51 protein-coding genes and 1 tRNA gene (1 of these 52 only partly in view) are annotated in these 57,303 nt (G+C 59.9%); 37 read left to right on the top strand and 15 right to left on the bottom strand.

Features of this window, described 5'->3' with window-relative positions; all coding sequences use genetic code 11:
* The 4 genes in view from pgaA to pgaD are tightly spaced (at most 12 nt apart) and all read left to right on the top strand, a layout consistent with a single transcriptional unit that may run on beyond the window.
* A protein-coding gene (pgaA, locus tag BLU24_RS00270; protein WP_093095993.1) for a poly-beta-1,6 N-acetyl-D-glucosamine export porin PgaA crosses the window boundary here: on the top strand, positions 1–1,960 show its 3' portion. It extends 521 nt beyond the left edge of the window; only the last 1,960 of its 2,481 coding nucleotides appear in the window; its start codon lies beyond the left edge, outside the window; its stop codon occupies positions 1,958–1,960.
* A gap of 12 nt (positions 1,961–1,972) precedes the next feature.
* Positions 1,973–3,970, top strand: coding sequence for a poly-beta-1,6-N-acetyl-D-glucosamine N-deacetylase PgaB (gene pgaB, locus BLU24_RS00265; RefSeq protein WP_093095989.1), 1,998 nt, complete (start codon positions 1,973–1,975; stop codon positions 3,968–3,970).
* 1 nt (position 3,971) lies between these two features.
* Complete coding sequence (gene pgaC, locus BLU24_RS00260; protein WP_090288127.1) at positions 3,972–5,327, top strand: poly-beta-1,6-N-acetyl-D-glucosamine synthase; 1,356 nt, start codon at positions 3,972–3,974, stop codon at positions 5,325–5,327.
* Positions 5,324–5,851 (top strand): poly-beta-1,6-N-acetyl-D-glucosamine biosynthesis protein PgaD, encoded by a 528-nt coding sequence (pgaD, locus tag BLU24_RS00255; RefSeq protein WP_093095984.1) that lies wholly within the window; start codon positions 5,324–5,326, stop codon positions 5,849–5,851. Before pgaC ends, pgaD begins: the two co-directional genes overlap by 4 nt.
* 44 nt (positions 5,852–5,895) lie before the next feature.
* Here pgaD and BLU24_RS00250 read toward each other — a convergent pair whose 3' ends face one another.
* The gene (locus tag BLU24_RS00250; protein WP_093095979.1) at positions 5,896–7,419 is read right to left on the bottom strand and encodes an FAD-dependent oxidoreductase; all 1,524 of its coding nucleotides are present in this window, start codon (positions 7,417–7,419) and stop codon (positions 5,896–5,898) included.
* Between the two features lie 138 nt (positions 7,420–7,557).
* On the opposite strand from BLU24_RS00250, the gene BLU24_RS00245 reads away from it, so the two are divergent.
* From BLU24_RS00245 to BLU24_RS00210, 7 genes are all read left to right on the top strand, one after another.
* Positions 7,558–8,118, top strand: coding sequence for a YbhB/YbcL family Raf kinase inhibitor-like protein (locus BLU24_RS00245; RefSeq protein ID WP_090288133.1), 561 nt, complete (start codon positions 7,558–7,560; stop codon positions 8,116–8,118).
* 337 nt (positions 8,119–8,455) lie between these two features.
* The gene (locus BLU24_RS00235; RefSeq protein WP_093095974.1) at positions 8,456–9,472 is read left to right on the top strand and encodes a glycosyltransferase; all 1,017 of its coding nucleotides are present in this window, start codon (positions 8,456–8,458) and stop codon (positions 9,470–9,472) included.
* Entirely contained in the window at positions 9,472–10,620 is a 1,149-nt protein-coding gene (locus tag BLU24_RS00230) for an FAD-dependent oxidoreductase (protein ID WP_093095968.1), read from the top strand. Before BLU24_RS00235 ends, BLU24_RS00230 begins: the two co-directional genes overlap by 1 nt.
* A complete protein-coding gene (locus BLU24_RS00225) occupies positions 10,621–11,403 on the top strand; it encodes a pyridine nucleotide transhydrogenase (RefSeq protein ID WP_093095964.1) in 783 nt (260 codons plus the stop codon).
* Positions 11,400–12,236 carry a sugar phosphate isomerase/epimerase family protein gene (locus BLU24_RS00220; protein WP_093095961.1) on the top strand — a complete coding sequence of 279 codons (837 nt, stop codon included), beginning with the start codon at positions 11,400–11,402 and terminating at the stop codon, positions 12,234–12,236. The genes BLU24_RS00225 and BLU24_RS00220 overlap by 4 nt, the downstream gene beginning before the upstream one ends.
* Complete coding sequence (locus BLU24_RS00215) at positions 12,233–12,589, top strand: EamA family transporter (protein WP_090288145.1); 357 nt, start codon at positions 12,233–12,235, stop codon at positions 12,587–12,589. Before BLU24_RS00220 ends, BLU24_RS00215 begins: the two co-directional genes overlap by 4 nt.
* An 11-nt stretch (positions 12,590–12,600) precedes the next feature.
* Positions 12,601–13,416 (top strand): glycosyltransferase family 2 protein, encoded by an 816-nt coding sequence (locus tag BLU24_RS00210; RefSeq protein WP_090288146.1) that lies wholly within the window; start codon positions 12,601–12,603, stop codon positions 13,414–13,416.
* Between the two features lie 92 nt (positions 13,417–13,508).
* Here BLU24_RS00210 and BLU24_RS00205 read toward each other — a convergent pair whose 3' ends face one another.
* A complete protein-coding gene (locus BLU24_RS00205) occupies positions 13,509–15,296 on the bottom strand; it encodes a hypothetical protein (protein ID WP_157720810.1) in 1,788 nt (595 codons plus the stop codon).
* Between the two features lie 327 nt (positions 15,297–15,623).
* Positions 15,624–15,700, bottom strand: a tRNA-Arg gene (locus BLU24_RS00195).
* A gap of 429 nt (positions 15,701–16,129) precedes the next feature.
* On the opposite strand from BLU24_RS00195, the gene gabD reads away from it, so the two are divergent.
* From gabD to BLU24_RS00180, 3 genes are all read left to right on the top strand, one after another.
* Positions 16,130–17,572 carry an NADP-dependent succinate-semialdehyde dehydrogenase gene (gene gabD / locus BLU24_RS00190; protein ID WP_024011131.1) on the top strand — a complete coding sequence of 481 codons (1,443 nt, stop codon included), beginning with the start codon at positions 16,130–16,132 and terminating at the stop codon, positions 17,570–17,572.
* A gap of 199 nt (positions 17,573–17,771) precedes the next feature.
* Entirely contained in the window at positions 17,772–19,049 is a 1,278-nt protein-coding gene (gabT, locus tag BLU24_RS00185; RefSeq protein ID WP_093095948.1) for a 4-aminobutyrate--2-oxoglutarate transaminase, read from the top strand.
* A gap of 140 nt (positions 19,050–19,189) precedes the next feature.
* Positions 19,190–20,401 (top strand): response regulator, encoded by a 1,212-nt coding sequence (locus tag BLU24_RS00180; RefSeq protein WP_090288155.1) that lies wholly within the window; start codon positions 19,190–19,192, stop codon positions 20,399–20,401.
* Between the two features lie 136 nt (positions 20,402–20,537).
* On the opposite strand, the gene BLU24_RS00175 is transcribed toward BLU24_RS00180, so the two are convergent.
* Both BLU24_RS00175 and desA read right to left on the bottom strand, forming a co-directional pair.
* Positions 20,538–21,527 carry a GGDEF domain-containing protein gene (locus BLU24_RS00175; protein WP_093095941.1) on the bottom strand — a complete coding sequence of 330 codons (990 nt, stop codon included), beginning with the start codon at positions 21,525–21,527 and terminating at the stop codon, positions 20,538–20,540.
* Between the two features lie 145 nt (positions 21,528–21,672).
* Positions 21,673–22,857, bottom strand: coding sequence for a delta-9 fatty acid desaturase DesA (gene desA / locus BLU24_RS00170; RefSeq protein ID WP_090288158.1), 1,185 nt, complete (start codon positions 22,855–22,857; stop codon positions 21,673–21,675).
* Between the two features lie 146 nt (positions 22,858–23,003).
* On the opposite strand from desA, the gene dibA reads away from it, so the two are divergent.
* The 6 genes from dibA (at position 23,004) to BLU24_RS00140 (ending at position 29,339) form a co-directional block, all read left to right on the top strand.
* Positions 23,004–24,923, top strand: coding sequence for a phosphodiesterase DibA (dibA, locus tag BLU24_RS00165; protein ID WP_093095936.1), 1,920 nt, complete (start codon positions 23,004–23,006; stop codon positions 24,921–24,923).
* Positions 24,924–25,138: 215 nt separating this feature from the next.
* Positions 25,139–25,321: a sulfur starvation response protein OscA gene (oscA, locus tag BLU24_RS00160; protein WP_007917682.1), complete on the top strand. Its 183-nt coding sequence runs from the start codon at positions 25,139–25,141 to the stop codon at positions 25,319–25,321.
* Between the two features lie 134 nt (positions 25,322–25,455).
* Entirely contained in the window at positions 25,456–26,469 is a 1,014-nt protein-coding gene (locus BLU24_RS00155) for a sulfate ABC transporter substrate-binding protein (protein ID WP_090288162.1), read from the top strand.
* Between the two features lie 173 nt (positions 26,470–26,642).
* Positions 26,643–27,461, top strand: coding sequence for a sulfate ABC transporter permease subunit CysT (cysT, locus tag BLU24_RS00150; RefSeq protein WP_090288164.1), 819 nt, complete (start codon positions 26,643–26,645; stop codon positions 27,459–27,461).
* Between the two features lie 12 nt (positions 27,462–27,473).
* The gene (cysW, locus tag BLU24_RS00145; protein ID WP_093095932.1) at positions 27,474–28,346 is read left to right on the top strand and encodes a sulfate ABC transporter permease subunit CysW; all 873 of its coding nucleotides are present in this window, start codon (positions 27,474–27,476) and stop codon (positions 28,344–28,346) included.
* Positions 28,347–28,349: 3 nt separating this feature from the next.
* On the top strand, positions 28,350–29,339 hold the full coding sequence (locus tag BLU24_RS00140; protein WP_093095926.1) for a sulfate/molybdate ABC transporter ATP-binding protein: 990 nt from the start codon (positions 28,350–28,352) through the stop codon (positions 29,337–29,339).
* 90 nt (positions 29,340–29,429) lie between these two features.
* On the opposite strand, the gene BLU24_RS00135 is transcribed toward BLU24_RS00140, so the two are convergent.
* A complete protein-coding gene (locus tag BLU24_RS00135) occupies positions 29,430–29,954 on the bottom strand; it encodes an Mpo1 family 2-hydroxy fatty acid dioxygenase (protein ID WP_093095921.1) in 525 nt (174 codons plus the stop codon).
* Between the two features lie 84 nt (positions 29,955–30,038).
* Between BLU24_RS00135 and BLU24_RS00130 the strand changes: the two genes are divergently transcribed.
* Positions 30,039–30,716, top strand: a complete 678-nt coding sequence (locus tag BLU24_RS00130; protein ID WP_093095916.1) for a Crp/Fnr family transcriptional regulator — start codon at positions 30,039–30,041, stop codon at positions 30,714–30,716.
* 125 nt (positions 30,717–30,841) lie between these two features.
* Here BLU24_RS00130 and uraH read toward each other — a convergent pair whose 3' ends face one another.
* Together uraH and BLU24_RS00120 are read right to left on the bottom strand one after the other, a co-directional pair.
* Positions 30,842–31,252: a hydroxyisourate hydrolase gene (gene uraH / locus BLU24_RS00125; protein ID WP_093095912.1), complete on the bottom strand. Its 411-nt coding sequence runs from the start codon at positions 31,250–31,252 to the stop codon at positions 30,842–30,844.
* An 11-nt stretch (positions 31,253–31,263) separates the two neighbouring features.
* Entirely contained in the window at positions 31,264–31,749 is a 486-nt protein-coding gene (locus BLU24_RS00120) for a GlcG/HbpS family heme-binding protein (RefSeq protein WP_093095908.1), read from the bottom strand.
* 136 nt (positions 31,750–31,885) lie between these two features.
* On the opposite strand from BLU24_RS00120, the gene BLU24_RS00115 reads away from it, so the two are divergent.
* Both BLU24_RS00115 and BLU24_RS00110 read left to right on the top strand, forming a co-directional pair.
* On the top strand, positions 31,886–32,566 hold the full coding sequence (locus tag BLU24_RS00115) for a heavy metal response regulator transcription factor (protein ID WP_090288178.1): 681 nt from the start codon (positions 31,886–31,888) through the stop codon (positions 32,564–32,566).
* Complete coding sequence (locus BLU24_RS00110) at positions 32,556–33,941, top strand: heavy metal sensor histidine kinase (protein WP_093095903.1); 1,386 nt, start codon at positions 32,556–32,558, stop codon at positions 33,939–33,941. Before BLU24_RS00115 ends, BLU24_RS00110 begins: the two co-directional genes overlap by 11 nt.
* Before the next feature lie 97 nt (positions 33,942–34,038).
* Here BLU24_RS00110 and BLU24_RS00105 read toward each other — a convergent pair whose 3' ends face one another.
* Positions 34,039–35,043, bottom strand: coding sequence for an AraC family transcriptional regulator (locus BLU24_RS00105; RefSeq protein WP_093095898.1), 1,005 nt, complete (start codon positions 35,041–35,043; stop codon positions 34,039–34,041).
* A 100-nt stretch (positions 35,044–35,143) separates the two neighbouring features.
* Between BLU24_RS00105 and BLU24_RS00100 the strand changes: the two genes are divergently transcribed.
* Positions 35,144–36,217, top strand: a complete 1,074-nt coding sequence (locus tag BLU24_RS00100; RefSeq protein ID WP_093095894.1) for a fatty acid desaturase — start codon at positions 35,144–35,146, stop codon at positions 36,215–36,217.
* A gap of 104 nt (positions 36,218–36,321) precedes the next feature.
* Here BLU24_RS00100 and BLU24_RS00095 read toward each other — a convergent pair whose 3' ends face one another.
* Genes BLU24_RS00095 through BLU24_RS00085 form a run of 3 tightly spaced genes read right to left on the bottom strand, consistent with a single transcriptional unit; the run spans position 36,322 to position 40,357 of the window.
* The gene (locus BLU24_RS00095) at positions 36,322–37,932 is read right to left on the bottom strand and encodes an arylsulfatase (protein WP_093095890.1); all 1,611 of its coding nucleotides are present in this window, start codon (positions 37,930–37,932) and stop codon (positions 36,322–36,324) included.
* Positions 37,933–37,946: 14 nt separating this feature from the next.
* Positions 37,947–38,762: an ABC transporter ATP-binding protein gene (locus tag BLU24_RS00090; RefSeq protein ID WP_093095885.1), complete on the bottom strand. Its 816-nt coding sequence runs from the start codon at positions 38,760–38,762 to the stop codon at positions 37,947–37,949.
* On the bottom strand, positions 38,759–40,357 hold the full coding sequence (locus BLU24_RS00085; protein ID WP_093095879.1) for an ABC transporter permease: 1,599 nt from the start codon (positions 40,355–40,357) through the stop codon (positions 38,759–38,761). Before BLU24_RS00085 ends, BLU24_RS00090 begins: the two co-directional genes overlap by 4 nt.
* A gap of 293 nt (positions 40,358–40,650) precedes the next feature.
* On the opposite strand from BLU24_RS00085, the gene BLU24_RS00080 reads away from it, so the two are divergent.
* A complete protein-coding gene (locus BLU24_RS00080) occupies positions 40,651–41,664 on the top strand; it encodes an ABC transporter substrate-binding protein (protein ID WP_093095875.1) in 1,014 nt (337 codons plus the stop codon).
* Positions 41,665–41,759: 95 nt separating this feature from the next.
* On the opposite strand, the gene BLU24_RS00075 is transcribed toward BLU24_RS00080, so the two are convergent.
* Complete coding sequence (locus BLU24_RS00075; protein WP_093095870.1) at positions 41,760–42,680, bottom strand: LysR family transcriptional regulator; 921 nt, start codon at positions 42,678–42,680, stop codon at positions 41,760–41,762.
* A 180-nt stretch (positions 42,681–42,860) separates the two neighbouring features.
* On the opposite strand from BLU24_RS00075, the gene BLU24_RS00070 reads away from it, so the two are divergent.
* Entirely contained in the window at positions 42,861–43,769 is a 909-nt protein-coding gene (locus BLU24_RS00070) for a TauD/TfdA dioxygenase family protein (protein ID WP_093095865.1), read from the top strand.
* A gap of 210 nt (positions 43,770–43,979) precedes the next feature.
* Here BLU24_RS00070 and BLU24_RS00065 read toward each other — a convergent pair whose 3' ends face one another.
* Positions 43,980–45,596 carry an alkaline phosphatase family protein gene (locus tag BLU24_RS00065; protein WP_093095859.1) on the bottom strand — a complete coding sequence of 539 codons (1,617 nt, stop codon included), beginning with the start codon at positions 45,594–45,596 and terminating at the stop codon, positions 43,980–43,982.
* Between the two features lie 215 nt (positions 45,597–45,811).
* The gene (locus BLU24_RS00060) at positions 45,812–46,756 is read right to left on the bottom strand and encodes a LysR family transcriptional regulator (protein ID WP_093095856.1); all 945 of its coding nucleotides are present in this window, start codon (positions 46,754–46,756) and stop codon (positions 45,812–45,814) included.
* Positions 46,757–46,921: 165 nt separating this feature from the next.
* Here BLU24_RS00060 and BLU24_RS00055 point away from each other — a divergent pair, with 165 nt between their 5' ends.
* From BLU24_RS00055 to BLU24_RS00005, 11 genes are all read left to right on the top strand, one after another.
* The gene (locus BLU24_RS00055) at positions 46,922–49,282 is read left to right on the top strand and encodes a TonB-dependent receptor (RefSeq protein ID WP_093095852.1); all 2,361 of its coding nucleotides are present in this window, start codon (positions 46,922–46,924) and stop codon (positions 49,280–49,282) included.
* A 196-nt stretch (positions 49,283–49,478) separates the two neighbouring features.
* Positions 49,479–49,805: a hypothetical protein gene (locus BLU24_RS00050; RefSeq protein ID WP_090288206.1), complete on the top strand. Its 327-nt coding sequence runs from the start codon at positions 49,479–49,481 to the stop codon at positions 49,803–49,805.
* Between the two features lie 380 nt (positions 49,806–50,185).
* Positions 50,186–50,995, top strand: coding sequence for an energy transducer TonB (locus BLU24_RS00045; protein ID WP_093095846.1), 810 nt, complete (start codon positions 50,186–50,188; stop codon positions 50,993–50,995).
* 45 nt (positions 50,996–51,040) lie between these two features.
* Positions 51,041–51,766 (top strand): MotA/TolQ/ExbB proton channel family protein, encoded by a 726-nt coding sequence (locus tag BLU24_RS00040; protein WP_093095843.1) that lies wholly within the window; start codon positions 51,041–51,043, stop codon positions 51,764–51,766.
* Position 51,767: 1 nt separating this feature from the next.
* Positions 51,768–52,169, top strand: coding sequence for an ExbD/TolR family protein (locus BLU24_RS00035; protein ID WP_093095839.1), 402 nt, complete (start codon positions 51,768–51,770; stop codon positions 52,167–52,169).
* 355 nt (positions 52,170–52,524) lie between these two features.
* Positions 52,525–53,106, top strand: a complete 582-nt coding sequence (locus tag BLU24_RS00030; protein WP_093095835.1) for an alpha/beta hydrolase — start codon at positions 52,525–52,527, stop codon at positions 53,104–53,106.
* A 51-nt stretch (positions 53,107–53,157) separates the two neighbouring features.
* Positions 53,158–54,090 (top strand): sigma 54-interacting transcriptional regulator, encoded by a 933-nt coding sequence (locus tag BLU24_RS00025; RefSeq protein ID WP_093095832.1) that lies wholly within the window; start codon positions 53,158–53,160, stop codon positions 54,088–54,090.
* Positions 54,091–54,257: 167 nt separating this feature from the next.
* Positions 54,258–55,055 (top strand): MetQ/NlpA family ABC transporter substrate-binding protein, encoded by a 798-nt coding sequence (locus BLU24_RS00020; protein WP_016772222.1) that lies wholly within the window; start codon positions 54,258–54,260, stop codon positions 55,053–55,055.
* Positions 55,056–55,699: 644 nt separating this feature from the next.
* A complete protein-coding gene (locus tag BLU24_RS00015) occupies positions 55,700–56,365 on the top strand; it encodes an amino acid ABC transporter permease (protein WP_090288217.1) in 666 nt (221 codons plus the stop codon).
* Positions 56,346–57,005 (top strand): amino acid ABC transporter permease, encoded by a 660-nt coding sequence (locus BLU24_RS00010; protein ID WP_093095828.1) that lies wholly within the window; start codon positions 56,346–56,348, stop codon positions 57,003–57,005. The genes BLU24_RS00015 and BLU24_RS00010 overlap by 20 nt, the downstream gene beginning before the upstream one ends.
* On the top strand, positions 57,002–57,303 hold a 302-nt coding region (locus tag BLU24_RS00005), incomplete at its 3' end, for an ATP-binding cassette domain-containing protein (protein ID WP_157720881.1). The genes BLU24_RS00010 and BLU24_RS00005, both read left to right, overlap by 4 nt.

Below are 57,303 nucleotides of genomic sequence, written 5' to 3'. Positions count from 1 at the left end.
GGGCTATGCGCTGACCCGCGCCGGCAAGCAGTACGACGCCTTGTTCGAATACGATCAGGCTTTCATTCGTGCCGGCAGCAAACCGGAAGTTGCCCGCGAGTATGTGGTCGCGCTGCAAAAGGCGCGCTTGCCAGAGCCGGCGCTGCGTCTCGCTAAACAGCGTCCGGGGCTGATCGATCCGGTCACCTTGCGTCGCCTGGAAGGCGATCTGGCTGCCGAACGCGTGCGCCTCGCCGAACTCGCCACGCGCAGCGAAAAAGAACGCTACGTCATCGCCGACCGCGCCTTGGCCGATTACGACCAGTTGCTCGCCACCTGGACGCCGGACGCCACGGCTCACGACGACGTGATCCGCTGGCGCATCGACCGCATGGGCGCGCTCAAGGCGCGAGCACGCACGGCTGAGGTCATCAGCGAATACCAGAAACTGCAAGGCGAAGGCGTGAAGATTCCCACCTACGCGTTGCGCTGGGTCGCGGCATCCTGTCTGGATCAGCGTCAGCCGGAAATCGCCACCGACCTGTATCGCCAGGTGCTCTCGGCACCGGACGCCGATAGCGGCGATCGCCTCGAAGACACCACCGCACTGTATTACTCATTGCTGGAAAGCGATCGTGCCGAAGAAGCGCGCAAGGTCGCCGAAGACCTCGCCAAGTCACAGCGCCCGCGCGTCGAGCTCAAGGGCCTGCCGATTGGCAATCCCAACGATGAATGGATAGACGCCCAGCAACTGGCAGCGCAGGCCGGCACCTACGGCGCCGATCTGCCCCACGGCGAGGAACGCTTGCAAACCCTGGTCGATCAGGCGCCGGGGAACGTCGGTTTGCGTCTGGCTCAGGCCGATCTGTATCTGGCCCGGCAATGGCCACGCCGCGCGGAAAACCAGCTCAAGGAAACCGAAAGTATCGCGCCGCGCGACATCGGTCTGGAAGTGGCGCAAGCGCGCACCGCCATGGAATTGCAGGAGTGGCGGCAGAACGATGCGCTGGTCGACGACGTGCTGGCGCGTAACCCGGACAACCGCCAGGTGCAACGTCTGGCCCGTGAGCGCGAAGTCCACGACATGGCCGAATTGCGCGTCGAAGCCTACGGCGGCAAGGCCAACGGCGGCGGCAGTGGCGATGCCGGTGCGGTCAGTGGCAGTCGCGACTTCGGCATCCAGAGCACCCTGTACAGCCCGCCGATCAATGAAGACTGGCGCGTGTTCGCCGGCCTCGGTTACGCCACCGGCGATTTCGCTGAGGGCACCGGTCACCATCGCTTCCAGCGTGTCGGTCTGGAGCGGCGCACCCGTGACATGACTCTTGAAGCCGAAGTGTCCAGTCACGACTACGGTTTCGGCGACAAGCAGGGTGCACGGCTGGCGCTCGCCCGTGACATCAATGATCACTGGCAGTACGGCGGCAGCCTCGAATACCTGTCGGCCGAAACGCCGCTGCGCGCGCTCAACAGCGATATCAAGGCCAATGGTGGCAGCGCGTTCCTGCGCTGGCGCGCCAATGAAAGCCGCGAGTGGCGCCTGTCGGTGAGCCCGTCGCACTTCAGCGATGGCAATAACCGCGTCGAAGCCTTGCTGACCGGTCGTGAGGGGGTCTATAGCTCGCCGAAACTGCAGGTCGATGCGGGGCTGGAAGTCGGCACCAGCCACAACTCGCAATCCGATGACGTGCCGTACTTCAATCCCAAATCCGACTTCAGCGTGATGCCGCTGGTCAACGTCAATCACGTGCTCTACCACCGCTACGAAACGGCCTGGAGCCAGCAATTCCAGGCGGGCGCGGGGACTTACAGTCAGCGTGATCACGGCACCGGCGGCATGGCCCTGCTCGGCTATGGCCAACGCTATGCATGGAACGACGTGTTCGAGGTCGGCGGCCTGTTCAGTGTGATCAACCGGCCCTACGACGGAGATCGAGAGACTGATCTGCGTCTGCTCGTCGACCTCACTTTCCGCTTCTAGAAGAGTTTTAAGATGCCTTTTATTTCGCGTTTGATCCTTCTGCTGGGAGCGCTGCTGATCAGCGCCTGCGCCCAGCAAGCCCCGGCTTTCACGCCCCCCTCCGAACGTCCGGTGGTGGCCAGTGAAAAGCCATGGCCGAAAAACCATGTTTTTGGAATCGCCTATCACGATGTCGAAGACCTTGATCCCGATCAGGCCGTGGTGGCGGTACGCACCGAGCGCATGATCGAACAACTGGCGTGGCTGCGCGAAAACGGCTACCAACCGGTGACGGTCGACCAGATCATGGCCGCACGCAAGGGTGGCCCGGAGCTGCCGGCAAAAGCCGTGCTGCTGAGTTTCGACGACGGTTATGCGAGCTTTTACACTCGCGTACTGCCGGTTCTGCGCGCTTATAAATGGCACGCACTGCTGGCGCCGGTCGGCAGCTGGGTCGACACGCCGCTCACTCAACCGGTGGATTTCGCCGGCACGCCGCGTGCACGTTCCGACTTCCTGACCTGGGATCAGGTGCGCGAGATCTCGCAATCCGGTCTGGTGGAAATCGCCGCGCACACTGACGCCAACCACAAGGGTATCCTCGCCAACCCGCAGGGTAACCTGCAGCCGGCGGCCGCGGCCCGACGCTACGACCCGGTCACCAAACGCTATGAATCCGAAGCTGATTTCCGCGCACGGATTCGCACCGACGTGAGTAATATTTCCGAGAAGATCCGCAAGGCCACCGGCAAGAAACCGCGGGTGTGGGTCTGGCCGTATGGTGCGGCGGACGGCACGTCACTGACGGTGGTCGGTGAGGAAGGCTACGAAATGGCCTTGACGCTGGACGATGGTCTCGACGCCCTCGATAACCTGATGAGCAGCCCGCGCTTCCTGGTGGCCTCCGACCCGGACGGCGAGCATTTCGCCAACAGCGTGGTCGGTGTGCAGGCGCAGCAGGCCATGCGCGTGGTGCATGTCGATCTGGACAATGTCTACGACCCGGACCCGGCACAGCAGGACATCAACCTCGGCAAACTGGTGCAGCGCATGGCCGACCTGGGCGCCAATACGGTGTTTCTGCAGGCCTTCGCCGATCCCAAGGGTGACGGTCTGGTGCACTCGCTGTATTTCCCCAATCGTCACTTGCCGATGCGCGCCGATCTGTTCGACCGTGTCGCTTGGCAGTTGCGTACCCGGGCTCACGTAAAAGTCTACGCGTGGATGCCGGTGCTCAGCTTCGAGCTGGACGCGAAGCTGCCGCGAGTGACGCGCTGGGACCCGAAAACTGCCACCACTTCGGTGGATCCTGATCAGTACAAACGCCTGTCACCGTTCGATCCGGAAGTGCGGCGCATTATCGGCGAAATCTACGAGGACGTGGCGCGACTGACCTCGGTCGACGGCATTCTCTACCACGATGACGCGGTGCTTTCGGACTTCGAAGACGCCGGTCCGCAAGCGCTGAAAGCCTACGCCGCTCAGGGTCTGCCGGGTTCGATTGCCGCGCTGCGCGATGACCCGGCAGCGATGCAACGCTGGACGCGCTTCAAGAGCCGCTACCTCATCGATTTCACCAACGAGCTGACGGCCAAGGTCCGCGCTATTCGCGGTCCGCAAGTGCAGACCGCGCGCAACATTTTTGCCGAACCGATGCTCAACCCCGACAGCGAAGCCTGGTTCGCGCAGAACCTCGATGACTTCCTCGCGACCTACGACTGGACCGCGCCGATGGCGATGCCGCTGATGGAAAAACAGACCCAGGCAGAGTCGGGCCCGTGGCTGGAGAGATTGGTCGCCACTGTCAGCAAACGTCCCGGCGCGCTGAACCGCACCGTCTTCGAATTGCAGGCGCGGGACTGGACCAAGAAGGACCAGGCCGATATCGACGCTGCGCAGCTGGCCGACTGGATGGGCCGTCTCAAGCGTCAGGGTGCGACCAGCTTCGGTTATTACCCGGACAATTTTCTCGACAACTTGCCGGACCTGAAAACCGTACGGCCTGCGCTCTCCAACAAATGGAATCCCTGAGATGCTGGATAGACTGTTAGCCCTGCTGGTTCTGGCGCTCGTCCTCGGCGTGCCGCTGGGCCTGATCTTCCTGGTCACCGGGCAGTTCCTGATGGACTTCGTGTTCTTCTACCCGCTGTTCATGTCGGGCCTGTGGATTGCCGGCGGCCTGTATTTCTGGCTGCACTGGGAGCGCCACTGGCCATGGAAGGACGACACCTTGCCGCCGCCGCTGGCAGGCGAGCCGCTGATTTCGATCCTGATCCCTTGCTACAACGAAGGTGAAAACGCCGCTGACACCATTCACGCGGCACTGGCCCAGCATTATCCGAACATCGAAGTCATCGCGATCAACGACGGCTCCAGGGACAACACCGCCGAAGTCCTCGATGCGCTGGCCAAGGAAGATCCGCGCCTGCGCGTGCTGCATCTGGCGGAGAACCAGGGCAAGGCCGTGGCGCTGCGCATGGGTGCCATCGCCGCGCGCAGCGAGTATCTGGTGTGCATTGACGGTGACGCGCTGTTGGCGCCGAACACCGCGGCCTACCTGGTCGCACCGATGCTGGATAACGCACGCCTTGGCGCGGTGACCGGCAACCCGCGGATTCGCACGCGCTCGACGCTGGTCGGGCGGGTGCAGGTTGGCGAGTTCTCGTCGATTATCGGCCTGATCAAGCGCACGCAACGGGTGTTCGGGCGGATCTTTACCGTGTCCGGGGTGATTGTCGCGTTCCGCCGCACGGCGCTGAACCGGGTCGGCTACTGGAGCCCGAACATGATCACCGAAGACATCGATATCAGCTGGAAGCTGCAACTCGATCACTGGAGCATCTTCTACGAGCCGCGCGCGCTGTGCTGGATTCTGATGCCGGAAACCCTCGGCGGCCTTTGGAAGCAGCGCCTGCGCTGGGCTCAGGGCGGTGCCGAAGTGCTGTTCAAAAACATCCGTGGCATCTGGCAGTACCGCCATCGTTACCTGTGGCCGCTGCTGTTCGAATACTGCCTGTCGACCGGCTGGGCGTTCACCTTTCTGCTCTCGGTGATTTTCTGGGGCGTGGGCAAGTTCGTGGTCATGCCTGAAGCGATCGCTGTGCATCACTTGATGCCGCCGGCATTCACCGGGTTGCTGCTGGCGTTCGTCTGCCTGGTGCAGTTTGCCGTCAGCATCATCATTGACCGCCGCTACGAGCCGGGTTTGGGCAAGACCATGTTCTGGGTGGTCTGGTACCCGATCGCGTTCTGGTTCGTCAGCCTGCTGACCACGCTCGTCAGCTTCCCCAAAGTCTTGTTCGGCCAACATCAGCAACGTGCGCGCTGGGTCAGTCCTGACAGGGGCATCAAACCGATCGGCGACGACGAAGAGGAGGTCATCAAATGAAAATCATCCGGACCCGCCAGCGACCCCTGCTGCTCGTGATTGATGTGCTGGTCACGCTGGTGGCGTGGATCGGCCTGCTGTTCCTGCTGATTCGCGGCCTGTGGCCGTTGGTCGAAACGCACGTCGGCGGGCCGCGCATCGACAACTCGGCGTTCGATGCGCTGGGCACATTGCAGATCTATTTATGGGTGGCGCTGGCCAATGCGGTGGTGCTGATTGGCTGGGCGCGTTATCAACAGCGTAAAAGCCGCAGCTTTGCCCAGCGCCGTTTGCCCTCGCCAGTGATCGACGATCAAGGGCTGAGCAAGAGCTTCAAGCTGTGTGATGATCGGTTGCAGAAACTGCGCACGCCGGGGGTGATGACCATCCACAACGATCAGGACGGCGACATCAGTCATGTGGAAACACATTTGTGGCCGGTACAACCGGCGGAGTTGCCGCCACCGCTGGCGCCGCTGGAGCATCCGCGGGTGATCTTTCTGCACGCCGAAGATGACGAACAGCGCGAAACCCTGATCCGTTGATCAAGTCTGATCGTTCCCACGCAGGAGCGTGGGAACGATCGGTGTTAGTCGCGAATCAGCTTCCACGCTTCGGCTATCGACAGCGGCTGTTTCATCCGCTCGGCAAGCAGCGCAATCGCGCGCTGTCTGTCGCATGCCAACGCCGCGACCACAACGCCGTTTTTGGCGAACAGGCCAATGAACGGCGGTTTCTCCGGCTCGCCATCAAATTCGACTTCATCCCACGCCTCGGCGTGACCCAGATAGTCGTAGTTCTTGCCAAAGTGGAAGGTCCAGAAATACGGCACATCGAGGTAATGCTCATCGCCTCCGAGCATGTTGGCGGCCGCGATGCGCGCGTGTTGTTGCGCCAGGCGCCAGTGTTCGATGCGTTGCGGCTGGCCGTTCAGCGGGAACGTGGCGATATCACCCACGGCCCATAACCCTTCGCTCACGCGCATGCCGCCATCGACGCGCAATGATTGATCGTGTTCTCTGGGCAATGACGCGAACGCTTCGGTGGCCGGGTGTACGCCGATCCCGGCGAGCACCAGATCAGCCGTGAGGCGCAGACCGTTGTCCAGCAGCACCGCCTCGACCCTGTCCTCACCAAGAATTTCCGTGGCCTCATGATCAGTGATGAACTTCACCCCATGCGCCTCGTGCAACGCGCGAATCGCCTTGCCCACGGCTTCGCCAAATTGCTTGGCAAAAGGCGTCGCATGACGGGCCAGTACCGTGACGTCGAGGCCGTGCTGACGCAGCGCCGAAGCGCATTCGAGTGCGATGAAGCTGTCGCCGATGATCACCGCGCGCTGATCCGCTTGAGCGGCGCCGATGATCTGTTCGACGTGGGTTTTCGAGCGCAGCACGAAGACATTGGCCAGATCGGCGCCGGGCAGCTTCAGCGGGTTCGGCGCGCCGCCGGTAGCCAGTACCGCAGCGTCGTAACGCAGAACTCCGCCGTTGTTCAAATGAAGGGTTTTACTCGGTGCGTCGAGTGAGCTGACTTCGCCTTGCACCCGTTCGATGCGCTGCGCTTGGTAGAACGCCTGATCACGCAAGGGCGGTACTTCTTTTGGCGACATCTCGCCGGCGAGAACGAATTTGCTCAGCACCGTACGGTCGTAGCCGGCATCCGCTTCGCCGTCGACCAGTACAATTCGTCCGCCAAAACCTTTCTCCCGCAGCGCGGCTGCACACGCGGTTCCTGCCGCACCGGCTCCGACCACCACAAACGTTCGCGAATCGTCGGCAGGCGGCATGTGTGGATCGTGCAGCGGCTGGTCATCGACCCACACTTCATCGTCGCGCAACTCCAGAGGATAACGCTTGAGACTGTCCAGTGAAGGCGGCTCGCACAGGGCACCATCCTCGGCGCGGTACGCGGCTTTATGCCATGGGCAGATCAACCGCCCATGGCACAACGCGCCCTCCGCCAACGGCGCACCGGCATGCGGACACAGCCCCTGAAACGCGCGCAATTGGCCGTTGGTCCGCAACAGCACGATCTTGCAGTCGCCGATTTCCACTTGCAGGCCTCGATCTTGCGGAACATCGGCGAAACGGGCGACACGGTGCAGGGGCATGGTGGTTTCCTCGCAGGCATTTTTCTTGTGAACGCGTGCGGCATTTCGAGGTTCAGCCATTTGCTACTGCCACGGCACGAACGGTACGGCTATAGTTTGCAGGCCGACGACGGCCCCACTGCACAAGGTGCTCCCGGAATGACCCGATTGACCTCTCTCAACCCTTGGCTGGCGGCCGTTGCCGTCGCCCTTTGCGTGCAGTTTCCGGCGCAGGCCCAGGAACGCTTCACCCTGAGCATCCCGGGGGTTTCCGATAACCGCCTGTTCACCTCGGCCGCCGCCAGCGACGCCCCGGGTTGCGGCGGCAAGAATCAGTCGCCCGCGCTGAGCTGGAACGCCGGCCCGGCCGGAACCCAGAGCTACGCCATCGTCATGCATGACCCGGACGGCCAGAAAGGCCTGGGTGTCGATCACTGGATTCACTACGGCATCAAACCCGCGACCCGCCAGATCGCCGCCGGCGTCGGCGCCAAATCCGCCCTCGAAGGCGTCGGCGGCACCAACAGCAAAGGCAACACCCATTACATGGGCCCATGCCCGCCCGTGGGCGATAGCGCGCACCACTACATCATCCAGATCTACGCTCTGGATCTGGCCCCCGACGCTTTGCCCGCCGGCCTGACCCGCGCCGAGCTGATGGAAAAAATCAAAGGCCATGTGCTGCGCAACAGCAGCGCGGTGCGGCGTTATCACCGCTGAGCATTGGCCTGAGCAGGAAAAAGCGCGCACTATTAAGGTACTTTTCAGTGCGCCAGAGGCTGGCATGACACAACGAGTCGACCGAATTGCCCAATTGCTCAACTGCCCGATCAAGGGTAAGGAGATTCGTCAGGCAATCCTCGAAACCCGAAAGGAACTGGAGGCAGCGGACGACGAACCCGACGATTCTCAGGCCATGCCAACCACAGCGGACTCGAGGCGAGACGGCGAGGATGACGTTTGAGTCTGACAGCGTTTGCTTGAAATGCGATCCTTCGATCCCCTCGCGTCAAAACGATTCCTGTCCCTATCAGTCAGCTTAAAAGTGAAAAATTAAATGGATTTTTACCCGTGTTTTCTTTCTGTGGTGTTCGTAGTACGTAACCAATCAGAATCCATTGAGTTCATGCTTTCCGAAGCGACTGCGGTGATTGCGCCGATTGTCAGTGATTTCGAATTGATCGTTGTGGACAATGCTTCCGAAGATGACACCATCACGATCATGAAGCGTCTGACCGGTGAGCAAGGCATGGCTAACTTGCAAGTCTATGCGCTGACCAAGGAAGTCGATGCCGATTCGGCTTGTTGGGTCGGTATGGAAAGCGCGTTGGGTGATTTTGTTGCGGTCATCGACCCGTTGGCGGACGACATTCATTTCCTGCCCCAAATGCTCGACAAGTCGGTTAAAGGGGCCGACGTGGTCTTTGCCAATAATCGCGAGAAACCCCTTCAAAGCGTTGCCTACCGTGCGGCCTACAATCTGTTTCACACGTTGTATAACTGGTGCAATGGCGTGCATCTGGCCAAAGAGGCGCCGTCCTACCGCATTCTAAGCAAAACCGTAATCAACTATATTCTCCAGCATCCCCAGCCGACGCTTTCCTATCGCCACCTTCCGGCTACGGGTGGATTTGCGCGCGCCTCGCTTGAATACAGTGCGGCGGCCCGAACCGCTCCGAAAAAAAGCCTGAGCGACAGTATCGATCGGGGCATGCGCCTTCTGGTGTCGACCACTCGGGCGCCGATGCGACTGGTGACCGGGCTGTCGATGTTCGGTGCGCTGGCAAATCTGGTCTACGGTGTCTACGTCATGATCATTGCCCTGCTGAAAACCGATATTGCGCCGGGCTGGGTCAGTCTTTCGCTACAACAGTCGGGCATGTTCTTCCTGATTTCGCTGGTGCTGCTGGTACTGGGTGAATACATTCTCAACATGGTCAGTTTGTCGAATGAAGGGCCGCGTTACCATGTGGGGCAGGAATTCACCAGCGCGCGCATGACGCGGCTGGAAAAGCTCAATATCGAAGAAGTCGCCGACAAGGCCGGCGGTAGCCGTAGCGAACAGGTCTCTTGATGCGTCACCCTGAACAGGATGTCGTGGTGATCGGCGGTGGGTTCTACGGTGCCGCGATCGCGATCTATATGGCCAAACAGCGGAATCTGAAGAATGTGGTGCTGATTGAACGAGAGGCGCGTCTGATGAAGCGTGCGTCTTACAACAATCAGGCCCGAGTGCATAACGGTTTCCACTATCCGCGCAGCTTCACGACTGCTTACCGCAGTCGTATCAATCTGCCCAGGTTCGTTCGCGATTGGCCAATGGCGGTGAAAACCGATTTCACCAAGCTCTATGCAATCGCGCGTCGTAATTCGAAATGCACGGCGGGGCAATTCGAGCGGTTCTGCCGCGAGATCGGGGCAGCCATCGAACCCGCTGCGCCGCCATTGCGAGCGTTGTTCGAGCCACGTCTCATCGAGGACGTGTTTTTGGTGGAGGAGCATGCGTTCGATTCCACTCGTCTGGCCGCCTGGGCAGAGCGGGAGCTTGCCGAGAACGGCGTGAAGATTCGTTATCAGACGTGCGTCAAAGCCATTTCCAGAGCTACCGATGCGTTGCAGGTGACGTTGGCCAGACCCGACGGCGTGAGCGAGCAATTGACTACTCGCTACGTGTTCAATTGCAGCTACAGCGGGTTGAACCAACTGGGTGGGGACTTTCCCGGCGTCAGTACAGGACTGAAGCAGGAAGTCACCGAAATGGCTCTGATGCAGATGCCCGACGCCCTGGTGAACCTGGGGATCACCGTGATGGATGGGCCGTTCTTTTCAATGATGCCTTTTCCGGCGCGCGGTCTGCATACGCTGTCCCACGTCCGCTATACCCCGCATTTGCACTGGACCGACGAGAAGGGGATCGATCCATACCGGAAACTGGCGGAGTACGAGCGCCTCAGTCGCGTAGACCGTATGGTTCGTGACGTCGCTCGTTATATACCGGCAGTGTCGCAAGCCAGGTACAAGGATTCGCTTTTTGAAGTGAAAACCGTGCTGGTTAAAAACGAAGGCGATGACGGCCGGCCGATTCTTTTCGAACAGCATGCAGCCTTGCCGGGGTGCTTTTCGATCTTGGGCGGTAAAATTGACAATATTTACGACGTTCTGGAACGGCTCGATTCGCTTGTGTTCATTTCGAGCGAGCCCCGGAACATGCAGGAGCGGTAAATGAACAACGCACTGATTGGTTTTTCCGGATTCGTGGGCACCACTCTGCTCAAGCAGGCGCAATTTCAAGCTCTTTATCGTTCGACCAATATCGCCGATATCGAAGGTCAATCATTCGATACCGTCGTATGTGCCGGCGCGCCGGCACAAAAGTGGATCGCCAACCGCGAACCTGAAGCAGACCGCTTGAAGATCGAAGGCTTGATTTCGCATTTGAAGACGCTCAAGTGCCGCCGTTTTATCCTCATCAGTACGGTTGACGTCTTCAAGTCATCGGTAGGTGTCGATGAAGATTCCCCGGTGGACGAGTCCGGTTTGCACGCCTATGGCTTGAACCGTCGCCTGCTGGAAAAATTTGTGGAGGCGCACTTTCCCGAGCACCTGATCGTACGTCTTCCCGGATTGGTAGGGCCAGGTCTGCGCAAGAATGTCATTTTCGACTTCCTCAACGATAACAATCTGCATGCCATTGATAGCCGCGGGGTCTTTCAGTTTTACCCGATGATCAATCTCTGGTTCGATATTCAGCTGGCAATCGAGGCGGGCATCAAACTTGTCCACCTGACCGCGCAACCTGTCAGTGTGGCTGCCATTGCGAAGGACGGTTTTGCGCGTGAGTTCGCCAACGCTTTGGACAATCCCGTCGGCTTTTACGACATGCAGACTCGGTACGCAAATGTGTTCGGTGGCGAAGGTCGTTATCAGTACAGCTTGCGCGAGACCCTGTTGGCCGTCAGAGCGTATGCCCAGTCCGAGCCGCGCGGGGCGCTTGTAAAATCATGAGACTGGCCATTTCCAACATCGCCTGGGATGTCATTGAAGACGACGCCGTTGCGCAGCTGCTGCGAGCCTATGGCATTGATGCAATCGACATCGCCCCCGGCAAATACTTTTCCGACTGCAGCAAGGCAACCGATGCGGATATTGCACGGGTCAAGACCTGGTGGGCTCAACATGGCGTCGAGATTACCGGCATGCAGTCATTGCTGTTTGGTACCAGTGGTCTCAATGTGTTCGGTGACCCGCAAAGCCAGTCGGCATTGTTGCAGCATCTGACCGGCGTATGCCGTGTCGCGGGACGTCTGGGCGCCACCCGATTGGTGTTCGGCTCGCCGAAGAATCGCGATAGAAGCGGTTTGACCGATCAGCAGGCGCTGGAGGCTGCGGTGGTGTTCTTCCGTCAGTTGGGCGATATCGCCAGGACATGCGGCGTATTCATCTGTCTGGAGCCGAATCCTACCTGTTACGGCGCCAACTTCATGACCACCAGTGCTGAAACGGCTGCTGTGGTCAGGCAAACCGCGCACCCGGCCATCCGCATGCAATTGGACACCGGCGCTTTGACAATCAACGATGAGCGGCCCATGGCAGTGCTTGAAGACTGTGCATCATTGATTGGCCATATCCATGCGAGTGAGCCGAACCTTCTTCCATTGGGCGATGGTTCTACGAACCACGAAAGCATGAGTGCCGCGGTACGGCAATATCTGCCGAATCATCTGGTATCCATCGAAATGGTCGCCACTTCTGCCGAACCACACCTGGCTTCGATCGAGCGTGCGTTGATCAAGGCCGTTGACTGCTATCGGGTCCGGGACATGGAGCGCAAGCCATGAAATGGATGATCCTGTTGCTGGGAATCCTGTCCAACGCGTCAGCGAGTGTCTTGATCAAGATTGCAATGACCCCGCCACGCCGCTTCCCTTCTCCGACCGACCCGCTGGGAGCCTTGAGTAATTGGCCGTTCTGGCTCGGACTGGGTCTGTACGGCACGGCGTTCCTGTTGTACGCCGCCGCGCTTGCACGTTTGCCATTGAACGTTGCACACCCGGTGCTGACTGCAGGCGCGGTGGCGGCTGTGGCCCTGTCTTCGGTGTTGATTTTTCGAGAGCCCTTTCACTGGACGACCGGTGCAGGGATTTTATTGGTAATCGCCGGCGTGGCTTTGATTACTGCGCGCGTGGCCTGATGGAACACAAGATGACGTCCTCCTTGATTGATCCTGTCGTGCGTAGCTCCTGGCACGTACCCACTTTCGATACACCGCTGTGGCTGGGCCGGCAGCGTGATTTCTGCGTGGTTATTCCGCTGATCAACGAAGGCGAACGGATCAAGAATCTACTGGCGAGAATGGCCGCGTGCGGTATTCCTTCCCACGCCGACATTATTATTGTCGACGGGGGCAGCACCGATGGCTCGCTGGCGCTGGATGCGTTGCAGCAGGCAGGTGTGCGCGGGTTATTGGTCAAGACCGGTCCAGGCAAGCTCAGCGCGCAGTTGCGTTGCGCGTACGCTTTCGCTCTGGATCAGGGTTACGAAGGCATCGTAACCATCGACGGTAATGACAAGGATGACCCGGATGCCATTCCTCGCTTCATCGAAGCGATGAAGCAAGGGGTGGACTTTGTCCAGGCATCACGTTTCGTGGCAGGCGGCGTCGCAGAAAACACGCCTGCCTCGCGAGATTTTGCGATCCGTTTCATCCATGCGCCGTTGCTGAGCCTGAGCTCCGGTTTCAAATGGACCGACACTACCCAAGGTTTTCGCGCCTACAGCCGCAAACTGCTGCTCGATCCACGCGTGGCGCCTTTTCGTGATGTATTCATGACGTACGAACTGTTGGCCTATCTGTCCTTTCGCGCGCCGAAGCTGGGCTTCCAGTGCGTCGAGTTGCCGACAGTACGTCGTTATCCAAAAGGTGAAGTGCCCACCAAGATCAGCGCCTTCAAAGGCAATCTGTCGGTATTGGAGATTCTGTTCAAGGCGTGCCTGGGGCAATTCAACCCTAAAAGCTAAGCGCTCCAGTTGTCATCAAAGCCGGAAACAAGGACCCCGCCTGTGGCGGGGTTTTTGTTTATGTCAGTTGAGCGCTTTGGCAGGTTTGCGAATCATTTTTCCAGCAGTATTGCGCTGCAATACACTGAACCATTGCGAATGACTTTATAGACGTGACCGCCCTTCGTATCGAACGGCTCGCCGTTGCGCGTCCAGAAATCTTCCGGCGGACTGTCTGCATAAACGTAATCAAACTGACAAATCGCGCGTTTGAACCGATCAATGTTCTTGGCGTTGTCGGTCGCTGGCTGGTTTATGAACGATGTGCTGCTGTACGACAGGTAGCGCAGCGGTTGAGTCTTCAATCTGAAAATGAAGTAACCGAAGCTTGAATCCTTGCCGTCAACATACATGACCCTTTCGGTGCCGGTGGTGTACTTGAGCAATTGGGCTGCTTTTGCCCGGTAAACTTCATGAAGTGGTACGGACGGTCGCTTTTCTTGCACGAAAAACATGTTCAAGGGTGGCGCGGTTACGTATGCGGCGCCAATCATGAGGACTGCGATCAGGGCGCACCGCAGTATCGAAAGCCCATCTCTCGCAACGAAGTATTGGAGAAAGAATGTAGCGAACAGGGCAACGATAAAGTATCTGGAAAACGATACATGATCGTTGAACCATCCCGAGGCAATAGTCACATACGACAGGAAGAGCAGATAGCCGACGGTTGTCAGTAAAAGGAAAGCAAAGGTGAGCGCCATTTCCTTTTGGCTACTGCTCCGGTTGTAGGTCAGCACCAGCGCGGCGGCTGTTGCGATGCTGATGAACATCCATAGTGGAATCCCTGGCGTTAAAAACTCCATCTGATGAGCGGGTGGCAAAAACGCTGCGTGGGGAAACAGGTTACCCAAAACATGATGCAAACCGATCGATACGTTGCTCAACAGTCCCGCACCTTTGAGCATCACTGACATGCCTTCGAATTTGATCGTCAGGTCATATGCCGCGACGTACCACTCCCAAGACAGGTAAGTCAGCAGCGGTACTGCCATTAATACCAGCGACCGAGGGAGAATGGTCTTGATCTCGAGCTTGTCGGCAAACAGGCGCATGCCGACGTAATAGGCCCATACGAATGCCGCCAGGATGATACCGACGTGTTTGAGCAGCACCACCGCAATGACCGCCAGCAAGGCAACCTTGAAGCTGTCGCGGTCATTTTTGTAGGCAAAGCGCAGAGCACACAGGAACAGCAGCGACTGCAACGGGTCGATCAGCAACGTCAGCGTCAATGCCTGATAAAAAGCCAGATAAGCAAAAAACAAGGTGGTGATGGTAATGGCCCACTTGGTGCGGGACTCTGAGTTCGATACACAGTAAATGGTGGAGAGACCCAGCAGCCAAGTGATGAAATAGGCCGACGCTACGCCACTACCCTGCAGCAAGCTTTCGCCGAAATAACGCAGCAACGATATGCCGGGAATGTAGTTGGGGAAAACCTGAACTTCCTTGCTTGTAGGCAGGTTATTCGTCAGCGACAGGTATTCGACTGCAGCACCCCAGTGGGAAAACTCATCCCATACCCAATACTGCGAACCCCACGACAGGATCAGCGCCAAAGCGAACAGCACCGCCAGTTCCACGGCTTGACGCACTATTGAAAAACGCTCTGTGCCTCCCTTCATCAACGTCCAAAAGCCTGCGACACAGCCAATGGCCGCGCACGAAAGCACGACTTTTATTCCGACGCCAAGCAACTGAACACAGCCGAAGAGATAAAGAATGATCATCGCCAGTATGAGCGAAACAGGATGTTCGGCCCGAAACTTGTTGATGATGAATCTTGAGGTAAAAGCTGTTAGCCCAAGAAAAACAAAATACGTCAGCAGTACATATTGCACTGGTCCCTCCCTAGGAATTTCGAAGCACAAAACGAGTGAGCTATTGTTTCAAGAGCTGTTGGCTGAAGAGCCGGGTCGGAATTTTTTTCAAACATCTGATCACCTTGGTGAGCCTGCTCGATGGAGGCAAGAGCCTTTCAAAGGTGACGAGGCAGCGATAGGTGCATGACTCAGTCATATTCGCGAAGATGACATCGAGCGGGATACTAACGTAAAACATCGGGAAACTCAGGAGCCGGCAGGTAATCGCCTGCGGGGCGCAGCGCCGCTGAGCAAAAAAAAAGCAAAAAAAAGCCTCCGGTGTGATCACCCGAGGCTTCGTTAATATGGTGCACCAGGCGGGATTCGAACCCACGACCCCTGCCTTCGGAGGGCAGTACTCTATCCAGCTGAGCTACTGGTGCAGCGGGCGACATCATACCTAGGTCGACTCGGGGCGTCCATGCCGGGTTTCGGCGGGTTTTGTCAGGGCGCGTGTCGGTGAAATCGCTGCATTCCAGAAAGCGGTAACGTCCTGCAAAACCCTCGCTTGGCGCTTTGCCGGGGTTGATCTAAGGTTTTTCCTGCGGTTCGGGTTTCTGGTGCGTTGATCTGAAAAACGGGCTTTTTGTTCTTTTTTTCGAACGACCTATTGTCCTTTAACCCCTTTGATCCTACGATCCGTTTGAGATTTCAAACGCTCTTTGCTGGGTGTCGAAGCGCTGGTGTTGCTAATCGTGCACTGCTCCTGCGCCACCCGGTCACTGATTTCCCTGACGGCAGCCTTGCGAGGCGCCTTTCTACAATCATAATTTTGCTCCGCGCTGGCCGCGGTGCTGTTAAGGAAAGCCGACATGCAGCTTAAAGACACCCAGTTGTTCCGCCAGCAAGCCTTCATTGATGGCGCTTGGGTCGATGCGGACAACGGTCAGACGATCAAGGTCAACAACCCGGCCACTGGCGAAATCCTCGGCACCGTGCCGAAGATGGGCGCTGCCGAAACCCGTCGTGCCATCGAAGCCGCTGACAAGGCGCTGCCGGCCTGGCGTGCGCTGACCGCCAAAGAGCGTGCCGGCAAGCTGCGTCGCTGGTTCGAACTGATGATCGAAAACCAGGACGACCTCGCGCGCCTGATGACCCTCGAGCAGGGCAAGCCACTGGCCGAAGCCAAGGGCGAAATCGTTTACGCCGCGTCGTTCATCGAGTGGTTCGCTGAAGAAGCCAAGCGCATCTACGGTGATGTGATTCCGGGCCACCAGCCCGACAAGCGCCTGATCGTGATCAAACAGCCGATCGGCGTCACCGCCGCGATCACCCCGTGGAACTTCCCGGCGGCGATGATCACCCGCAAGGCCGGTCCAGCCTTGGCCGCCGGTTGCACCATGGTGCTCAAGCCGGCTTCGCAAACGCCATTTTCCGCTTTCGCCCTGGCCGAACTGGCCCAGCGTGCGGGCATTCCGGCGGGCGTGTTCAGCGTGGTGTCCGGCAGCGCCGGCGACATCGGCAGCGAGCTGACCAGCAACCCGATCGTGCGCAAGCTGTCCTTCACCGGCTCGACCGAAATCGGTCGCCAGTTGATGGCCGAATGCGCCAAGGACATCAAGAAAGTCTCGCTGGAACTGGGCGGCAACGCGCCGTTCATCGTGTTCGACGATGCGGACCTGGATAAGGCCGTCGAAGGCGCGATCATCTCCAAGTACCGCAACAACGGCCAGACCTGCGTCTGCGCCAACCGTCTGTACATTCAGGACGCGGTCTACGACGCGTTCGCCGAGAAGCTGAAAGTGGCAGTTGCCAAGCTGAAGATCGGCAACGGTCTGGAAGACGGCACCACCACCGGCCCGCTGATCGACGAGAAAGCCGTGGCCAAGGTGCAAGAGCATATCGCTGACGCCGTGAGCAAAGGCGCGACCGTTCTGGCTGGCGGCAAGGCGATGGAAGGCAACTTCTTCGAACCGACCATTCTGACCAACGTGCCGAAAAACGCTGCGGTGGCCAAGGAAGAAACTTTCGGCCCGCTGGCGCCGCTGTTCCGCTTCAAAGACGAAGCCGAAGTGATCGCGATGTCCAACGACACCGAATTCGGTCTGGCTTCGTACTTCTATGCGCGCGACCTCGGTCGTGTGTTCCGTGTCGCCGAAGCGCTGGAATACGGCATGGTCGGCGTCAACACCGGGCTGATCTCGAACGAAGTCGCGCCGTTCGGCGGCATCAAGGCCTCGGGCTTGGGTCGTGAAGGCTCCAAGTACGGCATCGAAGATTACCTGGAAATCAAATACCTCTGCCTGGGCATCTAAGCGCGAAAGCTTGGACTCCGACAAGGATCGCTGTAAACGCAAAGGGCACGAGAGCGCTGTCCCTTTGCGTGGTTTGAAACCTGCATTTTCTCTGCGGCCGGGAACGCCGTGGCAGTCGATCATCGCATGCTGCCACCGCCGATTCCTCCCGCTTCATCCTTGAACCACGCCGCCCGATGAGCGGCGAATGAGGACTGTAATGAGCAAGACTAACGCTGAACTGATGGCCCGTCGTACCGCTGCTGTACCGCGCGGTGTTGGCCAGATTCACCCGATCTTCGCCGAATCCGCGAAGAACGCCACAGTAACTGACGTTGAAGGTCGTGAGTTCATCGACTTCGCCGGCGGTATCGCGGTATTGAACACCGGCCACGTGCACCCGAAAATCATCGCCGCCGTGACCGAACAGCTGAACAAGCTGACCCACACCTGCTTCCAGGTACTGGCCTACGAGCCGTACGTTGAGCTGTGCGAAAAAATCAACGTCAAGGTTCCAGGTGATTTCGCCAAGAAAACCCTGTTGGTCACCACTGGTTCCGAAGCCGTTGAGAACGCCGTGAAAATCGCCCGTGCCGCCACGGGTCGCGCTGGCGTCATCGCCTTCACTGGCGCCTACCACGGCCGCACCATGATGACGCTGGGTCTGACCGGTAAAGTCGTGCCGTACTCGGCCGGCATGGGCCTGATGCCAGGCGGCATCTTCCGCGCGCTGTACCCGAACGAGCTGCACGGCGTGAGCATCGACGATTCGATCGCTTCGATCGAGCGCATCTTCAAGAACGACGCCGAGCCGAAAGACATCGCTGCGATCATCATCGAGCCGGTGCAGGGCGAAGGTGGTTTCTACGTCGCGCCGAAAGAATTCATGAAGCGCCTGCGCGCGCTGTGCGATCAGCACGGCATCCTGCTGATCGCGGACGAAGTACAGACCGGCGCTGGCCGTACCGGTACGTTCTTCGCCATGGAGCAGATGGGCGTTGCTGCCGACCTGACCACCTTCGCCAAATCCATCGCTGGCGGCTTCCCGCTGGCCGGTGTGTGTGGCAAGGCCGAATACATGGACTCCATCGCCCCAGGCGGCTTGGGCGGCACCTATGCCGGTAGCCCGATCGCTTGCGCTGCGGCCCTGGCCGTGATGGAAGTGTTCGAAGAAGAACACCTGCTGGACCGCTGCAAGGCCGTCGGCGAGCGTCTGGTCACCGGCCTGAAAAACATTCAGGCCAAGTACCCGGTCATTGGCGAAGTGCGCGCTCTGGGCGCAATGATCGCGGTCGAGCTGTTCGAGAACGGTGACAGCCACAAACCAAACCCGACTGCCGTAGCGGCCGTGGTGGCCAAGGCTCGCGACAAGGGGCTGATCCTGCTGTCCTGCGGCACCTATGGCAACGTGCTGCGCGTACTCGTACCGCTGACCTCGCCGGACGAGCAACTGGACAAAGGTCTGGCGATCATCGAAGAGTGCTTCTCGGAGCTGTAAGCCCCGGCATTCTGTGATCGGCTCGACAAAAAACCCGCTTCGGCGGGTTTTTTCATGCCGGCGCAAACATATCGGCGTTTAGCGCTGTCTCGATTGCCCGGCATTGGCTAAGGTTCAAGGCATTGCCAGGGAGTGCGTGCATGATTGCCGTTGAATTACCCGCCGTACCGCGCGTGTTGATTGCCGAGGCCGATCCGTGGTCCCGCGATCTGCTCAAACAAGTGCTGCTGAACGTGCGTTGCGATGCGCGGCTGGATCTGTGTGCCGATGGTCAGCAAGCGCTGTCGATGCTCACCGAAATTCCCTATGACCTGGCCATCGTCGATTGGGAACTGCCCGGCGTCGATGGTTTGAACGTGCTGCGCAGCGTTCGTCAGCGCAAGCGCAACCCGCCGCTGCCATTCATTTTGATGAGCAGCCGCAACGACAGTGCCAGCGTGCGCGAAGCCATCCCGCTGGCACCGACGGCGTATCTGACCAAACCATTGAACATGGAGGGCCTGACCGAGCGTCTGCAGGGCTTGCTGCTCAACGCCGGGCAGGAGGTGTTCTGTGAAGTGCCGGCCCTGGCGCCGGGCATGACCCTCTCGGTTTTTCTTGAGCGGCGCCGTGAGCAAACCGACGGCGCGCCGTTGATGACCGATGTGCAACTGGCGGTGAAGCGCAGCCTCAATCCCGATGGCCTCGACCTGAAGCTGCTCGAAGAAGAGATTCGCACCGACCCGCAGATCACGGCGGTACTGATCGCCGCGGCCAACAGCGCGGCGCAGCACCATGGCGCGCCGGTGCAGACACTGGCGCAAGCTCTGCATCGGCTGGGCACCGGGCAGAGCATGAATCTTATCCTTGGGCTGGCGCTCAAGCGCAGTGCCCGGCTCAGCGATCCGTGTCTGGCGGACTACGCCGAGCGTTATTGGGGCTTGTCACTGCACACCGCCGAATATGCGCGCACCCTGGCGCGGTTGCTCGATCTGGATCAGGAGCGCTGCTATTGCGCCGGCATGCTTCACCGCCTCGGCGATCTGGCGCTGTTGCGTTGTCTGCAGGAGTGGCAACAGGCGGGCGGGGCGCTGGACGAGCAGGAGGAAGTCGGCGAGGCGCTGGCGCAGTTTGGTGCGGCGTATGGTTCTGCGTTGCGCACGCGCTGGCGTCTGCCGCTGGAACTGCGCGAACTGATTGCCTCGGCCTATCAGCTCGGTGGCGGGGTGTATTCCCGTGAGGCGCTGGTGATGAACATGGCGGCGCAGATGGCGCGGCTGACCGAGCACGAGGGCGTCGAAGAACTGGCGAAGAGCCGCACGGCGCGGTTGCTGAAGATTGGATTGCCGGAGCTGATGCGGATGCGCAAATAACCGGAGCGCACAAATCCCAATGCAGGAGTGAGCCTGCTCGCGATCTCGGAATGTCAGTTATTAAAGTTTCGTCTGACACTCCGCGATCGCGAGCAGGCTCACTCCTACAGGGGAATGTGTTGAATATGATACCGGGTCAGGCAGAGATGATGCGGTTCTTGCCTTGGCGCTTGGCTTCATACATCGCCGCATCTGCCCGGGCGAACAGGTTGTCGAGGCTTTTGTCGTCATCGGTCAGGCTGGTCAGCCCTTGGCTCACGGTGATGCTGAACGTCTGGCCGTCATGGCTGAACCGTAAACGCTGAATTTCCTGCTGCAAGCGTTCCGCCACTTGCATGGCCATTTCTGGTGCACATCCGGGGAACACTGCAGCAAATTCCTCACCACCAATTCGCCCGAACAGATCGCCACGGCGCAATGAACTGCGTCCGCACTCGGCAATCCGTTGCAGCACGGTGTCGCCTTCCGGGTGGCCGTAGCTGTCGTTGATCGCTTTGAAGTCATCGATATCCAGCAGCAGAAACGCCATCGGCGTACCGCGCAGGCGTGCTTCTTCGAATTCGCGGTTGGCGCACTCGAAGAAGTGTCGGCGGTTACTGCTTTGCGTCAGCACGTCGGTGGTCGCCAGGCGTTGCAGCTCGGTTTCCATGTGCTTCTTGTCGGTGATGTCTTCGGCGATGCCGACGATGATCACCGGTTGGTCCGGATCGTCCTGCCGATTGATGAAGCATTTGTCGCTGAGCCAGCGCACCTGGCCGTCGGCGGCGATGATCCGGTACTCGCGGTCTTCCACCGCGCCCTTGTGCAGCACTTCGGCGAGGCTGCGCTCGGCGTAGTCCAGATCATCGGGGTAGATGCTGTCACGCCACTGGTTGTAGTCACCGAGCAGCAGCCCGGCGGAGCGACCGAAAATCCGTTCATAGGCGGGGCTGACGTACAGCACCTGACGGGTTTCCCAGTTGAATGCCCAGAGCACAGCGTTGACGCTGACCAGCAAGGAACTGAACAACTGTTCGCGCTCGCTCAGGCGTGCAACCTCGCCTTGCGCATGCATCAGCGCCATCAGGGTTTGCGCGGCCTCGGGCCACTGCGGGACGGATGAGTCTTTTGGATTGTTGTTGACCATCGGCACAGATCTCAAAGGGCGTGCCGCGATTTCGACAGCGGCCACATTACAGCCCGCCGGGGTGGCGAAGTGTCTTTGAGATAGGAGATTTTCGGCGAAGTTCAAAACGGTGCACTCGCCTGGGCGAGTGCACCGATCAACGGTCTCAGACTGCTGCAGGACGCAGCGAGTAGGTTTTCAACTGGTCGGCGAATTCACGCAGGGACTGAATGCCGCTGGCCTCGGCCTCGTGAATCCAGTCCTTGATGGCGGCGAGCATGTCGTGGCCATTGGAACTGGTCTTGACCCAGATCTGTTGCAGGGCCAGACGCTTTTCGTAAATGACTTTCAACGCCTGGCTGTGCTCGAGCATGGTCTGGATGCGCAGGTGATGACGGTCTTCCAGCAGGCTGGTTTCGCGCGACAGCAGGCGCTTGGCGCGGTGGAACTGGTGGCGCACCGAATGATCGACCTTGGCCAGCTCCTGCTTGACCAGCGGACCGATCACCAGCTTGCGGTACTGGGCCATGATCTGGAAGCGGTTGTTGAGGATCGCCATGGCGGTGTCCATGTCCAGGCTGCCTTTGCCTTCGACCCGATGTGCGATCGGCGCAACTCGCTGAACCCTGGCCAGACCGAGGAAGCTGAAGACCTTGATCCACGCCCAGCCGAGGTCGAATTCCCACTTCTTCACCGACAGCTTGGCCGAATTGGGATAGGTGTGATGGTTGTTGTGCAGTTCTTCGCCGCCGATCAGGATGCCCCAAGGCACCAGATTGGTCGCCGCGTCGCGGCATTCGAAGTTGCGATAGCCGACAGCGTGGCCCAGACCGTTGATCACGCCGGCAGCCCACACCGGGATCCACATCATCTGGATCGCCCAGATGGTGATGCCGATGGTGCCGAACAGCAGCAGGTCGATAACGCCCATGATTGCCACGCCCAGCAGCGGGAAACGACTGTAGAGATTGCGCTCGATCCAGTCTTCCGGGCAGTTCTTGCCGTAGATGCGCAGGGTTTCCGGGTTCTGCGCTTCGGCGCGGTACAGCTCGGCACCGGTGCGCAGCACCGTGGACAGGCCTTTGATCACCGGACTGTGCGGGTCATCTTCGGTTTCGCATTTGGCGTGGTGTTTGCGGTGGATGGCCGTCCACTCGCGGGTGTTCTGTGCCGTGGTCAGCCACAGCCAGAAGCGGAAAAAGTGTTTCAGACCGGCATTCAGCTCCAGCGAGCGATGCGCTGAATAACGGTGCAGATAGACCGTGACGGCAACAATCGTCACATGGGTCATCAGCAGGGTGACCGCGACCAGCGACCAGGCCGACAAGCCAAGAAAACCTTCGTACCACATAGGCTATAGGGCCCTCGATAAAGATAAAAACAGCCGTTGCATTATCACCAAGCACACGGATAAAACCAGCCGCCCTTCAAGGAAAGCGTCGCTGGATGTTTCTTGACCTATAATTCCAACCTTTTTGTAGGGACATGGACAGCCGAATGCCTGCCACTCACCGCGATGCCTTGCGTGCAGCGCTGCTCTATCTCGTGCTTGCCGCCATCTGGCTGCAAGGTACTGATCATTTATTAAACAATTTCTTCGATGATCCCGTCGATCTTGCCCGATGGCAACTGATCAACGGTTACCTTTTTGCCGCGGTGAGTGCCGGGTTGATCTTTCTGGCGCGGGCGCGCCTGTACGGGTTTCTCGGCATCGGCGCACGGTTGCGCGAGCGTCACGCCGATCGCGAGCGTTTGCGTCAGGCGGCAGCGGTGTTCGACTGCACTCGCGAAGGCGTGCTGGTCACCAATCATCAGGGCCTGATCGTCCACGTCAATCGTGCGTTCATGGCGATCACCGGTTATCAGCGCGAAGAAGTCATCGGTCAGCAGCCGAGTCTGTTCAAGTCTGGCCATCATCCGCCGGGTTTCTATCAGGCCATGTTCGCCACGTTGCAGGCGCAGGGAGAATGGAGCGGGGAGATCTGGAACCGGCGCAAGAGCGGCGAGATTTATCCACAGTGGCAAACCATCCGCGTGATTCACGATGATCATGGCCGGCTCAGCCATTACGTCGCGGTGTTTTCCGACATCAGTGCGATCAAGCATTCCGAGGACGAACTCAAACACCTCGCGCACCATGATCCGCTGACCGATCTACCCAATCGCCTGCTGTTCAGCGACCGCACCGAGCAGGCGCTGGCCTCGGCGCAAATCCACAAGCGCGGCTGCGCGCTGCTGATGCTCGATCTCGATCACTTCAAAATGATCAATGACAGCCTTGGCCATAACGTGGGTGATCGCTTGCTCAAGGCCGTGGCGGCGCGTTTGCAGGGGTTGTTCGGTCCCGGCATCACCCTCGCGCGGCTGGGCGGCGACGAGTTCGCCGTGCTCGCCGAAAGTTGTCCACAGCCGGTGCAGGCCGCGGCGCTGGCGCAACGCATGCTCGACGCGTTCAAGGACACGTTTCGCGTTGATGGCCACGAGTTGTTGATCAATGCCAGCATCGGCATCAGCCTGTTCCCCAGCGATGCCTTGAGCGCCGAGCAACTGCTGCGCAATGCCGATGCCGCTTTGTTCAAGGCCAAAAACAGCGGGCGCAACGGGTACGCCTTGTACACCGAGGAACTCACCGCCCACGCCCAGCAACGCGTGGAACTCGCCTTTGAATTGCGCCGCGCGCTGGCGCAGCAGGAACTGCGGGTTTATTACCAACCGGTGCATGACCTGCACAGCAGTCGGCTGATCGGCGTCGAGGCCTTGGTGCGCTGGCAGCATCCGCAACGCGGTCTGGTCTCGCCGGCGGAGTTCATCCCGATTGCCGAGCGTACCGGGCTGATTGCCGACATCGATGCGTGGGTCATGCAGCAGGCTTGCCGGCAAATGTGCCAATGGCAGCAGGCCGGCGTGGTGCTGTCGTTTGTCGCGGTGAATGTGTCGTCGCGACTGTTCGCCCGGCGCGAACTCTATGAGCAGGTGGCGCAGGTGCTGCACGACACTGGCCTTGAGCCGGCGTATCTGGAGCTGGAAGTAACCGAAAGCGCGGTCATGGACGACCCGGAAGTCGCGCTGGAGCAGATGCATCGTTTGCGTGAGCTGGGTATCCGCCTGGCGATCGATGACTTTGGCACCGGCTATTCATCGCTGTTGCGGCTCAAGCGTCTGCCGGTACAGAAACTCAAGATCGATCAAGGCTTCGTCGCCGGTTTGCCGTGGGATGACGATGACGTCGCGATTGTCCGGGTGATCATCGCGCTGGCCCGCAGCATGGGCATGCAGGTGCACGCCGAGGGCATCGAGCAGGTTGAGCAGGCGAAATTCCTGCTCGAACAGGCATGCGATCTGGGGCAGGGCTACTGGTTTGGCCGGCCGAGCCCGGCGCAGGAGATTGATTGGGCGCACGCGCCGTTGATTGGCTGACGCGCTAACCCATACCCGTCGCAAAGGCTCTTGGAATCTCAGCGCGAAGCGCCGCTGGGGGCGTTCCTGTGGGATACGTGGGAAGAGCGGTTTTCTGGTTATATAAACATTCTTAAATAGTCTTTTTAAGAATATCTCTCTCTCTCTTATATTGCTCCCACGCCGAACGCAGTGCCGCCCACTGCCAGGCATATCCCCTTCAAAGGAGCAGCACCATGAGCGCATCCCTTCGCAGCGTTGACGGTCAGGACGAAAGCACGATCTTGCGTGAAATCCAGAGCGCCCTGCGCGATCTGCGTTTTGGCGCGGTGGAAATCACTGTGCACAACGCCCAGGTCGTGCAGATCGAACGCAAAGAGAAATTCCGCTTGCAGCAACCCGGCAAGCAACCGGGCTGAAGATTGCAGCCTGCGCCAGCTCCTGCGGGGAGCTTCAGACAAGAGCTGGCGCAGGCAGCGATCTTTGACCGGCAGCCGATTACGCATTCCATAAGAAAAAAAAGTCACCACCAGGAATTTCAGGAGCTTTCACCATGTCGTCGATTCGCCGTTACGCTTTGGCCGCGCTGGCCAGTGCCGTGTTTGCCGGTTCCGCGGTTGCCAAGGATTACGAACTGCTCAACGTCTCGTATGACCCGACCCGCGAGCTGTATCAGGACTACAACGCCGAATTCATCAAGTTCTGGCAGAAGGACCATGCCGGCGATACCGTGAAAATCCAGCAATCCCACGGCGGCTCTGGCAAGCAGGCGCGTGCGGTGATCGACGGTCTGCGCGCCGACGTCGTGACCCTGGCCCTGGCCGGCGACATCGACGAAGTGGCCAAGCTCGGCAAGAGCCTGCCGGCCGACTGGCAGAAGCGTCTGCCGGAAGCGAGCACGCCATACACCTCGACCATCGTCTTCCTGGTGCGCAAGGGCAACCCGAAAGGCATCAAGGACTGGGGCGATCTGGTCAAGAACGACGTCTCGGTGATCACCCCCAACCCGAAAACCTCCGGCGGTGCGCGCTGGAATTTCCTTGCGGCCTGGGCCTACGGTCTGAAAGCCAACGGCGGTGACGAAGCCAAGGCCAAGGAATACGTACAAACCCTGTTCAAGCATGTGCCGATTCTCGACACTGGCGCACGCGGTTCGACCATCACTTTCGTCAACAACGGACAGGGTGACGTGCTGCTGGCCTGGGAAAACGAAGCGTTCCTGGCGCTGAAAGAAGACGGCGGCGCCGACAAGTTCGACATCGTCGTGCCTTCGCTATCGATCCTCGCCGAGCCGCCAGTGGCCGTGGTCGACAAAAATGCCGAGAAAAAGGGCAACGCGCAGATCGCCGAAGCCTATCTCAAGCACCTGTACAGCCCGGCCGGCCAAGAGATTGCGGCGAAGAATTTCTACCGTCCGCGTGACAAGGACATCGCCGCCAAGTACGCCCAGCAGTTCCCGAAACTGGAACTGGTGACCATCGACAAGGACTTCGGCGGCTGGAAATCCGCGCAGCCAAAATTCTTCAACGATGGCGGCGTATTCGACCAGATTTATCAGGCGCAGTAACCTGACTTCAGCCACACATCAAGCCTGAAGCCACGCGCGGAAAATGTGGGAGCGAGCTTGCTCGCGAAAGCGCAGTGTCAGACGACGTAGAGTTGACTGATACTCCCTCTTCGCGAGCAAGCTCGCTCCCACATTGATGCGTTCAGCGGAATGCTTTTTAACCAGGGACTTTTATGTCGCGTCGTATCTCCCCCGTCATACCCGGCTTCGGGCTGACGCTGGGCTACACCTTGGTGTACCTCAGTCTGATTGTGCTTATCCCGCTGGCGGCGATGTTCGTCCACGCCGCTCAGCTGACCTGGGAGCAGTTCTGGGCAATCATTTCCGCACCGCGGGTGCTGGCGGCGTTGAAGCTGAGCTTCGGCACCGCGCTGTGCGCGGCGATCATCAACGGCATCATCGGCACATTGCTGGCCTGGGTGCTGGTGCGCTACACCTTTCCCGGGCGCAAGGTGATCGATGCGATGATTGATCTGCCGTTCGCGCTACCCACAGCCGTGGCCGGTATCGCACTGACCGCGCTGTACGCCCCGACCGGCCTGGTCGGGCAGTTCGCCACTGACCTGGGTTTCAAGATCGCCTACACGCCGCTGGGTATCACCCTGGCGCTGACCTTTGTGACTCTGCCGTTCGTGGTGCGCACAGTGCAACCGGTGCTGGCCGACATTCCTCGCGAAGTTGAAGAAGCCGCCGCGTGCCTCGGGGCCAAGCCGATCCAGGTGTTTCGCCATATCCTCGTACCGGCGCTGCTGCCCGCATGGCTGACCGGTTTTGCCTTGGCGTTTGCCCGTGGCGTTGGCGAGTACGGTTCGGTGATTTTCATCGCCGGCAACATGCCGATGAAAACCGAAATCCTGCCGCTGCTGATCATGGTCAAGCTCGACCAGTACGATTACACCGGCGCCACGGCCATCGGCGTGTTGATGCTAGTGGTTTCCTTTGTCCTGTTGCTGCTGATCAATTTGCTGCAGCGGCGCATCGAAACCCCATAAGGAGGCGCGCACATGTCCCAATCGTCTATTGCGGCCGCCTCGGCGGCCAACGCTGCGCGGCGTGGCAGTGCCACCTCGCGCAGAGTCCTGATCGGTCTTGGCTGGCTGATCTTTTTCCTGTTTCTGCTGTTGCCGTTGTTCATCGTCGTATCGCAGGGATTGAAGAACGGCCTCGGCGCGTTCTTCACGGCGATCTTCGAGCCGGATGCGCTGTCGGCGCTGAAACTCACGGTGTTCGCCGTGCTGATTTCGGTGCCGCTGAACCTTGTGTTCGGCGTCAGCGCGGCGTGGTGCGTGAGCAAATACTCGTTCCGCGGCAAGAGCATGCTGGTGACGCTGATCGACTTGCCATTTTCCGTGTCGCCAGTGATCGCTGGCCTGGTCTACGTGCTGATGTTCGGCGCGCAGGGCCTGTTCGGGCCGTGGCTGCAGGATCACGATGTCCAGATCGTCTTCGCCCTGCCGGGCATCGTGCTGGCGACGATTTTTGTCACCGTGCCATTCGTGGCGCGTGAGCTGATTCCGCTGATGCAGGAACAAGGCACCCAGGAGGAAGAAGCTGCGCGACTGCTTGGCGCCAATGGCTGGCAGATGTTCTGGCACGTCACCGTGCCCAACATCAAATGGGGCCTGATCTATGGCGTGGTGCTGTGTACCGCGCGCGCCATGGGTGAGTTCGGTGCGGTGTCGGTGGTCTCCGGGCACATTCGCGGGGTGACCAACACCTTGCCGCTGCACGTCGAGATCCTCTACAACGAATACAACCACGTGGCCGCGTTCGCCGTGGCGAGCCTGTTGCTGATCCTGGCGCTCTTCATCCTGCTGCTCAAGCAGTGGAGCGAAAACCGTATCAACCGCCTGCGCGCCAGCGCCGCGGAGGAATAATTCATGTCGATCGAAGTGCGTAACGTCAGCAAGAACTTCAACGCGTTCAAGGCGCTGGACAACATCAGCCTGGACATCCAGAGCGGCGAGCTGGTGGCGCTGCTGGGTCCGTCGGGCTGTGGCAAAACTACTCTGCTGCGGATTATTGCCGGTCTGGAAACCCCGGATCAGGGCAACATCGTTTTCCACGGTGAAGACGTCTCCGGCCACGACGTGCGTGATCGCAACGTCGGTTTCGTGTTTCAGCACTATGCGTTGTTCCGGCACATGACGGTGTTCGACAACGTCGCGTTCGGCCTGCGCATGAAACCGAAAAGCCAGCGCCCGAGCGAAAGCCAGATTGCGGCCAAGGTTCATGAACTGCTGAACATGGTGCAGCTGGACTGGCTGTCGGATCGTTACCCGGAGCAGTTGTCCGGTGGTCAGCGCCAGCGCATCGCACTCGCCCGTGCCTTGGCGGTGGAGCCGAAAGTGCTGCTGCTCGACGAGCCGTTCGGCGCCCTCGATGCCAAGGTGCGCAAAGAGCTGCGCCGCTGGCTGGCGCGCCTGCACGAGGACATCAACCTGACCTCGGTATTCGTGACCCACGACCAGGAAGAAGCGATGGAAGTCGCCGATCGTATCGTGGTGATGAACAAGGGCGTGATCGAGCAGATCGGCTCACCGGGCGACGTCTACGAAAACCCGGCCAGCGATTTCGTATATCACTTCCTCGGCGATTCTAATCGCTTGCTGCTCAGCGACGACAACCATGTGCTGTTCCGCCCGCACGAAGTGTCGTTGTCCCAACATGAGCTGGAGGATCACCATGCCGCTGAAGTACGCGACATTCGGCCGTTAGGCGCGACCACACGGGTGACGTTGAAGGTTGAGGGGCAGAGCGATCTGATCGAGGCCGAAGTGGTCAAGGATCACGACAGCCTGATCGGCCTGGCAAAGGGCGAAACGCTGTTCTTCAAACCGAAGGTCTGGCAGAAGGTCGCCAACCTCTAAAGCAACAGCATCGCCAGCAGGCTGGCTCGCAAACTGGATTTGTGATTACCAAAAGTCCCCTGTGGGAGCCAGCCTGCTGGCGATTGCGGCCTAAACAGCCGCACGATTCGGATTGACCCGCACCCCTCCCGTCCGCGCCTCGATCTGCGCTTTCAGTTCATGCCGCAGCCCGAGCAAAAACGCCAGCTCGGCGACCACAAACAGCGGCCCGACAATCAGCCCGCTGATGTCGTCGACAAACGCCGGTTTGCGCCCTTCATAGTGATGCCCGACAAACTGGATCACCCAACCGATCACGAACATTGCCAGACCGCTGCTCAGCCAGACCATGGTGCTCTGCTGCGCCAGCGCATGCCCGGCCCAGACCGACAGCCCCATCAGTACTGTCATCAGCACGCCGAGCTTCAATTCGAGTCGCAAGTAAAACCACGCCGAGGCCAGCGCCAGCAGAACGGCGGGAGATATCCACAGACCGCCCAGCGACCATTGCGGGCGCGACAACAACACCGCCACCGCCACAACGATCAGCGGAATGCCGATAAAGTGGCTGGCGATGTTGCGCGGGTCGCGGTGGTAGGCGGCGTATTGGCTGAGATGGTCGACGAGGCTTTTCATTGTTGTTCCTCCAGTGGGATTGATTGCATCATCCCTCGGCAGCCGGGTTCGCTCTGTCGGGCAGGCGACAATCCAGGAGGGTTTATGCACATACGTTCACGGCTGCTGACCGGGCACTGGTTCAGTCATCTGCCGGCATCCTTTCAGGATAGTCTGCTGGCGGCGGGCCGCGAGCGGCGGCTGACGGCGGGACAGCGCCTGTTTCAGCGCGGTGATGCGCCGTGCGGTTTGTATGCAGTGCTCGATGGCGCCGTGCGCATTGGCGCGGTGAGCGAGCAGGGCAAGGAGGCGTTGTTGAGTCTGGTCGAGGCGCCGCACTGGTTTGGCGAAATCTGTCTGTTCGATGGCCAGCCGCGCACACACGACGCTTACGCTGTCGGCCCGTGTCTGCTGCTGAACATCCCGCAAACGACGTTGCTGAAGCTGCTCGACGAACAACCACAGTACTGGCGTCATCTGGCCTTGTTGATGAGCCACAAACTGCGCCTGGCCTTCATCAGTCTGGAGCAGCTCAGCCTGCTGCCGGCCCCGGCGCGGCTGGCCCATCGTTTGTTGATGATTGCCGAGGGCTACGGCGAACTCGACGCGCCGCGCCGAGTGCTGCAACTGCCGCAGGAGCAACTGGCCGCGATGCTGTCGCTGTCGCGGCAGACCACCAACCAGATCCTCAAGGATCTGCAGGGGCAGGGGATCATTGGCCTGGCATACGGCGAGATCGAGATCCTCGACGCCACGCGATTGCGTGCGCTGACCACACTCTAAGATTCCCACCGACCCCTGTAGGAGTGAGCCTGCTCGCGATAGCGGTACGTCAGTCACACATGAATCATCTGACAGATTGCTATCGCGAGCAGGCTCACTCCTACAGGGGGGGATTGGCGTTGGGATTACGAACCGCGATAGGTCGAGAAACCATACGGGCTGAGCAGCAGCGGGATGTGGTAATGCTGGTCGGTCTGCTTCACTTCGAAAATCACCGGGATTTCCGGGAAGAACGTGTCGTGCTTGATCTTCTTGTAGTACTCGCCGGTCTTGAACACCACGCGGTATTCACCCGCTTCAAAAGGCTGCTTGGCCGGGAACAATTCGGCGATTCGTCCCTGTTCGTTGGTGGTACCTTGCGCCAGCGGTTGCCAGTCCGCGCCGACATGCTTTTCCAGCGAGACGTTGATGCCCGGCGAGGGCAGGCCGTTTTCCAGGTTGAGCACGTGCACGCTCAACGGGTTGCCGGCGGCCAGCGCCAGGCTCGAAACAGCGCTCAGGCCAAGGGCGGCGAGGGTAATGCGCAGGGTGGTCATGGTGGTTCTCCTTAGTGGGAAGGGGTGATGGTCAAGCCGGCCTTGTCGGCGGCCGTGACGGCGCAGTTCTCGTCCTGCTCGCCACCGCCGGAACCGGCCACGCCCATGGCGCCGACCAATTCGCTGCCGGCGAACAGCGGAATGCCGCCGCCCAGTAACAGCAATTCGTCGAGGGTGTTGAGGTTGGCGGTTTCCGGGTGGCTGCGGGCGCGTTCGGCGAACAGTCGCGTCGGCGTCCTGGTCGACAGCGCGGTGTAGGCCTTGCGCTGGCTGGCGGCGGTGTTGTGCGGGCCGATGCCATCGCCGCGCAGGGTTACCAGCAGGTTGCCGCCACGATCGAGCACCGAGACTGTGCCGGTGCAGGTGCTCATCGCCTTGTCAGCGAGCCAGCGCGCGGTTTTCAGATCGAGGTCGGCGTGGCGTGGCAATTCCGGGCTGGCGACAGCGACGCCACTCAGGCCGATCATCAGGCTTGCAACGAGGTATTTGACGGTCATGAACAAGCTCCAGAAGCGAAGGTCGTCACCTTAACGGCCGGTCCTCGTCAGAACCTCGTCAGTTAAATTACAAGTTTGTAATGGGCAACGCCGCCGAAGACGCCTAGCCTGTGTGCCTTAATGAACGAGGTATGCCATGCGTTTGCTGGTTGTAGAAGACGAGGCCAAGACTGCGAATTTCCTCGCCAAGGGCCTGGGCGAGTCGGGTTTTGCCGTGGACGTGGCGCTCAATGGCCTCGATGGCCGCTATTTTATCGAGCAGCAGGAATACGACCTGATCATCCTCGACGTGATGCTGCCCGGTCTCAACGGCTGGCAATTGCTGCAACTGATCCGCCAGCGCGGCGCCACTCCCGTGTTGTTTCTCACGGCCAAGGACGCCATTGAAGATCGCGTGCGCGGTCTCGAACTGGGTGCCGACGATTACCTGCTCAAACCCTTCGCCTTCGCCGAACTGCTCGCGCGGGTGCGTACCTTGCTGCGCCGGGGGCCGATGCGCGAGGCCGAGTCTTACCAGATCGCCGATCTGGAAATCGATGTGCTGCGCCGCCGGGTCAGTCGTGGCGGTCAGCGCATTGCCCTGACCAACAAGGAATTCGCCCTGCTGCAATTGCTCGCCAGCCGCCAGGGCGAAGTGTTGTCGCGCACGCTGATCGCCTCGCAGGTGTGGAATCTGAATTTCGACAGCGACACCAACATGGTCGAGGTTGCCGTGCGCCGGCTGCGCTCGAAGGTCGATGATCCGTATATGCCTAAACTGATTCACACCGTGCGCGGCGTCGGTTATCAACTGGAAGCGCCGGACGATGTGGAGTAAGTCGATCGCCTGGCGTCTGGCCTTGGCCTTCGCCATTGTCTGTGCGTTGGTGCTGAGCGCGATTGGCGTTTTTCTTTACCGCTCGCTGGCCTCGGAACTGGCCTTCCGTGACGACATGGCCCTGCTGGGTCGCCTGGAACAGGTGCGCGCCTTGCTCGCCGACAGTGACAGCCTTGATGCCCTGCAAGCGCGGCCGCGGTTGTATCAGAACATGCTCGGCAATCTCGACAGCCTGCTGCTGGTGCGCCGCGCGGATGGCTCCAGCGTGATCACCATCAACCCGCGCCAGCGCGAGTTGCCGAGCTTGAAGGCGATTGCCCGCGAGCAGATGCCGCAACGTCGCGACGTGCTGACATGGCAGGCCGCCGACGGTGCCGAAGTGGCGCTGTTGTCCGGTCAGGCGCAGGGTCCGAACGGTGAACCACTGACTGTAATCGCCGGCAAGGTGCTGAGCGAGCGTGAACAGATGCTGAGCAGTTATCGCCTGCGCCTGTATCTCTCCGTCGGCCTCGGCGCGTTGCTCGCTTTTGCTCTTGGCCTGTTGCTGTTGCGCCGTGGCCTGCGACCGTTGCGCCAGTTGAGCGCAGCGGTGCGCGGCATCGATCTGCGCAGCCTTGATCAACGCCTGCCCGCCGAGGGCACACCGACAGAACTGCGCGAGCCGGTACAAGCACTCAACGGCATGCTCGCGCGGCTGGACGACAGCGTGCAGCGCCTGTCGCAGTTTTCCGCCGACCTCGCCCACGAAATCCGCACGCCGCTGCACACCTTGCTGGCGAGCAACGGCCAGGCGTTGAATCATCCGCGCAGCTCGGCGGAATATCAGGAAGTACTGGCCTCGAACATGGAAGAGTTCGAACGGCTCAAACGCATGGCCGAGAACCTGATGTTCCTCGCCCGCGCCGAACAGGCCGAGCGCGCGCTCAATTTGCAAACGCTGGATCTGCACAGCGTCGGCGATGAACTGTGTGATTACTTCGAAGCCCTGGCAGACGATCGCGACCTGCGCCTGGACAACCAACTGCACGGCGAACTGCTCGCCGATCAGCAATTGCTGCAACGGGCGCTCGGCAACCTGATGGCCAATGCCGTGCGCCATGCCGATCCCGGCACCGTTATCAGCCTGCGCCGCCGCGACGAGCCGGGCCGATGCTGGCTGCAAGTGCACAACCACGGCCCCGTCATCGCGCCCGAGCATCTGGGTAAACTGTTCGACCGCTTCTACCGCGTCGATCCCTCACGGGCGGAACCTGGGGATTCGGGTGGGTTGGGGTTGGCGATCGTGCAGTCGGTCATGCAATTGCATGGGGGGCGGGTGCGGGTGAGTAGTGGTGCCAACGGCACTGTTTTTGAGCTGGGATTTGTGGTGGTCTGACGGCCTCTTCGCGAGCAGGCTCGCTCCTACAGTTGAATGCGTTTCCCTGTGCGAGCCTGTTCGCGAAGGCGCTGGGTCACACAATGATGATTTCGGATCAGCGCAACTGATCACGAAACTGCCCCGGCGTCATCCCGGTCCAGCGTTTGAAGGCGCGGCTGAAGCTGCTGGTGTCGGCGAAGCCGAGCAGATAACTCACTTCGCTCAACGAACACTGCGGGTCGCGCAGGTGCAGCAGCGCGAGGTTTTCGCGGCTTTCGTTGAGCAGGGTGTCGAAGCGGCAGCCTTCATCGGCCAGATGCCGTTGCAGGCTGCGCAAACTCAGGTGCAAGGCCTGGGCGATGCGTTCGGCGCTGGGTTCGCCTTCGGGCAATTGCTCTTCGATGGCGTCGCGCACCTTGCGCTCCCAGGTCAACGGTTGCAACTGGGCCAGGGTGCGCTTTAGCACCGCTTCGTTGTGTTCGGCCAGTTCCGGGTTTGCGTCGTCGAGGTGGCTGTCGAAGTCGGCGAGGGCGAATTCCAGGCGATCCTCCGCGCAGCCGAAATGCACCGGCGCGCGGAAGACTTTGTGCCATTGCTGCGCATCGGTCGGTTCAGGGCGGCGCAGATAAACCGCCAGCGGTGCGTAATCACGGCCAAGGCGATTGCGGCAGGTGCGCACGTAGATCGCGGTGAAGGCGTCGATGGCTTCGAAGGCCGGCGCCGGGTTGCCCACAGGGACTTTCAAACGGAATTGATAGCGATCGTCGCTGCGGCTCAGCTGAAGTTCCAGCGCATCGCTGACCACCGGGTGATAGCGCACGATGCGTTCGAACACTTCGCGCAAGCTGCCGCTGGCGACCAGCGCATAGCCGAGGGCGTGGAAGGTGGTGGGGCTGACGAAACGCGACACACGCAAGCCCAGCGCCGGGTCACCGCTGGCCTGCACCGCGAGCGTCCACAGGCGAGTGGTGCCGGACAATGGATAGCGCGCGTTAGGATCGTCCATCATGCTCGGGTCGAGCCCGGCCTGTCGGCACAGGGCGATGCTGTCCAGCCCCAGCGCATCGAGTTGCTTGCGCAGGGCGCGGGTCCAGCTGGCGAGGGAGGTCGGTTCCTTCATGCTGATTGGCGCGTCCGGTCAACAGGTTGGCGTTCTTGGCTAGCGCGATTGGCGCCCCGGCAAGGCACGATTGACACATCTTAGACCCGAGGATGGAAGCATGGACGGTACTTCTGCAAGCCCCCAGCGGCTCAATGCGGCGCAGCGATCAGCGCATATTCGCGAGGTGGTGTTGGCCAAAGGTGTGGAGCTGCGCGAGCGCTACCCGATTCTTCAGCATCAGGACGCGTTGGGCGCAGGGATTCTGGCGTTTGCTTTGGTCGGCATGATCGGCTCGGCAGCGCTGTATATCAGTGGTCACATGGCGTGGTGGGCGTGCCTGTTGCTCAATGCGTTTTTTGCCTCGCTGACCCATGAGCTGGAACACGACCTGATCCACAGCATGTACTTTCGCAAACAGCGCGTGCCGCACAACCTGATGATGGGCCTGGTGTGGCTGGCGCGGCCGAGCACGATCAATCCGTGGATTCGGCGCCAGTTGCACCTTAATCATCACAAGGTCTCCGGCACCGAAGCCGACATGGAAGAGCGCGCCATCACCAACGGCGAGCCATGGGGCTTTGCGCGGCTGTTGATGGTCGGCGACAACATGATGTCAGCCTTCATCCGCTTGCTGCGGGCCAAAACCTGGGCGCACAAGCTCGGCATTCTCAAGCGCGTGTTCAAGGTCTACGCGCCGCTGGCGCTGCTGCACTGGGGCGCGTGGTATGTGTTTTTGGGTTTCCACGCAGCGAACGGCGTTGCCTCTCTGCTGGGCGCGCCGATCGACTGGTCAGCCAATACACTGGCGGTGATGCAGGTGATTGATATTGCCGTCGTGGTGATCATCGGCCCGAATGTGCTGCGCACGTTTTGCCTGCACTTCATCAGCTCGAACATGCATTACTACGGCGACGTCGAGCCGGGCAATGTGCTGCAGCAATGTCAGGTGCTGAACCCGAGGTGGCTGTGGCCGTTACAGGCGTTCTGCTTCAACTTCGGCAGCAGCCACGGGATTCATCATTTTGTGGTCAAGGAACCTTTTTACATCCGCCAGATGACCGTGCCGGTGGCGCACAAAGTGATGCGCGAGATGGGGGTGCGGTTCAATGATTTCGGTACGTTTGGGCGGGCGAACCGGTTTGTGCACCGGGATGCCGTTGCGCAGAAAGAGGTGCGTACGGCTCAAGCTTAACGATCGACTGCCAAGGCCTCATCGCGAGCAGGCTCGCTCCCACAGGGAAACGCATTTCAAATGTGGGAGCGAGCCTGCTCGCGATGGCGATAGTGCAGGTCACATCAATCCGGCTGAAACGGCGAAGCACTCAGGATCACCCCGGTCTCCTCCACATACCGCTGCCAATGCCCGATCAATTCAGCGAGCTTGCCCGGCTGGCTCAGCGCCAGATCATGAATCTCTCCCGGATCACTGCGCAAATCATAGAGCTGCCACGTCGCTGGCCCCACCGGCCCAGGAATCCAGACCGCTTTCCACGACCCTTGCCGAATCGCCCGACGCCCGAATAATTCCCAACCCGTCACCGTGTGCTCGTCGTGCACCTGCGCGGTCTCGCCGGACAAAAAGCCCAGCCACGATTTACCACGCAACGGCGCTACCGCTTTGCCTTTCCAGTGTTTGCCCGGATGCCTCACGCCTGCCAGATCCAGAATCGTCGGAGTGATGTCCATCACCGTGCCGAAGCCGTGGCTGATCTGTCCTCTGAGTGCCAGTTGCGGATAGTGCAACAGCGCCGGCACACGAATGCCGCCCTCGGTGGTGAAGGCCTTGAACAGTCGCGACGGCGCGGTCGCCACCTGCGCCCAGTTCGGCCCGTACCAGACGTAGGAGTTGGCGCGGCCGATGTTATCGAGGCTGTTGTCGTAATGCTGGTTCAGGTAAGTCATCAGTTCCGGGCCGAACTTGGGGAACGCTTCCAGCAGCGCGCCTTCGGCACCGTTGTCGGACATGAACAGAATGAACGTATTGTCGAGCTGGCCCTGCTGGCGCAGGTAATCGACGACGCGTCCGATGTTCCAGTCCATGCGCTCGACCATCGCCGCATAGACCTCCATGGCTCGTGCGGAAATCTGCTTTTGCTCGTCGCTCAACGCGTCCCACTGCGCGCTGAGCTGGATCAGCGGATGTGGCTCGACATCCGCTTCGATCAGGCCGAGGGCCTTGAGTTTTTCCAGACGCTCGAGGCGCAGCACTTCGGGACCGGCGTCGTAGCGGCCGCGGTATTTCTCAACGATGTCGGCAGGCGCCTGCAGCGGCCAGTGCGGGGCTGAGAATGGCAGGTAAGCGAAGAACGGTCGGGTCTGGTCGCGCTCCTTGAGGTACTGCAGCAACTTGTCGCCGAAGGCATCTGAGGAATAGAAATCCTTGGGCAATTCGTCGATGAATTGATCGTTTTCGATGTACAGCGCCGGGGTGGATTTCAACAGGCCCGGTGTTTGCTCATCGTAGGTCGGCTCGAAACCATAGTGGTTGGCCGCCCCCGGCAAGAGTGAAAACGAGCGCTCGAAACCACGTGCATGCGGCGCCAGCTCGGCCGTCAGACCGAGGTGCCACTTGCCGCTCATCAGGGTTTGATAACCGGCCTCGCGCAGCAATTCCGGCAGCGCCACCACGCGGTCGTTGAGATAGCCTTCGTAACCCGGTTTGCCGATCAGTTCGGGCGTCAGCGCTTCGGCCATGGTGCCGATGCCGGCGATGTGGGGATCGGTGCCGGTGAGCAGCATCGAGCGGGTCGGCGAGCAGGTCGGTGCGGTGTGAAAGTCGGTCAGGCGCAGGCCGTTGTTCGCCAGCGCATCGAGGTTCGGTGTGGCGATTTCGCCGCCGAACGCACCGATGTCGGAGAAGCCTAGATCGTCGGCCAGAATCACCAGAAAGTTGGGACGTTGCGGCATCGCGAAACTCCTGTTCAGCAGGCAATGAACGTCAGCGGCAGATCGCGGATCTGCACCGGCACGCTCGGTTGGTAATGGTCATCACTGGTCAGCTCGTGCAGCAGTTCTTCACGCAATTGATGGAAATCGAAACTGCTGCGCTGGCGCGGGTGCGCCAGGGCAATGTCGACCACTTGCTTGATCCGTCCCGGACGCGGCTCCATCACCACTACACGGTCAGCGAGGAAGATCGCTTCCTCGACGTCATGGGTGACCAGAATCGTGGTGATTTTTGCGCGTTCGCGGATCGCCAACAGCTCGTCCTGCATCTGCTGGCGGGTCAGTGCGTCGAGGGCGCCGAAGGGTTCGTCGAGCAGCAGAATCCGTGGGCTGGCAACCAATCCGCGGGCGATCGCCACACGCTGGGCCATGCCGCCGGACAACTGGTGCGGATAGGCGCGGGTGAAGTCACGCAGGCCGACCAGATCGATGAAATCGTTGATCCGCTGTTGCTTTTGCGCGGCGCTCAGCGGCTCGTTGACCAGGCCCAGACCGATGTTGTCGGCGACGCTCAGCCAGGGAAACAAACGGTGCTCCTGAAAGACAATGCCGCGTTCGCTGCCGACGCCCTTGACGGCCTGGCCATCTACGCTGATCTGCCCGCGAAACTGCGTATCGAGTCCTACCAGCAAGCGCAGCAAGGTCGATTTGCCACAGCCGCTGGAACCGACGATGGCGACGAATTCGCCCTCGGCGATGTCCAGGTTGAATTCGTGAATGGCTTCCAGTTCGAAGCCGTCCACGTCGAAGGATTTGCCTACGTGGGTGAAGCTTACAATCGGTGCGTTCATGCGTGTCTCCAGTGGGTCGCGCGAATTTCCAGGCGTTGGCCGATCAGGTTGAGCAGGGCGCCGGTGAGGCCGACCAAGAGCATGCCGGCCATGATCAGGTCCATGCGCAACAGTTGCTGTGCGCCGATCATCTGGCTGCCGATGCCGCCGTTGGACGGCATGAAGTATTCGGCACCGATGGTGCCGAGCCAAGCGTAGATCAGGCTCAGCCTGAGGCCGGCGAATATGCCCGGCGCAGCACCGGGCAACACCAGGCGGCGCAGGCGTTGGCCGAGGCTCAGGCGCAGCACCTGCGCGGCTTCGTTGAGTTGCGGCGAGAGATTGGCGACGCTGCGTTGCGTGGCGATGAACAACGGAAAGAACGCGGCGAGGGCAACGAATACCCACTTGGCCAACTCACCGAGGCCGAACCACGCGGTGAGCAGCGGCACCCAGGCGAAAATCGCAATTTGCCGGATCGCCGCCAGCGTCGGGCCGAGCAAGCGTTCGCTGGTGCGCGACAGACCCAGCAGCAAACCAAGGGCGAAACCGAGCCCGCCGCCGAGCAGCAAGCCGCCGACCGTGCGCCCGAGGCTCAGGGTCAGGCCTCTGCTCAGCGTGCCGTCAAGCAGACCTGCCCACGCGGTGCGCAGAACCGTCAGCGGGCTGACCAGAATGTTGGCGTCGACCCACTGCTGCTCGGTCGCCCATTGCCACAGCGCCAGCAAGCTCAGTGGCAGCAGCCACGGTTGCAGCCGTTGCCAGCCTTCGTAACGCGGGCCGCGACGAATTTCGGCAGTCGCTGGATGCGGCCAATGCACCAGTTTGCGATCGAGCAGACCGATGCCGCGGTCCATGGCCACACCGAGTAAACCGATGACCACGATGCACACAAACACGATGTCGAGCATGAACAACTGCCGCGCCCAGACCATCAGGTAGCCGATACCTTCGCTGGAAGCCAGCAGTTCGACGGCCAGCAGCGAGGTCCACCCGGCGGCCAGTGCCAGACGTACACCTGCCATGAACGCGGGCAGTGCGGCGGGCAGGACCAGGCGGCGGATTAAAAGGTGTGGCGGCAAGCGCAGTACCGCTGCCGCTTCACGCAGCTTCGGTTGCGCATCGCGCACCCCGACCAGCGTGTGCAAGGTCACCGGCACCACGATCGCTTTGATCAGCACCACCAGTTTCAGCACTTCGCCAATGCCGAAAAACACCATGAACAAGGGAATCCAGGCCAGTGTCGGCACCTGCGCCAGTCCGGCAAATGTCGGCAGGATCAACCGCTCCAGCCGTTGGCTGAAACCCAGCGCAGCGCCCAGTACGGCGCCTGCTGAAATTCCTGCGAGCAGGCCCCAGAACAAGCGCTGCAGGCTGATCCACAGGTGGCTCCAGAGCTCGCCTTGCGCCAGTTCGACGGCGCTGTTCCAGACCAGCGAAGGCGCCGGCAAAATCTGCTCGCTCATCCAGGCGTTGCGTGCGGCTAGCCACCACAGCGCGAACAGAGTGAGCGGCAGCAGCCATGGCAAAACTCGCTGGTTGAGGCTTGGCCAGATCGGTTCGCGCTTGAGCGGTGGCGCCGGCAGCGGCAGGCTGAGCAGGGAGTGTCGGGCCATGGTTGACCTCCGTTGTCGGATGCAGACGGACCGTATGCAAAATTGATCTAACAAATAGCGAATCAATGCTATCGGGAGATAAGCAAGACCATTTAAGGCCTCCAGCCCAGGTGCATCCAATGCATTCGAAGAATATTTTCGATGCTGCCCATGCATGCACCGCTGCAAGCCCCAGCCGCGTTCACTTAGGTCGTAAAGCTATAAAAATGTGCATTTATAGTATTTAAGCGCAGGTGTCGCTTCGGCCTACTTTCGGCTTCTCAACGCTCAGTCGTGATCAAGGAGCTGCACCCATGAACCTTCCCTTTAAACGAGTTTTCAGTCTGTTCGCCGTTCCTGCGCTGGCTGGCCTGCTGGCGTTCAGCGCCCACGCGGATGAGCTGAAGGAAATCCGCATTGCCGTGCCTGACCTGAGCGCCGGCACCCAGCACAGTGGCGGCGGCGTGGTCGATGTGCTGCGCGATCAGCAGATCTTCGAAAAGGCCTTTGCTGAACAAGGCATCAAGATTCAGTGGAGCTTTTTCAAAGGCGCAGGGCCGGTGATCAATGAAGCGTTCGCCAACGGTCAGGTCGATCTGGCGTATCTGGGCGATCTGGCGGCAATCATCGGCAAGTCCAACGGGCTGGACACCCGCCTGCTCAGCGCCACCGCACGTGGGGTCAAGCAGTATCTCGGCGTAGTGCCGGGGTCGGGAATCAAGACCCTGCAGGATCTCAAGGGCAAGCGGGTGGCGATCTTCCGTGGCACCGCGACACAGCTTTCCTTCGACGCGGCACTGGCCAGTCAGGGCTTGAGCGAAAAGGATTTGAAGGTCATCAACCTGGACTTCAACGCGGCGGTCGCAGCACTGGCGGCCAGGCAGATCGATGCTTCATGGGGCAGTTCCGCGCTATCGGCTCTGCAAGCCAAAGGCCTGGCGGAGTTGCCGCTCAATACCAAGGATCTGGGCGGGGCCGGGAGTGTGCAGGCGGTGCTGCTGGGCACGGCAAAGTTTGTCGACGCGCACCCCGAGGTGGTGGCGAAACTGCTCAAGGCGCAGCAGCAAGCTTTTGACTGGCTGAGCGAAGACGGCAACAAGGGCGCTTATGTGCAACTGGTGTCGGGGCTGGCCAGTTACCCGCCAGTGATCCTCACCCAGGATCTTCAGGATCAGAATTTGAGTGAAGTGTTCCAGTCGACGCTTGACCCGGTGTTCCTCGGCAAACTGCAGGATTCGGTGGACCTGGCGGCGCAGCAGAAGTTGATTCGCAAGCCGTTCAAGGTCAGCGATTGGGTGGCGCCTGAACTGGCGGCGGCCAAGCTCTGATCCTCTAGCGTTTGGTGCGACGCCATCGCGAGCAGGCTCACTCCTACATTTGGAATGCGTTTCCCTGTAGGAGTGAGCCTGCTCGCGATAGCGCCCTAAACAGCGACGCGATGTTCCTGTCGATCCACCGCCACCAGCGTCTCGATCATCGCCCTGGCCGCCGGCGACAGGCGAAACCCGGTGCGGCTGACGATGCCGCAGCGCGCGTTCATGCTCTCCAGGTTCTGCGGCAAATTCCGCCAGTGCAGCAGCACCAGCGAACCCTTGGCGATGTCCTCGACAAACGCCTCCTCGGTGCCCACGCCGATCGCATTTGATTGCAGCACCACTTTGACCAGCGCCGGGAAATGCTCGGTCTCGATGGTCGGGGAAAAATCGGTGCGACCGCTGAGGTTGGCCAACAGTTTGCGAATCCCCGGCGGGATCAGCGTGGTCGCCAGCGGATAGTCGAACATGTCGTTGGTCGACAGGCTTTCCTTGGCCAGCAACGGATGCCCCGGACGGCAGAAAAACACCCCGCGTTTGGGCGTCAGCGCCTGGGTCTGAAAGTTCGGGTCGGACTCGAAATGACGAATGTCGGCGATGAAGAATTCGATCTCCTCGCGGCTCAGCGCTCGGCTGAGTTTTTTCCAGTTGTCCACCTGGAAACAGGTGCGCACTTTCGGGTGGGCATTAATGAACTGCGCCACCGCATCCGGCACCAGTTTCACCGCTGGCGCCGGGCCGCAACCGAAGTGCACTTCACCAGCATCAAGCTTGGTCATCTGCGTCACTTCGGCACTGAGCAGGGCCGCGCCCTGCAGGAGGCTCAGGGCGTGCTGCAGCACCACCTGGCCTTCGGGGGTGGGGCGCAGATCCTTGTTGCCGCGGTCCACCAGCACACAGCCGAACTCCTGCTCCAGCCCTTGGATGCTGCGGCTGAACGCCGGTTGCGTGATGCCCATTGCGTCTGCCGCACGGACAAAACTGCGGTGTTCGTTGAGGGCGATGAAGTAGCGCAACTGGCGAAGGTCCATATGCTTTTCCGGCATCCTAAAAATAGCTCGAAGGCATTTGCGACGAGGGTTGCCTGAGGTTTTAAATGCAAGCTCTTATTCCGTCAATGAAGCATGCTGATATCTGTTAGATGTAAATAGCATATGGATAGAGCGTTGTTTCGCTGCCGCCAACCGTAAACAGTCGATGAGGGTATACCCATGAGCAATGCCGCACTCGCTGTAAAACCCGCTGTCCACGCGCTGGAAATTCACCCGGTGGCCGGTCGTATCGGCGCCGAGATCCGTGGCGTGCACCTGTCCGGTGAGCTGGACGCCGCCACGGTCGAAGCCATCCAGCAGGCACTGGTCGAGTACAAGGTGGTGTTCTTCCGCGAACAGACTCAGCTTGATGATCAGCGTCAGGAAGCCTTCGCGCATTTGCTCGGCGAACCGGTGGCGCACCCGACCGTGCCGTCGCGCGAAGGCACCCGCTATCTGCTCGAACTGGACGGCGCCGAAGGTCAGCGCGCCAACTCCTGGCACACTGACGTGACCTTCGTCGATGCCTACCCGAAAGCCTCGATCCTGCGCTCGGTGGTGGCCCCGGCATTCGGTGGCGACACGCTGTGGGCCAACACCGCCACGGCGTACAACGGCTTGCCGATCGAGCTGCGTGAACTGGCCGACAAGCTGATCGCCGTGCACAGCAATGAATACGACTACGCCAGCGCCAAGCCGGACGTTTCGGCGGAGAAGCTTGAGCGCTACCGCAAGGTCTTCACCTCGACGGTGTACGAAACCGAACACCCGGTCGTCCGGGTGCATCCGATCAGCGGTGAGAAGAGCCTGCTGCTGGGGCATTTCGTCAAACGCATCAAGGGTTACTCGCAGGCGGACTCGGCGCACCTGTTCGGGCTGTTGCAAAGCCATGTGATCCGTCAGGAAAATACCGTGCGCTGGCGCTGGAAGGCCGGTGATGTGGCGATCTGGGACAACCGCTCGACGCAGCATTATGCGATTGATGATTACGGCACCCAGGATCGGGTGGTGCGTCGTGTCACCCTGAAGGGCGAGGTGCCGGTCGGGGTGAACGGACAGCGTAGCCAGACCATCAAAGGGCGTGATTGAAGATCAAGAGCCCCTCATCGGAACGCCGCCCGCCCAGCCCTCTCCCAGAGGGAGAGAGAGCCGACCGAGTTGTTTCGCGTTATGCATCGACCTGAAAGACCTTATCGATTATGGATTCGGTGAAGCTGGATCAGGTCGGTGCACCTCTGAAATATCCCCCATTCAGTCCCCTCTCCCTCCGGGAGAGGGCTAGGGTGAGGGGCTTTTCCGCTACCAGACCCCAATCTGCACAATCTTCTCTATCTCCGGCTCTCCATAACGAAACCGCTGTCCGCGCAAATCAACCTCCTGATGGCTGATCGTCGTGCGCCGCTTCAACCCGCGCAGCCATTCGAACAAATACCCCGCATGCTCATCGTGCACGGCCGCGTACGCCGGGTCATCACCCAGGTCGCGCAGTTCATGCGGGTCATTCAGCAGATCAAACAACTGTGGCCGGAAGCCGTCGTACGCCAGGTATTTCCAGCGCTCGCTGCGCACCATGGTCATGCGGCAACGGTCGATCGGCTGGCCCAAACGCTCGCGCGCCGGCGCCTGGAAGGCGTAGTCGTATTCGCTGATTGCATAGCGGCGCCAATCGGGATTCTCACCGTGCAGAAGGGGAATCAGCGAGCGCCCTTCAAGCCGATGCTCGGCGCCCGGCAATCCCAGCGCCGCGAGAAATGTCGGCAGTGCATCGATGGTTTCCACGAGTCGCTCATCAACCTTACCGCGGGTGACATCCGCCGCCGAGCGCGGGTCGCGCACGATCAGCGGCACGCCGACCGCTTGTTCGAGCAAAAACTCCTTCTCGCCCAGCCAGTGATCGCCGAGAAAGTCGCCGTGATCGCTGGTGAACACGATCAGCGTGTCGTCCCAGCGGCCATTGTTCTGCAGAAAATCGAACAACCTTCCGAGTTGGTCATCCACCTGTTTGATCAGGCCCATGTAGGTAGGGATTACAGTCAATCGTACTGAGTCCCGGGAGAAGTTGAGACTTTCCTGATGTTGGCGAAAGGCCATGTATACGGGGTGTTCGCTGGCTTCGGAGGGCGTCGCGCGGATCGGTTCGAGAATCGATTTCGTACTGTACATGGCGTGGTATGGTCCAGGTACGATGTAGGGCCAGTGCGGTTTGATGTACGAGAGGTGTAAACACCAAGGTTTCTCGCCTTGCTCGGTGATGAAGTCGATGGCTCGATTGGTAGTGTAGACAGTCTCTGAGTGTTGCTCGGGAATTCGTGCTGGCAAATTCGCATGACGCATTTTCCAGCCACTGAGGATCTCGCCGTTCGCGCCTTCGGCAGCGTTGGCCCAGTCATGCCAGGGATTGCGGCCGTCGAAACCGTGTTCGCGCAGGTAATGGGTATAAGGCGCGGATTCGCGCTTGTCGTCGAACAGCGGGTCGTCGGGATAGATACCGTCATGGCGCATGTAAGGTTCGAAGCCGACTTCGTTGAGGATCTCGGCCTGTTGGCTGTCAGGGTTGATTGCCAGGCGCTGCAAGGCATCGATGTTTGCCGTTGCGTGAGTCTTGCCGACCAGAGCGGTACGAATGCCGTGCGGGCGCAGGTAATCGCCGATGGTCAATTCCTCCAGCGGCAGCGGCACCGCGTTCCATGCCGCCTGATGGCTGCTGACATAGCGCCCGGTGTAGGCCGACATTCTCGAAGGACCGCAAATCGTGCCCTGGGTGTAAGCGCGGCTGAACCGTACGCCGGCCGCAGCGAGGCGATCGATGTTCGGCGTGTGCAGATGCGGATGGCCGTAGCAGGACAGGTAATCGCGGCGCAGCTGGTCGCACATGATGTACAGCACGTTGCGCACGGGGTTGGGCGGGGTGGGCATGGGGTTCACCGGGCAGTGGGACAGGTGACGGTTTTCGCTGTCGGTGGGGGTGTTCGGCAAGTGCGTTTGGGGAATGGGTTTCATGCAGCGGATGCATCGGTGCCTGCACTGACGCCATCGCTGGCAAGCCAGCTCCCACAGGTATTGGGGGTGTCCACATGAATTGTGCTCGGCGCGAATCCTGTGGGAGCTGGCTTGCCAGCGATGGCGGTAAATCAGACCGCAAGATTCTCCAGTGAACAGACTTCTTCATCCTGCTGATCGATCACTTTGATCTGCTCGATCATCGCCTTGGCCAGCGGCGATAACCGATACCCGGCGCGGCTGACAATTCCGTAGCGGGTATACAACTCCTCAAGATCGTCAGCCAAACCTTCGATCTTCAGGCACACCAGCTCACCCTTGGCCAGATGCAACGCGTCGGAATAGGCCCCGACAATTCCGATCGCATCCGAACGCAGCACCACGCTGAGCAGGCTTGCACTGTTCTCACATTCGACGCTCGGGGTGAAATCCGGCCGGCCGCTGAGGTCGACAATGACCTTGCGCAGGTTCGGCGGGCGAATGCTCACCGCCAGTGGATAACTCATCAACTGCTCGGCGCTGATCCGTTCAAACGCCGCCAGCGGATGCCCGGCGCGACAGCAGAAATGCCATTTGCGTGCGCGCAACCGATGGGTCAGGTAGTTCGGGTCCGCTTCGAACTGCCGGGTGTCGGCGACGAAGAACTCGAACTCCTCGCTCAACAGTCGCTTGCTCAGGCTCTGCCAGTCGTCCACCTGAAAATGCACCCGCGCTTTCGGGTAGCGTCCGATGAAGGCGCCAATCGCCCGTGGAATCAGTCCCGCCGCTGGCGCCGGCCCGCAACCGAAGCGTAATTCCCCAGCTTCAAGGCCGTTGAACTGGCTGATCTCGTTCGCCATCTGCTGCGCGCCACTGACCAGCCGCCGCGCGTGTTCGAGCAGTACCTGACCCTGTTTGGTCGGCGGCAATTCCTTGCGCCCGCGATCGACCAACTGACAGCCGACACTGTGTTCCAGCGCTTGAATGCTGCGGCTGAACGCCGACTGCGACAGGTTCACCGCCTGCGCGCCAGCTACGAAGCTGCGTTGTTCAGCCAGGGCGATGAAGTGACGAAGTTGGCGCAGATCGATATGCATTTTTCACATGAAAAATATCCGGGAAATGCATTGGATATGCATTAGGTCGACTCCTTATAAAGGCAATCTCTTATGCAGTAAATATTTGTAAATCCATAAATAAATAACTCAAAGGAATATGCAGCGCTGATGAAGCCTGTGTGTTTTTTGACCAGGAGCCGCGCCATGAGTCCGTTGAAACACGCTTCAACCCAATCACCTCGACAGCTCAAACGCCTGCCCCTGGCCCTGTTTCTCGCCGGCAGCGCGAGCTGGACTCACGGCTATGCCGCCGAAGCCGAAACCCCGACGCCAGTCCCCGCAGGCAAAGCTTCGGCCAGCAGTTCGCAGTTGGAAACCGTGACCGTGACCACCCGCCGTCGCGAGGAAAGTTCGCAAGACGTACCGACGCCGATGAGCGTGGTCAGCGGGCAGAATCTGGAAACGCAACGGGTGTACCGGATTCAGGATCTGCAGCAACTGGTGCCCAGCGTCAACGTCGCCTACATGCACGCGCGGCAGTCCAGCGTGTCGATACGCGGCCTCGGTAACAACCCGGCCAGCGACGGTCTGGAGGGCAGCGTCGGCCTGTACATCGACAACGTTTATCTGGGCCGCCCGGGAATGGCGGTGTTCGACTTGATGGACATCGAACAGCTCGAAGTCTTGCGCGGGCCGCAGGGCACGCTGTTCGGTAAAAACACCACCGCCGGGGTGATCAATATCAGCACCCGTGCGCCGACCTTTACCCCTGAGCGCAGCATTGAAACCTCGGTCGGCGAGGACGGTTATTTCCAGACCAAGGGCACCATTTCCGGGCCGCTGAATGATCAACTCGCGGGGCGTTTTTCCGCGTATCGCACGCGCGGCGACGGCGACATCAAGAATGAGCACGACGGCCACGATTTGAATGGCGGTTCGCGTGAGGGCTTTCGCGCGCAACTGCTGTTCAAGCCCAATGAAAATTTCAACCTGCGCTGGATCGGTGACTACAACGAAGAGGATTCCAGCGCCGGCACCCGCGTGTTGTACAACACCGGTCCGACCATCAACGGCGTCAACCTCTATCAGTCGCGGGCCAACGCGGCCGGCGCGACGCTGGTCAACGGCACACATCGCAAGGTCAATCTGGATAACGATCAGCACGTCACCGTGCATCAGGGCGGTACTTCGGTAGAAGCCAACTGGACCTTGCCAAGTGATTTCACCCTGACGTCGGTCAGCTCGTATCGCTTCTGGAACTTCACCCCGCGCAACGACGACGGCCTCAACGTGCCGGCCAGTTACAACGCCGGAGTGTCGGTGGAAGACAAACAGTATTCGCAGGAATTTCGCCTGGCCTCGCCCAAGGGTGAGTTCTTTGACTACGTGATCGGTGCCTACTATTTCGGTTCTGATCTGGACAACAAATCCTTCGCCTATTACGGCCCGCAGGCGGATATCTGGAATGGCACGCCGGCGGGGGCGCTGGCCAATGTCACCAGCGTCGGCAAAGGCCACATCAAGACCGACAGTTTTGCCCTGTTTGCCCAAGGCACCTGGCACCTCACCGAGCGTCTGGATTTCACCGCCGGGGTGCGTGGCACCTACGAAGAGAAAAATGCCTGGGTCAGCCGCGATGCCCCGGTTGGCGGTGCGGCCGTGGCCGGCGCGGCGGCCAATGCGCGTCGCGGCCGCGCCGGCGCCTACGATTCCGGTGACTTGAATCAGTACAGTTCGAGTCCTTCGGGGCTGCTCAATCTCAGCTATCGCATCACCGATGACGTGCTTGGCTACGCGACGTTGTCCCACGGCGAAAAGTCCGGCGGCGTCAATCTCGCGGTCGGCTCCGCGCCAACTGCGGGTGCCGACTCGTTGTTGATCGGCACCGAACGGGCGAACAACGCCGAACTCGGTTTCAAAAGCACTTTGTGGGATCACCGTTTGCAGCTCAACGCCAACGTGTTCTGGACCCAGGTCAACGCCTACCAGACCAATGCCTATGACGCCGACAACCGCGTGCAATACCTGACCAACGCCGGTTCTGTGCGCTCGCGCGGCATCGAATTTGAAACCACCGTGGTGCCGCTGCGTGGCCTGACGCTGAACTTCAACGGCTCGTACAACGACGTCAGCTACCTCTCCTACAAAGATGCACCATGCCCGCCGGAAGTCAGCCAGGCGCCGGGTGCGCCAGCCTCTTGCGATCTCAGCGGCCATCAAGTGGTCGGCGCATCGAAATGGATCGGCAACGCCAACGGCGAATACAAATGGAATCTGGATAACGGCTTCGAACCCTACGTCACCGGCAGCTATGCATTCCGCTCCAAAGCCGTGGGTACGGTTGAGGATTCCGACTACGGGCAGATTCCCAGCTACGCCGTGGTCAACTTTTCCACAGGCTTGCGTGGCGACTTCAACCAAGGCCAGTGGGATGTTTCGTTGTGGCTGAAAAACGCCTTCGACAAAACCTATTACACGACGCTGTGGACGGGTGGCAATGGTGGTTATGAAGGACTGCTCGGCACGCCGCGTACGCTTGGGGTGACTGGGCGTTATGATTTTTAATCGTAACCAATCGGAATAGGCGTACAGTTATTTCGCAATAACTTAGACATCTCTTGAATAGTGTTTATGCCGATTCAGTTAGTTGCTCCCGTGGACAATCAATCGATGTCGAACCATGATCTGTGTCGCGAGTTTCCAGGAAAGAAACTTGCTCTCATCGGAAGATACCCATTTAAACGATAAAGGAAATCGCATCATGTCGAGCATCAATGGCAATTATGTAAACGCCAACGCGGGCGCCAAGCTGACAATTACCGATGGCAACGATTCCAACGGCACATTCAGCGGGAAATTCAGCCAGAACGGCGTGAACTACGACATCGCGTATGGCCATTACCATTTCCAGAACAGCACGGGGCAGCCTACGGTCATCACCTTCGCAGCTTTGAACGAGGGCTCGGGTTATCAGGCATGGACATTGTTTTCGCCAGATCACAATTATTCAAAAGTTCGCGCGGTTGGCGCGCGCACCAACTTTGACGGTGATGTGGTAGGTCTGGCGGGAGAATTCATCAAACAATAACCGCTGATCAAACAAAAGGCCGGTACGCGAAAGTGTATCGGCCTTTTTTGTTGCTCGATGAAAATAATTTTTAAACTAACAACGCTGTTTTGAGCCTGTCCTTTGAAACCGGGTCAGCTGAATCCGATGCGCTGAACGAATACTTTCAATGCCGGCAAAGCATGCGTTTTTTTGCGTCTCGCTGCAGCCCGCGTGGCGCAAGGCTTTGGTGGAATTGATCGTTTTCCATATTCCATAAAGTCCTATACATAACATTAAAGATTACTTTCGGAGATAAGCGACAACACCAATGATTCTCCCAAGGGGCAGCCTGTGGGGATTCAACAAGCGGTTGTTCAGCTGTTGTGCAAGAACCGCAAAAAACCGCAGGGAGTCAAACAATGGGCAGTGTCCAGACCGCCGCCAGCGCAGGGGAATTGCTGTGGCGGCAAACGCCGAGTGGCGAACTGATCGACCTCGGCCGGCCGCACCGTGTGCCGTTGGGGCAACTGCGTTTGCAGCGTTCGCCCAGGGGCATTCTGAGTCGCCGCGAAACCGTTTTGCTCGCGGTGCTGGCGTTGGTGGTGCATGGCGCGGTGATCTACTGGATCAATCAGCATCCGACCCCCGCGCTGCCAATCGTGCCGCCGGAAATTCCACCGATGACCATCGAGTTCTCACGCCCGGCACCGCCCGCGCCGCCGGTTGTGGCACCGCCGCCTCCTGCGCCGGTGGTCGAGCCACCGCCACCGGTGGAAGACGAGCTGGCGGTAAAGCCGCCACCGCCCAAGCCCGTGCCGAAACCCAAGCCGGTGGTCAAGCAGCCACTCAAACCGACGCCTAAAGCCGTCGAGCAACCGCCAGCGCCGCCCAAGCCGGCCGCCCCGGTCGCTGCGCCAGCGCCAGCTGCGCCACCCGCGCCAGCCCCGGTCACACCGGCCTCGGCCAGCGCCGCTTACCTGAAAAACCCGGCGCCGGAATATCCGTCCTTGGCGCAGCGTCGCGGTTGGGAAGGCACGGTGTTGCTGCGCGTGCAGGTGTTGGCCAGTGGCAAACCGGGCGAGATCCAGATTCAGAAAAGCAGCGGCCGCCAGCAGCTCGACGATGCGGCGCTCAACGCCGTGAAACGCTGGAGTTTCGTCCCGGCCATGCAGGGCGATGTCGCCCAGGACGGCTGGGTCAGCGTGCCCATCGATTTCAAGATTCACTAAACCGCAATCAAATTCGCGCGAAACGTTTACACGAGGGAATACATCATGACGTTACTGGCTTCTCCACTGGAATCCATCGAAAGCGCGGTGATCTGGCTGCTGGTGGCTTTTTCCGTCGCCACCTGGGGGCTGGCACTGCTCAAGGCGTTGCAGTTCGGCCGTTTAAAGGCGCAGGACCGCCGTTTTTATAAACGCTTTTGGGCGGCGTCAAGTCTTGATGCGGCCGCCGAGTTGAGCGAAACCCAGCCCGGCGCTGCGGCGCGTGTGGCGCAGGCGGGCTACGCGGCGATTCAGGTTGGTGAGACGTCACAGGCCAATGACCTGAGCCAGGCGATCAACCATCAGGATCGTCTGGAGCGTGCCTTGCGCCAGCAAATCGTCCGTGAGCGGCGTTCGCTGGAAACCGGTCTGGCAGTGGTCGCGAGTATTGGCAGCACTTCGCCGTTCATAGGATTGTTCGGCACGGTGTGGGGAATCATGGAAGCGTTGAAGGGCATCAGCGCGGCGGGTTCGGCGAGCCTGGAAACCGTGGCCGGACCGATCGGTGCTGCATTGGTCGCGACCGGTGTGGGCATCGCCGTCGCGGTACCGGCGGTGCTGGTTTACAACTACTTTTTGCGCCGTTTGAAATTGACCGCGGCGGACCTGGACGACTTCGCCCACGACTTCTACAGCCTGGCGCAGAAGACCGCGTTTCGCGTGTTGATTCACCCGACTGCACACAAAGCTTCTGCGCCGGGGAATGCGCCAAAAGTGAAGGAGGCCTCCTGATATGGCTTTCTCCACGCAAGACACGGATGAGGTGCTCAGCGAGATCAACGTGACCCCGCTGGTGGACGTGATGCTGGTGCTGCTGGTGGTGTTTATCGTCACCGCGCCGCTGCTGACCAACGCGATTCCGATCAACCTGCCAAAGACCGAAGCGGTGGCGCCGGTCGAGCAGAAGGATCCGCTGGTGGTGAGCATCGACGGTGTCGGCAAGCTGTTTATCAACAAGGACGAAATTCAGCCGGAGTCGCTGGAGTTAAACCTCAAGGCGGCCAAGGCCAAGGACCCGGAGGTGCGTGTGCAGTTGCAGGCCGATGACGGGGTGAATTATGGCGAAGTCGCGCGGGCCATGGCGTCGATCGAGCGGGCAGGGATTACTAAATTGTCGGTGATTACTGCGCGGTGACAGATTCAACAGTTTTCCGGGGCCGTTTCCTTGGCAGGGTGCGGCCCTTTTTTTGTTTCGAATATGAGTACAAAAGCCCCTCACCCTAGCCCTCTCCCAAAGGGAGAGGGGACTGACCGTAGTGGATGGGAGAGTTACGCCAACGTGGAATACCGAGTCGTACGCAACTTCAAACCCAGCGCAAGTCGGCTCCCTCTCCCTCGGGAGAGGGCTGGGGTGAGGGGGAAAAGATCTAAAGCCATGCGCACATCTCATATCCAATTAAGATATTAACAAATAGCTTCTTATTCCTTAACGAATATAACTCCCGTCCCTATACTCAACCGAGAACAGACACGACGCAGGAGAGCTTCCCATGCGCAATGAATCAATCCGCTACCTGATTGTGCCGGGCTGGCAAGGATCGCCAGAAGATCATTGGCAGACCCACTGGCAGAACAGCCTGCCGAACAGTGCGCGGGTGGAGCAGGCCGATTGGCTGACGCCACGCCGTGAAGACTGGGTCGCGGCGCTCGCCGAAGCGATTGCCGCCGACAGCACGCCGGTGATCCTCATCGCCCATAGCCTGGGTTGCATTACCGTCGCGCATTGGGCAGCGACCGCGCCGCTGCAATACCTGCGTCAGGTGCGCGGTGCGTTGCTGGTCGCGCCTGCCGATGTGGAGCGCCCTGCGTGCTCACCGGCACTGCGCAACTTCGCGCCGATTCCCGCGGATCTGTTGCCGTTCCCGAGTCAGGTCGTCAGCTCCGACAACGACGCTGCGGTCAGTGCGCCGCGTGCCCTTGAGCTGGCGCGCAACTGGGGCGCGGAAGCGGGGATTCTCGCCGGCGCCGGGCATATCAATGTCAAGTCCGGGCATCAGCGCTGGGAACAGGGTTTTGCCTATCTGTATCGCCTGCAAAACCGCCTGGAGCATCACGCCCGTCGTCGCGCCTGACTTTCATTTTTAACGCCCCGTCTGCCAGGCGGTTCAGGGCGGGAGCCTGCCATGAGTGTCGAAACTTTCGGTCAGCCATTGCTGACCTTTCCCGATGCGGAAAAAAGCCCGCTGAGCATTCGCGCCAAAGCGCTGGTGTTCGTCGATCCACGCTCGCGCCAACTGCGCGAAGAACTGGAGCAACTGGCGCCACGCGCGATCTCGGTATTGATCCGTGGCGAGACTGGCACCGGTAAAGAGCTGCTTGCGCGGCATATCCATCGCGCCAGTGATCGCAGCGGGCTGTTCGTGTCGGTGAACTGCGGTGCGATCAGCCCGACGTACGCCGACGCCGAATTGTTCGGCTACGCAGCCGGCAGCTACAGCGGTTCGGCCAGCAGTCGCGCCGGCTGGTTCGGTTCGGCCAATGGCGGCACGTTGTACCTCGACGAAATCGGCGATTTGCCGCTGCCGATCCAGGTCAAATTGCTCGCCGCGCTGGAGAATCACGAAGTCACTCGCGTCGGCGCACATCAACCCAGCCCGGTCGACGTGCGGCTGGTGGCTGCGACCAGCATCGATCTGGCCCAAGCCGTCGATGCGGGGAAATTCCACGAGCGGCTCTATCATTATCTCAGCGAGGGCCAGCTCGAACTGCCGGCACTGCGGGCGCGAACCGGCGATATCCTGTCGCTGGCCGAGTATTTTCTCGGTATCTACAGCCAGCGTCTCGATCTTCCGGTGCCCTTGATCAGCGAAGCCGCGCAGCATGCGCTCGAACAGCACAGCTGGCCGGGTAACACTCGGGAGCTGGAAAATGTCATTCACTTCGCCCTGCTGGTCAGCACTGGCGAAGAGATTCTGCCGCAGCACCTGAACCTGCCCGAGGTGTCTGGGCCGCAGCTGCAGATCGAACGGCTGGTCGCGCAGATCAACATCGGCGGCAGCACGGCGGAACGTAAAGCCTTGAAAGATTTGCTGATTCGCTTGAGCGACGGGTTATAGCCATTTTCTTCAACATGAACAAAATGGAATATGAAGCTGAATAAACGTTATTGTCCGGGAATAAAAAATCCGGGTATTGTCCGCCTCACGCCAGCGATATCACTTCACTGGCACACGTATTAAATGCCGTCGTCGATGACGTCCGTGATTTTCGATAAGGACACTGCATGAAAAAGGTTCTGTTGTTTACCGCATTGGCGGCTGCTTTGACTGCTTCTTTCGCCAACGCCGGTGAGAAACTGGTGGTCGCCGCGACCCCGGTTCCACATGCTGAAATCCTCGAGCTGATCAAACCGACCCTGGCCAAAGAAGGCGTGGATCTGGAGATCAAGGTCTTCACCGACTACGTGCAGCCGAACGTACAGGTGGGCGAGAAGCGTCTGGATGCCAACTACTTCCAGACCCTGCCGTACCTGAACAGCTTCAACCAGGGCAAATACAAGGACGACAAGTCCAAGTACCTGGTAACCGTGCAAGGCGTGCACGTTGAACCGTTCGGTGGCTACTCGAGCAAGTACAAAACTCTGGCTGAACTGCCGGATGGCGCGACCATCGCCATCCCGAACGAAGGCAGCAACAGCGGCCGTGCGCTGATCCTGCTGCAGAAGGCTGGCCTGATCGAGCTGAAAGATCCGAAAAACGCTCTGGCAACGCCGAAAGACATTGCCAAGAACCCGCACAACTTCAAGTTCAAGGAACTGGAATCGGCCCTGCTACCGCGCGTGCTGAAAGAAGTTGATCTGGACATGATCAACACCAACTACGCGCTGGAAGCCAAGCTGAACCCGCAAAAAGATGCGCTGGTGATCGAAGGCGCTGACTCGCCTTACGTGAACTTCCTCGTTGCCCGTGAGGACAACAAGAACAGCGACGCCATCCAGAAACTGGCCAAGGCGCTGACCAGCCCGGAAGTCAAAGCGTTCATCGAGAAGAAGTACAGCGGCGCGGTATTGCCGGCGTTCTGATGCGAGCGTTGATTTGATCTGAAAACGCCGATGGCCAGTGATGGTCATCGGCGTTTTTTTGTTCGCCTTGAAAAGCCCCCTCACCCTTGCCCGCTCCCGGAGGGAGAGGGGACTGATCGGGGGATGCTTCAGATCTCCGCAGACCTGAAGGACTTGCGTTAAATCTGCAATCGACTCGATTCAACAGGTCGATGTAAAGCGCGAGACACTTCGGACGGCTCCCTCTCCCTCCGGGAGAGGGCTGGGGTGAGGGTGCTGTTGATTTTGATCTTCAGGCCACTTGCGCCTTCAACGCCCGGCGCAACGCCACCAGCAATTTCAAAATATCCTGCGGATCCAGTCGCTGCGGTGCTTTTACGTCCATGTCATCTTCCTTGTTGTGATTTGGCCGAGGGAGTCTGGCCAAAAGCTGTCCGTCCTTGGAGGCCTTTCTTGAAAAAAAGATCCTTCCTACAGCGCAAAGAAAAATAGCCTTCTTACTCCTTCCCGGCAAACCGGCAAGATAGTTTTTTGAGTGATATCTATATGCTTTAACGGTATTTAAATTCTGGTTTTTATACCTATAAAGTCAGTGCCTGCCGGACAGCCATCCGCTGTCCATGGATTGCTTCACCGTCGTTTACCGAGCGACGTCAGGACACGGCATGACTTTCGACTACGCATTTATCCTCAGCACCCTGCCGGCGTTTCTCAAAGCCGTCGGCGTGACGCTCCAGGTCGGTTTGATCGCCATTGGCACCTCGCTGCTGGTGGCGCTGCTCAACGCGACGATCCTGGTTTTTCACACGCCGTACCTGCGCAAACTGGTCGGCCTGTACGTAGAGCTGGCGCGCAACACGCCGCTGCTGATTCAGTTGTTCTTCGTCTACTTCGCCTTGCCGGCACTGGGGATCAAAGTCTCCGGTTTCACCGCGGCGATCATCACCATGACCTTTCTCGGAGGTGCCTACCTCACCGAAGTGCTGCGTGCCGGCGTTGATGCCGTGCCGCAGGCGCAGCTGGAATCCGGGCGTTCGATCGGCCTGTCTGACGGCCAGTTGCTGCGCTACGTGATTCTGCCGCAGGCGGGCATTCTCAGCCTGCCGTCGCTGTTCGCCAATTTCATCTTCCTGCTCAAGGAAACCACCATCGTCTCGGCAGTGGCGGTGCCGGAAATCCTCTACACCACCAAGAGCTACATCGCGCTCTACTACAAAACCTACGAAATGCTCGCGGTGCTGACGCTGATCTGCGTGCTGCTGTTTTTGCCGCTGTCGTTGCTGCTCAGCCGTCTGGAAAGGAGGCTCCAGCATGGCCAGTTCGGGTCTTGAATTGCTTTGGGTGTCGTTGCCGCAATTGGCCAAGGGCGCCGGGCAAACGCTGTCGATCTCGTTTCTGAGCATCGCCATCAGCACGGTCGGCGGCGTGTTCTACGGGGTGCTGCGCACGCTCAACGTAGTGTGGCTCAACGCGATTTTGCGGGTGTATCTGGAGCTGTTCCGGGCGATTCCGGTGCTGGTCTGGCTGTACCTGCTGTTCTTCGGCCTGCCGATTTTCTTCGGTTTGAGCCTGCCGAGCTTCTGGTGCGCGGTGCTGGTGCTGTCGCTGTGGGGCGCCAGCGAGGTCGGCGAAGTGGCGCGCGGTGCGTTGCATTCGTTACCACGCGGCCAGCGTGAGGCAGGGCTGTCGATCGGTCTCAACGTTTCGCAACTGTACGGCTACGTGCTGCTGCCGCAAGCGCTCAAGCGCATGACACCGCCGACCATCAACGTCTACACGCGGATCATCAAAACCAGCTCGCTGGCAGTGCTGATCGGCGTCGTCGATGTGATCAAGGTCGGCCAGCAGATCATCGAGCGCACCTACGAATCGGTGCTGATCTATGGCGCGCTGTTTCTGTTTTTCTTTTTCATTTGCTACCCGTTGTCGGCCGCCTCGCGCGTGCTGGAGCGGCGCTGGACGCAAGCATGAGCGCACTGATCGAGTTTCATGGCTTCAACAAATTCTATGGCGAACAGCAGGTGCTCGATGGCATCGATCTGCACGTGCAGAGCGGCGAAGTCATCGTCATCCTCGGCCCCAGCGGCTGCGGCAAAAGCACCTTGCTGCGCTGCCTCAACGGTCTGGAACAAGCCCACAGCGGCAGCCTGAAATTTGTCGGGCGCGAGCTGCTCGACAAGGCCACCGACTGGCGCGAAATCCGCCAGCAGATCGGCATGGTGTTTCAGAGTTATCACCTGTTTCCGCACATGAGCGTGCTCGACAACCT

It is taken from the genome of Pseudomonas sp. Z003-0.4C(8344-21), assembly GCF_900104975.1.
Taxonomy (GTDB): Bacteria; Pseudomonadota; Gammaproteobacteria; order Pseudomonadales; family Pseudomonadaceae; genus Aquipseudomonas; species Aquipseudomonas granadensis.
The sequence above is the reverse complement of the archived record's forward strand: the minus strand, read 5'-3'. Positions and strand labels throughout refer to the sequence as shown.

Bases quoted from the DNA above. Each gene is read 5' to 3' on its own strand.
- BLU24_RS00180 (WP_090288155.1), top strand. From the start codon at position 19,190: ATGATTGCCGTTGAATTACCCGCCGTACCGCGCGTGTTGATTGCCGAG.
- BLU24_RS00105 (WP_093095898.1), bottom strand. From the start codon at position 35,043: ATGAAGGAACCGACCTCCCTCGCCAGCTGGACCCGCGCCCTGCGCAAG.
- BLU24_RS00040 (WP_093095843.1), top strand. From the start codon at position 51,041: ATGACGTTACTGGCTTCTCCACTGGAATCCATCGAAAGCGCGGTGATC.
- BLU24_RS00225 (WP_093095964.1), top strand. From the start codon at position 10,621: ATGAACAACGCACTGATTGGTTTTTCCGGATTCGTGGGCACCACTCTG.
- pgaD (WP_093095984.1), top strand. From the start codon at position 5,324: ATGAAAATCATCCGGACCCGCCAGCGACCCCTGCTGCTCGTGATTGAT.
- BLU24_RS00175 (WP_093095941.1), bottom strand. From the start codon at position 21,527: ATGGTCAACAACAATCCAAAAGACTCATCCGTCCCGCAGTGGCCCGAG.
- BLU24_RS00140 (WP_093095926.1), top strand. From the start codon at position 28,350: ATGTCGATCGAAGTGCGTAACGTCAGCAAGAACTTCAACGCGTTCAAG.
- BLU24_RS00075 (WP_093095870.1), bottom strand. From the start codon at position 42,680: ATGGACCTTCGCCAGTTGCGCTACTTCATCGCCCTCAACGAACACCGC.
- BLU24_RS00135 (WP_093095921.1), bottom strand. From the start codon at position 29,954: ATGAAAAGCCTCGTCGACCATCTCAGCCAATACGCCGCCTACCACCGC.
- BLU24_RS00090 (WP_093095885.1), bottom strand. From the start codon at position 38,762: ATGAACGCACCGATTGTAAGCTTCACCCACGTAGGCAAATCCTTCGAC.
- BLU24_RS00050 (WP_090288206.1), top strand. From the start codon at position 49,479: ATGTCGAGCATCAATGGCAATTATGTAAACGCCAACGCGGGCGCCAAG.
- BLU24_RS00155 (WP_090288162.1), top strand. From the start codon at position 25,456: ATGTCGTCGATTCGCCGTTACGCTTTGGCCGCGCTGGCCAGTGCCGTG.
- pgaC (WP_090288127.1), top strand. From the start codon at position 3,972: ATGCTGGATAGACTGTTAGCCCTGCTGGTTCTGGCGCTCGTCCTCGGC.
- BLU24_RS00080 (WP_093095875.1), top strand. From the start codon at position 40,651: ATGAACCTTCCCTTTAAACGAGTTTTCAGTCTGTTCGCCGTTCCTGCG.
- BLU24_RS00010 (WP_093095828.1), top strand. From the start codon at position 56,346: ATGGCCAGTTCGGGTCTTGAATTGCTTTGGGTGTCGTTGCCGCAATTG.
- BLU24_RS00025 (WP_093095832.1), top strand. From the start codon at position 53,158: ATGAGTGTCGAAACTTTCGGTCAGCCATTGCTGACCTTTCCCGATGCG.
- BLU24_RS00060 (WP_093095856.1), bottom strand. From the start codon at position 46,756: ATGCATATCGATCTGCGCCAACTTCGTCACTTCATCGCCCTGGCTGAA.
- BLU24_RS00095 (WP_093095890.1), bottom strand. From the start codon at position 37,932: ATGCCGCAACGTCCCAACTTTCTGGTGATTCTGGCCGACGATCTAGGC.
- BLU24_RS00230 (WP_093095968.1), top strand. From the start codon at position 9,472: ATGCGTCACCCTGAACAGGATGTCGTGGTGATCGGCGGTGGGTTCTAC.
- gabT (WP_093095948.1), top strand. From the start codon at position 17,772: ATGAGCAAGACTAACGCTGAACTGATGGCCCGTCGTACCGCTGCTGTA.
- BLU24_RS00235 (WP_093095974.1), top strand. From the start codon at position 8,456: ATGGATTTTTACCCGTGTTTTCTTTCTGTGGTGTTCGTAGTACGTAAC.
- BLU24_RS00220 (WP_093095961.1), top strand. From the start codon at position 11,400: ATGAGACTGGCCATTTCCAACATCGCCTGGGATGTCATTGAAGACGAC.
- uraH (WP_093095912.1), bottom strand. From the start codon at position 31,252: ATGACCACCCTGCGCATTACCCTCGCCGCCCTTGGCCTGAGCGCTGTT.
- BLU24_RS00045 (WP_093095846.1), top strand. From the start codon at position 50,186: ATGGGCAGTGTCCAGACCGCCGCCAGCGCAGGGGAATTGCTGTGGCGG.
- BLU24_RS00130 (WP_093095916.1), top strand. From the start codon at position 30,039: ATGCACATACGTTCACGGCTGCTGACCGGGCACTGGTTCAGTCATCTG.
- BLU24_RS00110 (WP_093095903.1), top strand. From the start codon at position 32,556: ATGTGGAGTAAGTCGATCGCCTGGCGTCTGGCCTTGGCCTTCGCCATT.
- BLU24_RS00020 (WP_016772222.1), top strand. From the start codon at position 54,258: ATGAAAAAGGTTCTGTTGTTTACCGCATTGGCGGCTGCTTTGACTGCT.
- BLU24_RS00210 (WP_090288146.1), top strand. From the start codon at position 12,601: ATGACGTCCTCCTTGATTGATCCTGTCGTGCGTAGCTCCTGGCACGTA.
- BLU24_RS00015 (WP_090288217.1), top strand. From the start codon at position 55,700: ATGACTTTCGACTACGCATTTATCCTCAGCACCCTGCCGGCGTTTCTC.
- BLU24_RS00035 (WP_093095839.1), top strand. From the start codon at position 51,768: ATGGCTTTCTCCACGCAAGACACGGATGAGGTGCTCAGCGAGATCAAC.
- BLU24_RS00055 (WP_093095852.1), top strand. From the start codon at position 46,922: ATGAGTCCGTTGAAACACGCTTCAACCCAATCACCTCGACAGCTCAAA.
- BLU24_RS00245 (WP_090288133.1), top strand. From the start codon at position 7,558: ATGACCCGATTGACCTCTCTCAACCCTTGGCTGGCGGCCGTTGCCGTC.
- BLU24_RS00085 (WP_093095879.1), bottom strand. From the start codon at position 40,357: ATGGCCCGACACTCCCTGCTCAGCCTGCCGCTGCCGGCGCCACCGCTC.
- BLU24_RS00215 (WP_090288145.1), top strand. From the start codon at position 12,233: ATGAAATGGATGATCCTGTTGCTGGGAATCCTGTCCAACGCGTCAGCG.
- gabD (WP_024011131.1), top strand. From the start codon at position 16,130: ATGCAGCTTAAAGACACCCAGTTGTTCCGCCAGCAAGCCTTCATTGAT.
- dibA (WP_093095936.1), top strand. From the start codon at position 23,004: ATGCCTGCCACTCACCGCGATGCCTTGCGTGCAGCGCTGCTCTATCTC.
- BLU24_RS00115 (WP_090288178.1), top strand. From the start codon at position 31,886: ATGCGTTTGCTGGTTGTAGAAGACGAGGCCAAGACTGCGAATTTCCTC.
- BLU24_RS00250 (WP_093095979.1), bottom strand. From the start codon at position 7,419: ATGCCCCTGCACCGTGTCGCCCGTTTCGCCGATGTTCCGCAAGATCGA.
- cysW (WP_093095932.1), top strand. From the start codon at position 27,474: ATGTCCCAATCGTCTATTGCGGCCGCCTCGGCGGCCAACGCTGCGCGG.
- cysT (WP_090288164.1), top strand. From the start codon at position 26,643: ATGTCGCGTCGTATCTCCCCCGTCATACCCGGCTTCGGGCTGACGCTG.
- BLU24_RS00065 (WP_093095859.1), bottom strand. From the start codon at position 45,596: ATGCCCACCCCGCCCAACCCCGTGCGCAACGTGCTGTACATCATGTGC.
- BLU24_RS00070 (WP_093095865.1), top strand. From the start codon at position 42,861: ATGAGCAATGCCGCACTCGCTGTAAAACCCGCTGTCCACGCGCTGGAA.
- desA (WP_090288158.1), bottom strand. From the start codon at position 22,857: ATGTGGTACGAAGGTTTTCTTGGCTTGTCGGCCTGGTCGCTGGTCGCG.
- oscA (WP_007917682.1), top strand. From the start codon at position 25,139: ATGAGCGCATCCCTTCGCAGCGTTGACGGTCAGGACGAAAGCACGATC.
- BLU24_RS00120 (WP_093095908.1), bottom strand. From the start codon at position 31,749: ATGACCGTCAAATACCTCGTTGCAAGCCTGATGATCGGCCTGAGTGGC.
- BLU24_RS00100 (WP_093095894.1), top strand. From the start codon at position 35,144: ATGGACGGTACTTCTGCAAGCCCCCAGCGGCTCAATGCGGCGCAGCGA.
- BLU24_RS00030 (WP_093095835.1), top strand. From the start codon at position 52,525: ATGCGCAATGAATCAATCCGCTACCTGATTGTGCCGGGCTGGCAAGGA.
- pgaB (WP_093095989.1), top strand. From the start codon at position 1,973: ATGCCTTTTATTTCGCGTTTGATCCTTCTGCTGGGAGCGCTGCTGATC.